We start from the raw sequence: 56,966 nt of genomic DNA, 5'->3' as shown, positions 1-56,966 counted from the left end.
GTAGCCACTATCGCGGTCCGCGGCAAAGGTGCTGACCGTGTCGCCATTGATGAGCGCGATGCGCCGATGGCCGAGGTCGGCAAGATAGCCCGTCGCCATCTCGATCGCCCCGAAATTGTCGATGTCGAGAAAGGCGAAGGGCCTGTCCGCCGTGCTGCGCCCATGCACGATGAAGGGCAGGTCCAGCGCCTGGAGGAGTGCGATACGGGCGTCCGTGCAGCCCGGCGTGTGCACGACCACCGCATCCACCCGCTTGCTGGCGGCGAGCCTTCGGTAGGCGGCCGCCTCGTCCGCTTCCGTTTCGACGGTCGCGACCAGAATGTCGATGCCGTCCTCCTGTAGCCGGGTGGAGAGCCCGCCCATGAATTCGCTGGAATGCGGCCCGAAGCGCCCGCCGCCCTGGAAGACGATGCCGATCGCACCGGCCCGGCCGGTCGCCAGCCGCTGGGCGCTGATGTTCGGCCGGTAGCCGAGCCTCTCCGCCGCATCCAGCACGCGCCGGCGTGTTTCGGGCCGCACTTCCGGATAGCCGCTCATCGCCCGGCTGACGGTGGTCTGTGAAAGGCCGATGCGGGCTGCAAATTCCTTGAGGTTCATCCTGCGTCCCTGGCGCGGCCGGTCTGGTGCGGCCCTTTATGAACCGTCCGATCCGGGGCGGCAAGCCGGTGGCGCGCGCGGTGGGGCAGGGGGCAATCTTCGGAAGGCGAGCGGTACCGGAGACCGTCTGTTCTGGTTGCAATATCCGGCTTGAAATCCAAAAATAACACGCTAAGGTAAAAATATTAACGATAAGGTTGTGTCGGGATCGCATGTCGCGCCCGTTGAATCGATGTTTCCGACGTGGTGGCCGGCAACGGGCCGTCTCCGCTGCGTTTCCTCCCAGGTGGGTATAGCCTGGACCATATCTGGTGATGATTTCCGGGGGAATGTCATGCAGGCGGACTTGCCGGCTGCGGCGGGTTCGTCTGCGCGATTGGATCTGCAGCCTCAAAATCTTGGTGCACAGGCGCGCGGCTGGCTGTGGCGGACGCGGCGCATGCGGCCCAGGGGGCGAGTGGATGGGCCGCTCGTCTATTCCAGGGGGGAGGCCGGCCGCAGGGCCTGTTATCTGCGTGTCCTGGAGCGCCTGTTCGGCGCGCGCCGGGCCAGCTTGCGCGAGGTGATTTTTTCCCGTGCGCCCGTCCTGTTCCTGATGGTGGAGGAGGCTTTCCTGCTCTATGTCGCGGTCGGCCTCCTGCGTGCGCTCCTTGGACGGCGGACGGCTGGACTGCTGCTGCGGCCGATGCCGCTTTCGGCCTCCGCCCGTCGCTCCTGCCGCTGGAAACGGAGCATCCTCGGCTGGCTGAAGCGCTTTCGCTCCATTCACACATTGACCATCCTTCCCTTCAGCGTGTTCCCGGCCTTTTCCGCGATCGCGAAGGACTGGATTTACGATTTCCAGCTTTGGGACCTGACGGATGAAGAGCGGGAGGCGGTGGAGCTGCTGCGTAGCGAGCGGCAACCGGGCGAGCGCCTGGTCCTGACGGCGATCGGCACGCAGAACCGCCGCAAGGGGTTCGACCTCTTCACCGACAGCTATGTGCGCAGCACCGCCCTCCGGGAACGTTTCCAGTTCATTTCCTGCGGCAGAATCGAGCCTAGGATCGACGCCTATGCAGCGGTCTTCCGCGAGGCGGGCGGGGTTTGCGTGAACCGCAGTGTTACGGATGCCGAACTGCTCGGGGCCTATGCGGCGAGCGATGCGGTCTGGTGCTTCTACCCGCCCTTCGGCGATCACGCCTCGGGGGTTCTCGGGCGGGCGGCGCAGCTCGGCATCCCGGCTGTCGTGCGCTATGGTTCGGTCGCGCATCGCCTTTGCATTGTCGAAAACATCCCGCATGTGGCGGCAACGCCGGATGGCATTGCCGAGCAGCTGGCCGGCCCGCTCCCCCCAAGGGACGAAGCCCGCGGCCGCATCGCCGCCAGCCGTTTCGCCGGGCAGAGCGAGGCAACGCTCCGCACGGCCCTCGGCCTTGCGGGCCCGGCCGCATCTGACCGTGCCCCGCCGCCGTGACTCTCTCGCGAAAGGCTTTTTCCGTCGCGGGCCGCCGAGGGGTGTTGCCGGCTATTGTTGTTCCACTTGCTCGATCAAGGCGCGGCAGGGCGAGACAGGCTGCCCGGCCGGACGATCCCGATGGACGACAAGCTGGATGGCCTGATCCAAGCCATCTGGGGATCGGCTACAACAGCTGCAGCGCCTCGTGACCATTCTCGACCGTCGCCAAAAAAGCACAATTCGGTCAGTAATTTAGAGAAAAGAGATGGCGCGCCGCGCTGGGCGATGATGAGAACTATGTCTACGCTATAGCCCTCCTTTAAGCCCGTTCACACCAACTCCTCGTGCCACTAAATCAGCTTTACGCCACAAGGGAGCACCGCGGCCTGGAAGGATGTAAGTTCCAGGCGAGCACGCCATAAACGAGGTCCGAATTGGGGCCGGTTTCGACAGTCTGGTCGTGCGGTGAAATCGTAAGAAACGGCCACCCCTCCGCTCTGACATTCATTGGGCGGTGTATTATTAGCTTTCCTTGCTATCGCCTACGGGGCCTTAATCGCCGCCTTCAATTGACAGTCCAATAATATCCGCTATTCTGGATGTATGGATAACAACTCAGCTATAGCGGTGCTCGGCGCCTTGGCCCAGACCACGCGACTGGAGACTTTCCGGCTTCTGGTGCGACACGAGCCTGACGGCATTCCGGCCGGCGAGCTGGCCCGCCTCATCGATGTGCCGCAGAACACCATGTCTGCGCATCTTGCGACACTGTCGCGGGCAGGCCTGGTCACGAGCGAGCGGCAGAGCCGGTCGATCATTTACCGCGCCGATCTCAACGGCTTGCGTGAACTGACGCTGTTCCTCCTGAAGGACTGCTGCGGTGGATCGACGGAGCTTTGCGCCCCGCTGATCGCCGAGCTGACGCCGTGCTGCGGCACGGAGGCGAAGGTGTCATGAGCACCATCAGGCTGGAGCAGATCACAGGCAGCGATGCTGACCTCAAGATGGCGTTGACGGACGCCCGTCTGCCCACCGACGACATTGAGGATGGCGGCCGTACCTTCTTTAAGGCGCTGTCAGCGGATGGCCGGATCGTTGGCTTCTCCGGCGTTGAGCGCTGCGATGGTGATTACCTCCTCCGCTCGGTCGTCGTGCATCCGGATCGGCGCGGAACCGGCCTAGGGAAAGCCGTCGTCGAGGCGACGGTTGCCAGTCTCGACCCTGGCAGCGGCGTCTTCCTCGCAACGACGAGCGCGGCGCCGTTCTTCGCGCGCCTCGGATTTTCTGAAGTCCGGCGGGACAGCGTCCCTGCTGCGGTGCTGGCGACCCGCCAGCTTTCCTCCATTTGCCCATCATCGGCGACTACCATGAGGCTCACCAGGCCGCCGACCTAACCATGGACCACGACCATGACCGACAAGACCTACAACGTGCTGTTCCTCTGCACGGGCAATTCCGCTCGTTCTATTCTCGCCGAATCCATCCTCAACAACGAGGGTGGCGGACGGTTCAAAGCCTTCTCCGCCGGCAGCCAGCCGAAGGGCGAAGTCAACCCGCACGCCCTGACGGAACTCGAAGCGCTCGGCTATCCATCGATGGGCTTTTCGTCGAAAAGCTGGGACGTCTTCGCTGAGCTAGGCGCGCCGCAAATGGACTTCATCTTCACGGTCTGCGACAGCGCCGCCGGCGAACCCTGCCCGGTCTGGATCGGCCATCCGATGACAGCCCATTGGGGCGTCGAGGATCCGGCCTCCGTCGTCGGCTCCGACGTGGAGATCCAACGTGCCTTCGCCCAGGCCGCCCGCTTCCTCAAGAACGGGATCATGGCCTTCATCAATCTCCCGCTTGCCTCGATCGATCGCATGGCGCTGGAGACCAGGCTGCGGCAGATCGGTGCGATGGAGGGCACGACCAGCCCCGCAGGAAAGTTCGCCTGATGTCCACATTCGAACGCTATCTCACCATCTGGGTCTTCCTCTGCATCATCGTCGGCGTGGCCCTTGGCCATCTCATGCCCGGTCTCTTCCAGGTCGTCGGCGCAGCCGAGATCGCCAAGGTGAACATCCCCGTCGCGATTCTGATCTGGCTGATGATCGTCCCGATGCTGCTGAAGATCGATTTCCGGTCGCTGGCGCAGGTCGGCACTTACTGGCGCGGCATCGGCGTGACCCTGTTCATCAACTGGGCGATCAAGCCGTTCTCGATGGCGCTGCTCGGCTGGCTGTTCATCGGCTGGCTGTTCCGCCCCTATCTGCCCACCGATCAGATCGACTCCTACATCGCCGGCCTGATCATCCTAGCCGCTGCACCCTGCACGGCCATGGTCTTCGTCTGGAGCAACCTGACACGCGGCGAACCGCTGTTCACCTTGTCGCAGGTCGCGCTGAATGACGCGATCATGGTCGTCGCCTTCGCGCCGATCGTCGGCCTACTGCTCGGCCTTTCCGCCATTACCGTGCCGTGGGACACGCTTGTCCTGTCGGTTGCCCTCTACATCGTCGTGCCCGTCATCATCGCGCAGGTCATCCGCCGCCGGCTTACGGCTGATGGAACAACGCGGGCGCTGGATGAAATGCTCGCGAAGCTGCAACCCATCTCGCTGGTGGCGCTTCTGGCAACGCTCGTCCTGCTCTTCGCCTTCCAGGGCGAACAGATCATCGCCCAGCCCGCCGTCATCGGCCTGCTCGCCATCCCGATCCTGATTCAGGTCTATTTCAACTCCGGCCTCGCCTATCTCTTGAACCGGATAACCGGCGAACAGCATTGCGTTGCCGGTCCGTCGGCTTTGATCGGGGCCAGCAACTTCTTCGAGCTCGCGGTCGCGGCCTCCATCAGCCTGTTCGGCTTCCAGTCCGGCGCAGCACTCGCCACCGTCGTCGGCGTACTGATCGAGGTTCCGGTGATGTTGTCGGTCGTGTGGATCGTGAACCGCTCGAAGGATTGGTACGAGGCTGCCCCCGCCGTTTCCCGAACCACCGTCACCGAAAGGCACTGACCATGGATGCCATTGTCTACCACAACCCGTCCTGCGGAACATCCCGCAACACGCTGGAGCTGATCCGCGCGGCCGGGATCGAACCGACCGTTGTCGAATATCTCCAGGAGCCGCCGGCGCGCGAGCAGCTTGCGACGATGATTGCAGATGCCGGCCTGACGGTTCGCGAAGCCATCCGCGAGAAGGGCACGCCCTATGCAGAGCTTGGCCTCGACAACCCGGACCTGACCGACGACCAGTTGCTCGACGCAATGATCGCGACGCCGATCCTGATCAACCGCCCCTTCGTCGTGACCCCGTTCGGCACGAGGCTGGCTCGGCCGTCCGAGGCCGTGCTTGACATCCTGCCCGACACCTTCAAGGGGCCGTTCTTCAAGGAGGATGGCGAACAGGTTCTCGATCAGGAAGGAAAGCGTATTGTCTGACACATTCCCCGCTTTGCAGAGCGATCACCTGTATTCGACCGATCTCGATTCTCTGCGCCCCGCATTCTCGACGCATAAGCCGCGCATCCTGATCCTCTATGGCTCGCTTCGCGAAGTCTCGTATAGTCGCCTTCTCGCATTTGAGGCCCGCCGGCTGCTCGAACGGCTCGGATGCGAAGTCCGTATTTTCGACCCGAAGGGGCTGCCGCTTCCCGATGAGGCGCCGGTGAGTCACCCAAAGGTGCAAGAGCTGCGCGAGCTTTCGCAATGGTCGGAGGGGCAGGTCTGGGTGAGCCCGGAACGCCATGGCGCGATGACCGGCATCATGAAGTCCCAGATCGACTGGATTCCACTCTCGGTCGGGTCGGTTCGGCCGACACAGGGCAAGACGCTCGCCGTCATGGAGGTCTCGGGCGGTAGCCAGTCCTTCAATGCCGTGAACCAGATGCGCATCCTCGGTCGCTGGATGCGGATGATCACCATCCCCAACCCGTCCTCTGTCGCCAAGGCCTATCAGGAATTCGACGCCGATGGTCGGATGAAGCCCTCGTCCTACTACGACCGGGTAGCGGACGTCTGCGAGGAGCTTGTGAAGTTCACTATCCTCACGCGCGACGCGTCCGCCTATCTCACCGACCGTTACAGCGAGCGGAAGGAACAGGCGGCCGAGCTTGAGAAGCGTGTATCGTTGAGGTCGATTTAGCATGGCCTCCAGCCGTCTGGTCGCCAACGACAGTGATGGTGCGCTTTCCGGGATAAGGGAAACGTCAACGCAGCCATCGCCGTGTGGTTTTCGCTCACAGGGCAGCGTGATATAAGAGGAATCCGGGTCGACCAAATTCGACCCGCTGGTATGCCACAGCAACGGGTATCCAAGGTAATATGAGCAAACGTCCCCAAAGACTGCCTTCGTACGATCGGTGTGACGACGACGCCTAGCTCTCGGCGTCCCGCAACCTTCGTCTGAACCTTCTTTGGAGATAGTCATGTCCTCGCTTTCGCCTCGCGTGGCGATTGTAGGGGCGTGTTTGTGCTGGGCTCTTGGTACGATCCTCAGCAAGACACTCCTCTCGTCGTTTCCACCTGTCACAATTCTTGTTTTTCAGCTCGTGCCGAGCGTCATCGCACTTTGGCTGGCGATTGCTTTCACCAAGCCGGATATTCCAGCCGTCCGCTTGTTGTTGCCTATCGGCTTGCTCGGCCTTCTCAATCCCGGATGGGCCTACACATTCAGCATGTTCGGCCTCTCCCAGACCAGCGCGAGTGTCACGGCCTTGCTCTGGGCCTTCGAGCCCATTCTCATCCTCGGCCTTGCCTGGATGTTTCTCAAAGAGCGAATTGATCACCAACTCGTCGGCCTCGTGGCTCTCGCGACAAGCGGGATTTTGCTGGTCAGCGGCGTCTGGAGTGGCGAGCCGTCTTCAACCGTGAAGCTGGGGGCAGCTCTGATTCTCGCGGGCGTTCTGTGCTGTGCGATCTACACGGTCCTGGCGCGCAATATCATCGCCGATCCGCTCTTCACGGTCGCCATCCAGCAAACCGTGGCTCTCGGCTGGATGCTCGCGATCTGGCCGCTTGAACTGTCCCGGGTCGATCTATCGAGCACAGCCACCGTACCGGTCCAGGACATCGCGACGATCATTCTCTCGGGGCTGCTCTACTATGCGCTTGCCTATTGGCTCTATCTGTACGCGCTCCGGTCTATGCGGGCGAGCGTTGCTGGTAGCTTCTTCAACCTCATTCCAGTGTTCGGGGTCATCGGGTCGTTCCTCTTCCTGGGCGAGCGTCTCACCACCCTGCAATGGTTGGGAGCCGCACTGATCATCGGCGTGGCGATGGCGGTTCTGCGGCGGGACGCGGACGAACTTCCTATCGTGTCAGCCCAAAGCATGGGTACCTCGCAACGATCCCAACCAGTGTCGATGCTCGACGAACACCAACTTGATGATATCGGACTGACTCGGAAACAAGCATCTGAGGTCGACAAGAGGAGGATTGCTCGACAAAAGCCGTGAAGCGCCCAGGCATCGACGATACCCGTTGGTTGCGGTCAATTTGACGGGCTCGGCGAGGCGACGAGGCTCCGCTTCGTCGCCATCGCCACCGCGACAAACGCCGCAACGCCGATCGAGCCGAGCGCGGCGCTCAAGACGAGCGACGCGCCTATGCCGAACTGCTCCATCGTCGCCGCGAAGGCAAACGGCGCAGCCGCGCCGGCGGCCAGTCGTGAGGCGGCCATCTTGCCGGTGAGCGCACCGTATCCGTCCGAGCCGAACAGGTAGAGCGGCAAGCTGCCCTGGGCGATGCTGTTGATACCCGATCCGAGGCCGAGGCAAATCGAGAAGGCAACCGCACCGGGGAGCCAGTTGCCGGATAGCGCCAGAATGACAACGCTCAGCACCATGAAGGCTGCGGAGAGAACCGCAAGGCCCGGCGGTGCGAGGCGTGTGCCGAAGATCATGTTGATCAGGCGGCTGAGAACCTGCGCCGGACCGAACAGCGAGCCGATGACGACGGCGGCGCTTCCGAATCCAAGCGCACCGAGCATCGGGACCATATGGGCGAGCATGGCTCCAAGCGTGAAGCCGAGCAGCGCGAATGCTGCCGAGACGGCAAGGACAGCGCCGCGGCGGCGCTCGCGAGGAATGGCCCCGATGACAGGTTCGCGTATGGGTCTTTGCCCGCCGGTCGCGGCCACCTTTCCCTTCCGCATGATCCAGACGTGGAACGGCATGCAAACGAGGAGATTCAGCCCGGCATAGACAAGGTAGATTTCCCGCCAGGACAGATAGCCGAGCAGTGCCGTGGCAATCGGCCAAAAAATCGTGGAGGCAAATCCCGCAATCAGCGTGAGATAGGTGATGCTCCGCGATGCAGACCGGGGATCGGCTTCCACCAGCGCCGCGAAGGCCGCCTGGTACTGGACCATGCCGGACGATATCTCCAACAGGACGATGGCCAGTGCAAAGATCGCCACAGATGGCGACCAGGCGCACAGGATCAAGGTCAGTGCGGACAACGCCGAGCCGATCGCCATTACCGATGCCGCGCCAATGCGATCCATCTGCCGGCCGATATACGGTGCTGACAGGCCGCCAACGAACAGCGAGGCCGAGAAGACGGCAAAGACCTGCGGGACCGTGATGCCGAGATCCGCGGCCATGCCGGGCGCCAGAATGCTGAAGCTGTAATAGAGGGTGCCGTAGCCGATGATCTGGGTCAGGCCGAGCGCGGCGACGAAGCCGACAGGAACATTCGCGTTACGCAACGGCGTCGTCCTCGTTCAGGGCAGCGCCCGTCTTGCAGCAGCCATCGGACCGCTCGACACCCTCGCGGATGATGGGATGACCGGCACAGCAGTCCTCCATCAGGAATTTCACGAGATCGGCCAGCGCATCGTAGCTGGCGCTATAGACGATCGAGCGGGATTGGCGCTGCTGCGTGACAAGGCCCGACCGTTCCAGTTCTTTCAGATGGAAGGACACATTCGACGGCGACACGCCCATGCGCTCGGCGATCAGGCCGGCGGCAAGTCCGTCCGCGCCAGCGACGACCAGCGTTCGGACAACGGCGAGACGGGTTTCCTGCGACAGGGCCGCGAATGACGTGAGGGCTTGACGCTCATCCATATTTCAATAATCCTTGAATTATTGAATGATAGGAGTAGCGCACATGAACGCGATCGACAAGGCCGTTTCGTCCGACATTACGCTTGGCCAGCTTCTTGATGAGCTGGCGGCCGCGCCAGAGGCGCCGCTGGTGTTTCTCTACGAAGAGCAGCCGGTGAAGGCGGGCTATCACGTCACCGAGGTCAAGGCGGGCGCCTTCTCGGCACTCGACTGCGGCGCCAATCCGGAAGCCTGGTCAGAGATCTTCGTCCAACTCTGGGATATCGACGAGGACGGCAAGAGCCACATGCCGGCGGGCAGGTTCTCCGCGATTATTCGCAAGGTTTCGGACCACGTTCGGCTTGACCCGGCCGCCAAACTCACCTTCGAGGTCAGCGACGGGAGCCGGCCGATGGCCCTCTATTGTGCATCCTCCCCGCGTCTGGTCGGAGGTCGGTTCGAGGTGGTGCTCGCCGCCCGGCCGTCGAGCTGCAAACCGCGCGATCGATGGTTGGCGGAGCAGGCGACCGCAGTGAGTTCTTGTTGTGCGCCAGCAAACAGCAACTCTAAGTATTGCGCCTGAGAACATCAAGAAGGCCCGAGTAGAGGCGGCCTGGAAAGCTTTCCGACTGCTCCGCACCCTAGGATCGCCATTCTTTCCAACCCAAATCGAATAGCTGCTTTGGGTAGGCTTGACGAATGAGCCGATGGCCGAACTGGAGGCGCATTGCGGCCATGCAAATCTAATTACGACACGTTTCTATCGGGATCGCGATCGACCGCAGACGATACGAACTTTTTGCCGCCGAATACCGCCGTTTGAGCGCTTTTCTGCCTAGGTGACCTCAGTGCCATACGCAAAGGCGGATGTTTGGCGACCATAGCGTATTGTAGAGGGCAATCGGCGGAATTTGGCGCACCGCACCGGGTGAAGAAGATAACTTTATCTACTCCATAGCCCTCTCATGATGGGCACGTCTGGATGAGCGCATGGCTATTGTGACACCGGCACAAAGTCCGATGCAAGGTGGGGAGTAAACGACCTGGCGGGTGTGCTGTGCGCGTCTGTTTGTGGCGACGATTGATCAAACTCTCATCGGCGGATTGACTACCGTACGACCCTTTTCCATCGTGGACCTTCCTCCGGCTCTAAATCGGGCGTCGTAAGACACTGCCCCAGGGCTATATCGAGGATTGTCAACGTCAATCAGGGCGCGCAGCACGCCAGCCAGGTCGGAATTTCAACGATCCGATCTTCTCCTTTCCGTTCGTCCGTGAGTGGCTAACCACAGCGAGCGTCAGGCCAGCCTTGAGGCCGGCACGGGCGTATGGCAGGCAATGTCCCAGATGAAGCCCGCCAACTCGCGCGCGACCGCCACCACGATCTTTGCCGCGTGCTTGCCGGTTCCGGCCAGACGGCGGAACTTCGCGCACAAGCGGGTCTGTGCCTCCCAGGCGACGGCCCGGACGTGATTGGGCAGTCCGGCATTGCTTTCCCGCAGCACTCGCCCCTCCCGTGCGGGATAGCGGTATTGCCACGCGGATTCGATCAGCACGTCGCGGGCGGCGACGTTGCCGGTACGGGTGAGTTCGCCGCGTCTGGTCCGCGTTTCGCTCGAATGCTCGGCCGGCACCAGGCCCAGCCAGGCCATCAGCTTTTTCGGGCTGTCGAACCGATGCAGATCGCCGATCTCCGCGACGCGTGTGACGGCCGCGATGAACTTGATGCCGCGCAGCGCCTGGAGCGCGGTCACAACCGGGGCCAGTGGCCAATCTAGGGCCGCCTCCTCAAGAATCTGCTCCAGCCGCGCGCAGCGCTCCTCCAGTTCGTGGATGCGGCGCTTGTGTTCCTCATAGACGAACTGCTCGTGGGCAAAAGCAAAGCGCTGGTCCGAGAGCCAGCGCCAGTGCATTCGGCCCCATATGGCCTTTCCCGGATACCAGCGGTCGTGCCGCAGCAGGAAGCTCTTCAGCGTGTTCTTCGCCGAAACCAGATCCTGCTTTGCCTGCCGGCGTGCCCGCACCACATCGCGGATCGCCTCATGCGCCTTGTCCGGCACCCAGACGGCGGTGAGTTCACCGGCGCGCAACAGCCGGTCCGGCGTCTGCGCATCGCGGCGTTCGGTTTTACACGATCATTCGGCCGACGCGGCATCGAGGATGGCGAGATCACGACGCAGTCGATCCCGAGGCTTTTCAGAAAACGATAGATCACGAACCCGCATGGGCCGGCCTCATCGCAGACTTTCAGCGGCGCGCCGTCCTTGCCGATGCTCGCTAGCGCTTTGTCTAGCAAGGTGCAGTCATTGGCCACGGTTCCGAAGAACCGCACCTCCCGGTCGCCACCGTCATCGGCGACGGCAATCGATATCGTGTCCCGGTGGACATCGAGGCCGATGTATTTCGTCAAGATCGCCATAGTCTCTTCCTTCCGTTGCACATTTTCCAATGCGCAACATCCAGAAACCCCAGCACGCAGGGCAAGTGACCATCATAGGGTCTCTAAAACAGCATTCCAGAGGCGATGGCCCGGCAATCTGGCCTCGGTGCGATGGCCGAGGCCGTATCTGTGGTGGTCAAGGTGGAAGGCTATGCACTCCGCGTTTCGCCCGATAGGCCAAACGTCCGGGTGGTGGTGTCAACTTTGTCGATCAAGTCTTCCGCCCCAATGAAGCCGGTCGCGATCGGAACAAGGTGATCAGCGGTCTTAAGGAGCATGGTTGGGAAGCCCCGCACGCCTCAGTCGCGGCTCTTCGCGAAGTCGCCCCTCGTCCATTCACGCGCTTCATCGCTGGCAAATAGTTCGCTGAAGCGGGAAAAATCGATCTCTGCGGCCTCCACGATGTCCTCGTAAAAGCCGAGTCGGGTCGGATCGGCTCCATCGACGTAGAACTTGTGCTGGATCGCGGCGAACACATCGTAGAGTTGGCGCGAATGGGCCGAGGAGCCCAGCATGTGCCGTACCGTCACAACGGCGCGACATGCCGGCTCGGTATCGTAAGTGAAGTGATCGAGATCGAGAATGCCGAAGGAAAAGGGTTGTCCGCTCGCCGCACCGATTTCTGTCCAGTGATGGCGCAGAAAGGCCTTGAATCTGGCATCCCATGCATCGCCGCCGCCGGGCCGCAGACCGCCCAGCACGATGGAAAAGCCCAGGCCGCGTTGCTCGCAATGGTCCTGGATGCGCTGAAGCGCCGGCGCGATGCCCCAGCACCAGGAACACATCGGATCGCCGACATAGACGAGCGCGCTCTCGGTCTTGGCCGTGTCGTTGACGCTGGTCTCATCGTCCAAGGCCGGCGCGGCGCAAATTCCGGTTTCGGTGTCGCATGATATCTTGGCCATTGTGCCTCGCTGTTGCTTGAAGGGTCGCTGGTAGGAATGCAACGGGTTCGCTGCCGCCGGGCGGCGGCAGCGATCATCGGCTGACGGTCAGTCAGGCAGGAAGACCATTTCGAAGCTGTCTTGCGCCGACTTCGCGAGGTCTGGATGAAGCCCCATGACGGGGCCATCAGCTTGCAGCAGGATATCGCCATGCAGCGCAAGCGAGTCCCAATTCGCAGCAAGTCCCTTGGCGACGTCCTGGTCGAAGAGCTGTGCGACCAGCGCGATGGTGCTCGGATGAACGGTGCCGGCGCCGCCGGAGGTGAAGATCTTGTTCTCGGTATCCGTATGCCAGGCGAGGCGAGGCGAAAGCAGACGCGCGCCGAGCTTCGGCAACCGCCGTGCGAGCGCGACCGGACCGGTTATCGTCTTGCCGTCCAGGATGCCGGAGCGGAAGAGGACGCCGACGCCCGAGCAATTGGCCGCCACCCAGCGGCCCTCGGCGTGATGCTGGCGGATCAGCTCCAGGATGGCGGGATTCTTCGATGCCTGTCCGCCGCCGATGCCGCCCGGCACGTAGAGCACGTCGAACCGGTCGGCGGGTGTGAGCACGCGGTCGGTCTTGATTTCTGTGCCCATATGCGTCGCTACTGGACCAGGCTCGAAACCGCCCATCGTCACCTCGAGCTGGCGACCCTGATGCCCGAAGCTCCAGGCCAATGATCGTACGAGTTCCCAGGCCGCCAGCAGGTCCTGTTCGCTGACCTGCGGGAAAGTGAGGAAATGGATGGATTTGATCTCTGTCATGATGGTTCGCTCCAATGGCAGCGGGGCATCGTTGCGCCGCTAATGGAGAAAATCTAAGCGTTCAGTATTTGCTTTCAATATTACCAAAAATGGATATATCTGTTCCGAATTATGAACACCCTGCCTTATTCACTGGATGACCTCTATTGGTTCGCTTTGATTGCCGGCGCTGGCAGCCTGTCGCGTGCCTCGCGTGAATACGACGTGGCGAAATCGACGCTCTCGCGCCGCTTGGCGCGGCTGGAGGAGGCGATGGGGATAACCCTCATCCAGCGCAACGCGGCGGTCTCGGGTCTCACCGATGCTGGCAGGAAGCTGTTCGAAGAGGCGCAGCCGCTGATCCGGCATCTGGAAACGTATTCGAGCGAGTTGATCGGCCGTGAAGGCGAACCGGCGGGCGTGGTCCGGCTGTCCGCTTCGGGCGCATTCGGACATCTCGTCGTGCTGCCGATCGTGCTGGATTTCATGTGCCGATATCCGCGCGTGGATGTCGAAATGGAAATGACGGACCGGCGCGTCGACCTGGTGGCGAATGCGATCGATATTGCGGTACGGATAGGCGTGTTGGCGGATTCCGATCTTTCGGCACGCAAAGTTGCGACCGCGCGGCGTGTCCTGTGCGCCAGTGCGGGCTATGCGAAGACATGCGGGCTACCGACGCAGCCCGACGATCTGGAGAATCACGACTTTCTGACCCAGTCGCGCAACGCGGCGACGCTGGAATTGCGGTCAGGCAGCCGGACGAGAACAATCACCATCCGCCGGCGGCTGCTTCTCGCTCCCTCGGACGAATTGCTGGTGCCGGTGCAGGCAGGGCTTGGAATTGCCCATCTTGCCGAGATTCAGTGTGCACGCCATCTCGCCAGCGGCGAACTTGTCCGTGTGCTGCCGGATTGGGACATCCCCGCGTTCGACATCTATCTGGTCAGCCCCAATCGGCGCTATCGCCCGCGGGCGGTTCGTCTTCTCATGGAAGAACTCGCCGATCGCATACCGATCGTCAGCGGAGAGCTCGTTCCGCAGGAGTGAATGTTGGCGGGCCGAAGGCGAAGTGAACCGCCCCGGGTTTGTCGGTTTCGAAGTGGAGCAGGTCCGAGAGGGTTGATTGGGTGCCCTCAATCTGGCACGAGAGCACGGCTTCCTTCCCCACATAAATTTAGAGGAACAGCTCTTGGCGCGGCAGCAGCATGGTGATGCCGTCCAGACGCCCCAAGGCCCGATCGGCAAGGCTCAGCCTTTCCAGCAGGGCCAGCACGTCGATCGACGGTTCAGGTGGGAATGGGGGCGGCACGAAGGTGCGCACGATTTCGCCCGCCATAGGGGCCTCGACGAAGCGGTCTAGCCGAAGGTTAGAAGCTGATTCGGACATGGCCAATTATGAGAGCGTAGTGTTACTTGAACAATTGGCTCTTGGTTCAAATAGCGGTTGAGCTAAGTTAAGCGCCTTCAAATAGCGGAGCGATACCATCATGGGCGGTAGCTGCGTCAGCCGAATGGCTTCTTCGGGCTTAGCGGACGATTGCTCAACTACCGATATGCAGGCACATAGCCGTCATACAAAGCTGCAAACGCGAGGCCTTCGTAGGACGAATGTCCTAGTTGGCCGGGGATGATTCGAACTTTGCTACCGCCAAACGCCGCTGCTTCTACGCTTTTCTGCATATAGGCTGCCCATTGCCCGATGCAAAGGAGTACGTTGCGCGGCTGTAGCGTAGTATAGAGGGCAATCGGCGGAATTTGGCGCACCCGACAGGATTCGAACCTGTGACCTTTGGAATCGGAATCCAACACTCTATCCAGCTGAGCTACGGGTGCCTGCCTTGGCGATGACTCGCCTGTCCGATGAGAGGGTTCTTAGCCTAGCTGGGGGCGGGCTTCAATCGGGAAAATGCAGAAAGGGCAATCTGTTCCGCAGATCGTACGCTCTGGCATGACCTGGGGATGGAAGCCGCCGGGTGGCCGGCGGCTTCCGATGAGGTCGGTCAGGTGGTCTGCATGGCGCCGGGGCCGGGGATGGCCTTTTCCGGGACCTTGCCGAGGATGATCATGCCGAGCACCTCGTCCTTGGTGACATCCTCGGTGCGCGCATGGCCGACGACTTGGCCGTTCTTCATCACCGAGACGCGGTCGGCGAGGTCGAAGACGTCGTGGATGTCGTGGCTGATCAGGAAGATGCCGATGCCTTCCTTCTTCAGCTGCTTGATCAGTTCGCCGACCTGAGCCGTCTCCTGGGGCCCGAGCGCTGCGGTGGGCTCGTCCATGATCAGGATGCGGGCGTTGAAGAGGATCGCGCGGGCGATCGCCACCGACTGGCGCTGGCCGCCGGAAAGGGCCTTCACCGGTTCCTTGAAGCGCTGGAAGTTGGGGTTGAGGCGGCCCATCACTTCGCGGGTCTTCGCCTCCATCGCAACGTCGTCGAGGGTGCCCCAGGGGGTTCTCAGTTCGCGGCCGAGATAGAGGTTGGCGGCGGCGTCGACATTGTCGGCGACGGCGAGCGTCTGGTAGATCGTCTCGATGCCGTATTTCTTGGCGTCGCGCGGGTTGTTGATGTCGGCGGGCTCGCCGTTGATCAGGATCTCGCCCGCGTCGCGCCTGTAGGCGCCGGAGAGGATCTTGATCAGAGTCGACTTGCCGGCACCGTTGTGGCCGAGCAGGGCGACGACCTCGCCGGGAAAGAGATCGACCGAGGCGTTGTCGACGGCATGGATGCCGCCGAAGGAGATGGAGATGTTCTTCAGCTCCACGAGGGGCGTACTTGTGTCCGTCATTGGATGGGCTCCTCTTACTTGGCGCGGGCGCGGTAGACCGTGTCGAGCCAGACGGCGACGACAAGAACCATGCCGACCACGATGCGCTGGAACGGGGTGTCGATGCCGACCAGCACCATGCCCGACTGCAGCGATTGCATGACGAGGGCGCCGAGCATGGCGCCTGCGATTGTGCCCATGCCGCCGGCAAGCGAGGTGCCGCCGATAACGGCTGCGGCGATGGTGTAGAGTTCGTCGAGCTCGCCCTGCGCGTTGGTTGCGGCATTGAGGCGGGCGGTGGAGATGGCGGCGGCGATGGCGCAGAGCATGCCCATCAGTGCGAAGATCTTCACCGTTACCCAGCGCGTCTTGATGCCGGCAAGCTCGGCGGCTTCCTGGTTGCCGCCGATCGCGAAGACGTAGCGGCCGAAGCGCAGGCGCGTCGAGATGAAGGTCATGACGATGCCGACGAGGATGGCGATCAGCACCGGTACGGCGATGCCGTGCGGGATGAACAGGCCGCCTTCCGGCCAGGCGATGCCGTTGGCGTCGGCATATTTGCGAGCGATGGCGACCGGCCAGGGATAGCTGTTGACGACAGCGACGGCGCCGAGCACCAGGGCGCAGCCGACGGCGGTGAGGAAGTACTCGGCCCACATCGGGCGCTGCGGGAAACCGAAGCGCTGGCGCTGCTTGCGGGAATTGATGATAGTGGCGACGATGGCGATGCAGGCGAGGATGCCGACGATCCAGCTGGCGGTGGCGCCGATCGAGCCTTCCGTACCGCCGCCCATCAGGCGGAAGGTCGCGTCCATTGGGGCGACGGTGCGACCGCTCGTCACGAACCAGGTGGCACCGCGCCAGACGAGCAAGCCGCCGAGCGTGACGATGAAGGAGGGCACGTTGAGGAAGGCGATGATGGCGCCGTGCAGCGCGCCGATGCCCGCGCCGAGCAGGAGGCCGGCGAGGAGGGTGATGATCCAGGTGGCGGGATGGTTGAAGCCGAGCAGTTGCGGCAGCAGTTCCGCCTGCAGCACGCCCATGATCATGCCGACGAATCCGAGGATCGAACCGACGGAGAGGTCGATGTTGCGCGTGACGATGACGAGCACCATGCCGGTCGCCATCACGGCGACGGAGGCGGTCTGGACCGAAAGGTTCCACAGGTTGCGCGGCGTCAGGAACAGGCCGCCGGACAGGATGTTGAAGCCGATCCAGATGATCAGCATGGCGCCGACCATGCCGAGCAGGCGCGTGTCGATCTCGGTCGCGCGGAAGAAGCGCTTGACCGGGTTCTCGCCCGCCGATCGCGCGCGATTGGCATGCGTGGTATTCGTGATGTCGGCCATGGCTTTGCCGTCCCCCCACTTTTGTTGAACGTGTCGTTCGGGCGTGGTCCGAGGTTCCGGCGGCACGGACGGAAACCCGTTTCCCTCCTCCCTCATTCCGCTTCGAGGATTTTCGCCGCCTCATCCTCTGCCCGCTGTCCATCTTGCGCAAGCGCCGCAACGGAAGCCGCTGCGGCGCCTGGGATGGTCAGGTCAGTACCGGATCATTGCCTGTCAGTTGCAGGCTGCGACCGAGCCGGCGGCGACGCCCTGGCACGCGGTTTCCTTCGGGATCCACCCGGCGTCGATGACGACGTTCAGGTTGTCCTTGGTGATCGGCAGCGGGGCGAGGAAGACCGACTTCATTTCGACGCCCTTCGGGCCGCCGTTGAAGGTGGTGACGCCTTCGATCTCGTCCATGGTCTTGCCGCTGGCGAGCGAGGCAGCGATTTCCGCCGCGCGCTTGCCGAGTTCACGCGAGTCCTTCCAGACGGAAACGGTCTGTGTGCCGAGCGCGACGCGGTTCAGTGCAGCGTGGTCGGCATCCTGGCCGGAGACCGGGACGGAGCCGGCAAGGCCCTGGGCGGCCAGTGCCGCGATCGCACCGCCGGCCGTGCCGTCGTTCGAGGCGACGACCGCGTCGACCTTGTTGTCGTTCGCCGTCAGGAACTGCTCCATGTTCTTCTGGGCATTTTCCGGCTTCCAGCCATCGGTATAGGCTTCGCCGACGGTCTTGATCTTGCCGGCGTCGATCGCTTCCTTCAGCACTTCCTGCTGGCCAGCGAAGAGGAAGTCGGCGTTCGGGTCGGACGAGGAGCCCTTGATGAAGACGTAGTTGCCTTCCGGCTTCACCTTGAACACTTCACGGGCCTGCATGCGGCCGACTTCCTTGTTGTCGAAGGTGATGTAGAAGGCGGCCGGGTTTTCGATCAGGCGGTCGTAGCCGACGACCGGGATGCCTTCCGCGGCAGCCTTTTCGATGGCCGGGCCGATCGCTTCAGAGTCCTGGGCGAGAACGATGATGGCGTTGGCGCCCTGGGCGATCAGCGATTCGACGTCCGTCAGCTGCTTTGCGGCGGACGACTGGGCGTCAGCCGAAATGTATTTGTCGCCGGAGGCTTCGAGCGCTGCCTTGATGGCGGCTTCGTCGGTTTTCCAGCGCTCTTCCTGGAAGTTCGACCAGGAAACGCCGACCACAAGGTCCTTGGCGTGCGCTACGGAATGCAGGGAAACGATGATGGCAGCCCCTGCCATCAGCTTCAGAACGAACTTCATAATATCCTCCCAAGTGAACACCGACCGCCTGGGCGAACCTCCCGCCCAATCAACGACCGGCCACGATCTACTGTCTCGATACCCCTCCCGATGGCCTCGGGACTTTTTTCTCGACAGTCGAGAAAATAAATGTCAGAAGTTTCGAAGGCTGTCAACACGGCTTGAAAGGCCTTGAACGACGGCGTGACAGATGCTTTGGGAGGGGCATGTGTTGCATCCTGTGAAAGCGAGCGGAAACCGACGATGCTGACCAAATCGAGCACGGAGCTTGTGCGTCAGCAGAACAGTGCCTTGGTGCTCGCCTCGCTGCGCCGGCATGGTCCGCTTGCCCATACCGATATTTCCCATCATACGGGCCTCGCTTCGGCGACCGTATCGGTGATCACGGCGGAGCTGGAAAAGGCCGAGGTGCTGGAACGGCGCGAACAGCTGGCGTCGGCCTCGCGCGGGCGGCCGCGCGTCATCTTCGGCCAGCGGCGCGATGCCGGCTACCTTGCGACCGTGCGCATCTCTTCCGACATGGTGCAATATTCACTCGCCGACTATGGCGGCACGCTGCTCGACCGGTTCGAGGAGCCACGCAACCATGCCGATACCGCGACGCGGCCTTTTACCGAAGCCTTCGTGGCCGCGCTCGACAAGCTGGCGGACCGGTCCCGGATCGACCGTGGACAGGTGCTGGTCGTGTCGATCAGCAGCAAGGGCCTCGTCGATCCCCAGACGGCACGGCTCGTCTGGTCGCCGGTCTTCGGCGCGCAGCAGGTGGATTTTGCGGCGCTGTTGCAGCCGCCCTGGCGGGCGAAGATCCTCCTCAGCAACGAGACGTTGCTCGTCGCTCATGCCATGGCGCTGCGCATGGAGAAGGCAGGCGTGCGGGATCTGCAGGCGGTTGCCGCGCTCTCGCTCGGCCACAGCATCGGCCTCGGCATCGCGCGGTTCGACCGGTCGGGGGAGCTCTCGGTGACGGCGCCGAATTTCGGGCACATGCTGAACTCGTCGGATGGAAAACTGTGTCGCTGCGGTGCGCAGGGCTGCATCGAGGCGTCCGCGGGCTTCTACGGCATCCTGCGCACCGCCTTCGAAGTGCCGCCGGATACGATCCCGGCGAAATTCGTGCCGCTGGCCGAGATGGACAAGATCGCGCTGCGCGCCCGGCAGGGCCACCGCATGTCGGAATATGCCTTCCGCCAGGCGGGCCTTGCGCTGGGGCAGGGGCTTTCGCGTGTCGTCAGCCTCTACGAGAACATGCCGATTGCCATCACCGGTCCCGGCACCCGCTATTTCGATCTCCTCCAGCGGGGGCTCGAAGAGGGGCTTGCACAATCGCAGCAGGTCCGTCTTTTCGGCGCCCCGCCGATCTCCGTCGTGCCGGAGGAGGCCACGCTGGTGCTGGAAGGCCATCTCGACCGCGCGCTGGCGGAGATGGACCATGATGTCATCGTGGCGCGGACGGTTGGAGACTGACGGAGGAGAGTGGGGCGGAGGCCCAACAAAAAGACCGGGCGAAAAATCGCCCGGCCAGTTGCCTTGGGAGGAGGTGCCCGTCAGGCGACGGAGATCTGGCGCTTTTCCTCGACCGATTTAACGGCTGCATCGGCGAGTGCGAGGGCTGCGAGGCCATCGGCGCCGGAGGGCGAGATGGTCGCGCCCTTCTCGATGGCGGCGATGAAGCTCGCAATCTCGTTGGCATAGGCTTCGGTGTAGCGGGTCATGAAGAAATCGTGCAGCGGCGGGCGGGTGTAGCCGTCGCCGTTGGCGATCTCGATGGAGACCGGGCGCTGGTTTTCGGCGGCGACCATGCCCTTCGAGCCGTGCACCTCGATGCGCTGGTCATAGCCGTAGGTGGCGCGGCGCGAGTTGGAGATGACGGCCTGCTTACCGGATTTCGTCTGCAGGATGACCGAAACGCTGTCGTAGTCGCCGGCCTTGCCGATGTCGGGATCGACCAGCACGGCGGCGGTGGCCGAGACCGAGACGACCTCTTCGCCGAGCAGGAAGCGGGCCATGTCGAAGTCGTGGATCGTCATGTCGCGGAAGATACCGCCGGAGCGCTTGATGTAGTCGACCGGCGGGGCGCCGGGGTCGCGCGAGGTGATGGTGACCATCTCGACATCGCCGATGCGGCCGTCATCGATCGCCTTGCGCACGGCCATGAAATGGGGGTCGAAGCGGCGGTTGAAACCGACCATCAACTTGCCCTTGGTCTCGTCGACCACCTTCATGCAGGCCTTGACGCGCTCGACGTCGAGATCGATCGGCTTCTCGCAGAAGATGGCTTTCCCCGCGCGTGAAAAACGCTCGATGAGGTCGGCATGGGTGTCGGTCGGGGTGCAGATCACGACGGCGTCGATATCCTTGGCGGCCTCGATCGCCTCGATGGTGCGGACTTCGCAGCCATACTGCTTGGCGATCGCGTCGGCGGCGGCGGGGAAGGCATCGGCGACGGCGACGAGCACGGCATCCGGATTGCCGGTTACGGCCTTGGCGTGGACCTTGCCGATGCGGCCTGCGCCGAGAAGACCAAATCTCACAGTCATCTTCATTCTCTCTGGTGTACCGGCCTTGCCGGCGGGAGGGGCGGGGCGATGCGCTCGCCCCGCAACGGCGCCGCGAGAAAACCCGCGGAATAGGAACTATGTCTTGCGCTTCTTCTGCCGGTAGACGTCGACGACGACGGCGGCGACGATGATCACGCCCTTGACGATCTCCTGGTAGAAAGCATCGACGCGCAGGAAGGTAAAGCCCGAAGTCATGACGCCGAGGATGACGGTGCCGATGACCGTGCCGGTGATGCGCCCGACGCCGCCGGCAAGAGAGGTGCCGCCGATGACGGTCGCGGCGATGGCGTCGAGTTCGTACATCACGCCCATGCCGGCCTGGGCTGTCTGGGCACGTGCCGCGGTGACGACGCCGGCAAGGCCTGCGAGTGCGCCGGCGATGGCATAGACCTTCACCAGGTGGGATTCGACGTTGATGCCGGAGACGCGGGCGGCCTGCACATTCGCGCCGATCGCATAAGTGAACTTGCCGTAGCGGGTATAGCGCAGCGCGATGTGGAAGATAACCGCGACGACGAGGAAGATCACGACGGGCCAGATGCCGGTGCCGATGAAGTTGAACTGTTCGGTGAGGCCCGAAACCGGCTGGCCCTTGGTGTACCACTTGGAGATGCCGCGGGCGGACACCATCATGCCGAGCGTGGCGATGAAGGGCGGGATTTTCGTCTTGGCGATGAGCTGGCCGTTGATGAAGCCGGCGAGCAGGCCGACGCCGATGCCGAGCGCGACCGGCACGATGACCGGCAGGTCGGTCAGCGAGGGATAGAGCGCGCGCGGCCAGGTCGAGGCCTGTGCCAGCGAGGCGGTGAACATCGCCGTCATCCCGACCACCGAGCCGGAGGAGAGATCGATGCCCCCCGTGATGATGACCTGTGTGACGCCGACGGCGATGATGCCGATGACGGAGACCTGCAGGATGATGATCGTCAGGCGCTGCGGGTTCATCAGGAAGCTCTGACCGACGAAGATCCAGCCGAGGATTTCGTAGACCAGCGCGATGCCGATGAGGACGAGAAAGATGTTGAGTTCCGGCGGGAGCCGGCGGGCAGATTTCTGCGCGGAGCCTTGAGCCTGCGCGGCGGAATTCGTGCTCATGATTACCTCCCTTGCGGCGCCACGGCCGCCGTAAATTTACTGGGCAGCCAGTTCCATGACCTTGACCTGCGTCGCTTCCGCCCGGTCGAGAATGCCGGTGACCCGCCCCTCGTGCATGACCATGACGCGGTCGCTCATGCCGAGGACCTCGGGCATTTCCGACGAGATCATGATGACGGCGACGCCGTCGCGGGCGAGCTCCGTCACGAAGCGGTGGATTTCCGCCTTGGCGCCGACATCGATGCCGCGCGTCGGCTCGTCGAGGATCAGGATGCGCGGATTGGTGAGCAGCCAGCGGCCGATCAGCACCTTCTGCTGGTTGCCGCCCGAGAGGTTCTCGATGCGCTCGGACAGGTTCGGCGTCTTGACGCGCAGCTTCCGGCTCATCTCCTCGCAGACCTTGGTCAGTTCGCCCTCGGCGACAAAACCGTTCTTGACGAACTTGTCCTGAAGCACGGCGATCTGCATGTTTTCCAGGATATCGAGGATCAGCAGACAGCCGGTGTCCTTGCGGTCTTCTGTCAGGAACGCCATGCGGTGCTTGATCGCCGTGTTCGGGCTGTCGATGTTCACCTGCTTGCCGTTGATCGAGATCGTGCCCGAGGTCGCCGGCGTCACGCCGAAGATCGTTTCGGCGACGTTCGAGCGGCCCGAGCCGACGAGGCCGGCAAGGCCGAGGATTTCACCGGCGCGCACATCGAAGGAGACGTCGTGGAACACGCCCTTGAGGGTGAGGTTCTTGACCGAGAGGACGACGTCGCCGATCGGCACCTCCTCCTTCGGGAACATCTGGGTGATCTCGCGGCCGACCATCATGCGGATGATGTCGTCGCGCGTCACGTCCGAGGAGGCGTGCGTGCCGATGTACTTGCCGTCGCGGAACACCGAGAACTCGTCGGCGATCTCGAACAGCTCGTTCATCTTGTGGGTGATGTAGACGATGCCGATGCCTTGCGAGCGGAGGTCCCGGATGATGGTGAAGAGGTGCTCCACCTCGCGCTCGGTCAGCGCCGAGGTCGGCTCGTCCATGATGAGCACGTCGCTCTCATAGGACACGGCTTTGGCGATCTCGACCATCTGGCGGTTGGCGACGGAGAGGTCGCGCACCTGCACTTGCGGGTCCATCGCGATGTTGAGGCGCTTGAAGAGGGCGGCGGTCTTGCGGTTCATCTCGCCGTGGTCGACGAAGCCGAAGCGGTTCTTCGGCTCGCGGCGGATCCAGATGTTCTCCGCCACCGTCATGAACGGCATCAGGTTGAGCTCCTGGTGGATCATGGCGATGCCGTTTTCCAGCGCGTCGAGCGGCGATTGCAGGCGGATCTTCTGGCCCTTGAGCAGTATTTCACCCTGGTCGGGCGTATAGATGCCGGCAAGGATCTTCATCAGTGTGGATTTGCCGGCGCCGTTCTCGCCCATCAGGGCGTGCACGGTGCCGCGCTTCAGCTTGAACTCAACATCGTCGAGCGCAACGACGCCCGGAAATTCCTTGCGGACACCTTCCGCAGACAGGAGATATTCAGCATTCGGAATGGCGCCGCTTGCACGAACCGCGGCCATGGTGGTCGGACTGACCATCGTCCCCTCCCTCCCGGAGCAACCAGAAACGGGTCGGACGCGCGCACGCTTGCGTGCGCGCGTCCAGAGCAGTCTGAAGGTTTTCAGCGACCGGCGGAGCCGGTTAGTTCTTCGCCTGGTAGTCGGCGATGTTGGCCGGGGTCACGAGCTGGAAGGGAATGTAGACCTTGGTTTCCACCTTCTCGCCCTTTGCCAGCTTCAGCGCGGCATCGACCGAACCCTTGCCCTGGCCGGCGGCATCCTGGAACACCGTCACGTCGAGGTCGCCGGCCGCCATGGCGGCGAGGGCGTCCTGCGTGGCGTCGACACCGGCGACGACGACGCTGTCCATCGAACGGCCGGCGGCCTTCAGCGCCTGGATGGCACCGATTGCCATTTCGTCATTGTTGGAGATGACCGCGTCGAACTCGAGACCGGCGGAGAGCCAGTTGGTCATGAGGTCCGACCCTTGCGTGCGCGACCAGTTGGCGGTCTGCTCCTCGACGATTTCGAGGCCCTTGCACTCGTCGGTGGCGATGACGTCCTTGACGTCCTGGGTGCGCATGCGCGCGGCCTGGTTGGACAGTTCGCCCATCATGACGACGACCTTGCCCTTGCCGTTGAGCAGGCGGCAGACTTCCTTGGTTTCCAGCGTGCCGGATTCCTTTTCGTCGGAGGCGACGAAAGCCTGCTTTTCCGGCAGTTCGTTGACGTTGACCGGCTCGCGGTTGACGTAGACGAGCGGAATGCCGGCCTCTGCGGCGGCCTTGGACATGGCGGCGGTCGCGTCGGTATCGACGGGGTTCACGATGATGGCGCTGACGCCTGACGCGATGAAGTTCTGGATCTGGCTCTGCTGCTTTGCAACGTCGTTCTGGGCGTCTTCGATCTGAAGATCAACGCCGTCGAGCGTCTTGGCATAATCGGACATGCCGTTGCGCAGAACGGTCAGGAAGTTGTCGTCGAACTGCGCCATGGTCACGCCGATCGTTTCGGCATGGGCGGCGGTGGACATCATTGCGGCAAGCGCCGTGCTCAGAATGAATTTTTTCATGTCGTTCTCCTCCTCAACGTGGCGTCCGGCAGCGCCACCCGATTGTCCGGACAGCTGGCCCTTGCGGGGCAGCCGGCCCCTTGCTCCTCCCGGGAGGCAAAAGGCCAAAACAGAATAAACAAACCGCGAATTCCGTATCGCGGAATGTTTATTCCATTTTCTGTCCGGGACGTCAAGCCCGTTCCATTTTCAGGATCGGGAATCCTGCAGGGCCTTGGGGAAAAGGGCCGGTGGATAGGTCGCCGGCACCGCCTGGTCTAGATGTTTTCGCGCAGGAAGCCGACGCTCTGTGCCACGGCCGCCCTGGGGTCGGGGACACCGTGCACGTCCGGGGAGAAGGGCTCGAAGGAGAGCGGTCCGGTATAACCGGAAGCGAGCAAGGCTTTGATCTGTCTTATATTTCCAAGCCGGTCTTGCGGGCCGACGAGGACGCGATGACCATCCCGCATGGCCGGGACCGCGATGTCGGCGTCCTCGACGCCGGAGATGTGGACGAGGCCGGTGAGCTCTGCGAAGAGGTCCGGTTCGCCGGCAAGGTGATGATGGAACGTGTCGTGCACGAGACGGAATATCTGTTCCCCGCCAATGGCCCTGATCGCTTCGACCGCCTCGCGCTTGGAGCGCAGCGAGCAGATTTCGAAGCCGAGCGGCTCGACGAGGCCGATGATTCCGGCCGCAGCCAGCATCGGTTTCAGGGCGATGAGCGCCTCGGCGAGGTTGGCCTGCCGTTCGCCGTCGGCCTGCCCGGTGCCGTCGTTCTTCGGCACGAGCACGAGCGCGCGGGCACCTGCCGCCGCTGCGTAGTCGATCAGCTCCTTGGCCTCGGCGGCGCGGGCGGGCGTCCATTCGTTGAAGCGCTGGAGTGCGTTGATCGAGATGATCGTGACGCCGTGACGCTCGGCGAGCGCTTTCACCTCGGCCGGCGCGGTGCCGTCCAGGATGGCGTTGCCATTGAGGTCGTTGCGGATCTCGACCTTCGTCATGCCGAGCGAGACGGCGAGGGCGAAGAAGGCGTCGAGTTTCAGCGCGGGCGCTGTCATGTGGTTGAGAGCGAAGTCAAGGGGCGGCATGGAATGGGGGTCCTCCGGTCTTCGAGGCTGCCGACAGGGCCGCCTCGCATGCACGCATGAGGATCGGGAAGCACTAGGCGGGCGTCAAAGCCGAAGGTGCCGGCCACGCCCTCATCGCTGACAGAATTCATCGGGAGGATGATGGAAAACCATCAATTCCTGTGTCAGATATTCTCCGGAAGGAAAATGTCGAAGGGCAGGAAGGTCTGCCCGGGTACGGCGGCATCGCCCTTCTCGATGGCCGTCACCATCAGCGAGACGAGCTCGCGGCAGAGGGTGGGCAACGGCGTGCTGATCGCCATGGTGACGACGTCGTCCGCAAGGCCGGCCTTCGATTCGGGCGTCAGCTCGTTGACGATGAGCTGGATCTTTCCGCCCAAACCCTCTTCGCGGATGGCGGAAATCGCGCCTTCCATGCCGCCGCCGGCAACATAGAGGCCGACGAGATCCGGGTGCTGGGCGAGCAGGTTGGCGGTCGCCTCGTGGGTGATCTCGCTGGTGTCGAGATTGACGAGCGTGTCCAGCACCTCGAAGCCCTCGCCCTTCTCGCGGAAGAAGGAGCGGAAGCCCATCTCGCGCAGTTCGTGGCCATGGAAGCGGTGGCTGCCGACGAAGATCGCCACTTTGCCGGGCCGACGGGCGCCGCGGGCGATCATCCAGGCCGCGGTGCGGCCAACCTTCATGTTGTTGAGGCCGATATAGCCCTGGCGCACGTCCATGGCGAAGTCGGAGAGCAGGCAGAAGAGGGGAATGCCCCGGTTCTTCAGGTCCTCCACCATTGTGGTCGTCGCCGGATAATCAGGGGCGACGACGGCAAGCGCCTGGTTGCGGGCCGATAGCTGCCGCAGCATTTCTGTCATCGCCGCCGGTGTCTGCGCATTGATAAAATCGATCTGCGGCACGATGCGCGCCGTGGTGCAGGCATTGCAGGCGATTTCGATCTCGCGTGCGAAATTCTGGTAGAAGGCCTGGCCCGGGCGCTGGAAGCTGAAGCCCAGCCTGTATTGTGGCAGGTCCTCGAAAACCCGCTGCCGGATCAGCCCGATCGCGTGATAGCCGATCGTATTTGCAGCATCGTAGACGCGCCGCGCCGTTTCCTCGCGCACCTTGTGGCGCCCGTTCAGCACGCGGTCGACCGTCGCCACGCTGACGCCGGCGGCTTTCGCCAGATCCGTAATGGTGGGCCGCGATGCCATGTCCCCTCCCTGAAATCTTTCCATCATAACTGGATGATGTTGAATGATGTGTTTTGACGCATTCTATCATGGCAGGATTGAGGGATGCAGGCAAGGACGGTATCGTTTGTGCATCAGGCAAGGCGGGGCGTGCAGGTGACGCCGCAAGGGAGGATACGAGGGATGAAGCCGACGAAGCGGGACTACAGCCTTCTTGGCCGTGACGCCGAGGCTGCCGTGGCCAACGGCCTGGCCGCTGCCGAGTGGTATCACACCGAGATCGCCCGCAAGGAGATGAAGGCGCTGATGCAACGCGGCGACGGGCCGGCGATCCGCGACACCGCCATCTGGCTCGGCACCATGCTGGTCACCGGCGCTGCCGGCATCTGGTTGTGGGGCAGCTGGTGGGCGGTACCGTTCTTCCTCGTTTATGGCGTACTCTATGGATCGGCCTCCGACAGCCGCTGGCACGAATGCGGCCACGGCACGGCCTTCAAGACGATGTGGATGAACGACGCCGTCTACCAGATCGCCTGTTTCATGATCATGCGCAATCCGGTGACCTGGCGCTGGAGTCACACGCGCCACCACACGGATACGGTCATCGTCGGCCGCGATCCCGAGATCGCCGTGATGCGCCCGCCGGATCTCGCGCGCCTCGTGCTCAATTTCTTCGGCCTGCTCGATGCGTGGCATGCCGTCATCGACATGCTGCGCAACGCGGCGGGCGTGATGAGCGCGGCGGAAAAGACCTTTATTCCCGCCTCCGAGCAGCCGAAGGCGATCCGTATCGCCCGTATCTGGCTTGCCATCTATGCCGCGACCGTCGCGCTCTGTTTCGCGCTCGGCTCCATCCTGCCGGCGATGCTGATCGGCCTGCCGCGGCTTTATGGCGCCTGGCACCATGTGCTGACGGGTCTCCTGCAGCATGGCGGCCTTGCCGACAACGTCATCGACCACCGGCTGAACAGCCGAACGGTCTACATGAATCCGGTCAGCCGCTTCATCTACTGGAACATGAACTACCATGTGGAGCACCACATGTTCCCGATGGTGCCTTACCATGCGCTGCCGCGGCTGCACGCCATGATCAAGCACGACTTGCCGGCGCCGAACCCGTCCATGTGGCACGGCTACCGGGAAATGATCCCCGCCTTCCTGCGCCAGCTTCGCAACGAGGACTATTTCCTCAAGCGTGATCTGCCCGCGACGGCGCGGCCCTACAAGGAAGAATTCCACAGCGAGGCGGCCGTCGCGGCCGCCGAATAACCAGCACGCCACCGGAGGAGAGACCATGAGCGACACCTGGGTAGAAGTCTGCGCAGCGGACGAGATCGACGAGGAGGACGTCGTCCGCTTCGACCATGCGGGCCGCACCTTCGCGATCTACCGCAGCCCGGAAGACACCTATCACGCGACGGACGGGCTCTGCACCCACGAGAAGATCCACCTTGCCGACGGGCTGGTGATGGATCACATCATCGAATGTCCCAAGCACAACGGCCGCTTCGATTACAAGACCGGCGAGGCAAAGGGCGCCCCGGTCTGTGTCGACCTCAAGACCTATCCGGTCAAGGTCGAGGGCGGCACGGTCTTCATCGGGCTCTAGCTTTCTTTGTTTTCGCGGTTCCGGCTGCCGGAACTGCCGGGAGGATCTCGTCATGGCGGATTTCGTCATCGTCGGCGCCGGCGAATGCGGCGCGCGCGCAGCCTTTGCGCTGAGGGAAAAGGGTTTTGATGGCACGATCACCCTGATCGGGAATGAGGACCATCTGCCCTATGAGCGTCCGCCCCTCTCCAAGGAGGCGCTGGTCGCCGGCGACGGCCCGAAGCTTGTCGCGGACGCGGAGCGCTATGCCGCCGCCGGTATCGCGGTGCTTTGCGGCCGTCCGGTCATCGAGATCGACCGGACCGCCCGGCGGGTGCTGCTCGGCGACGGTACGGCGGTCCCCTATGACAAATTGCTGCTGGCGACCGGTGCGCGCCCGCGCAGCCTGCCGGGCACGGTTTGCGGCGGGCGCATCGCCGCCCTTCGCAGCCATGACGATGCCGCACGCATCCGCGCCTATCTGGTGGAGGGAAGCCATATCGCCATTCTCGGCGGCGGCTTCATCGGCCTGGAGCTGGCGGCGAGCGCCCGCAAGCTCGGCGCGAGCGTGACCCTCATCGAGGGCCTGCCGCGCATTCTCAGCCGCGGCGTGCCGGCGGAGATCGCCGCGATCGTCGCAAGCCGCCATGCGGAAGAAGGCGTCGAGGTGCTGTGCGCTGCGAAGGTTGCCGGCATCGAAGAGCGGCCGGGCGAGGTTCGCCTCACGCTGGAAGACGGCCGCGTCGTTGCGGCCAGCCTGCTGGTCGTCGGCATCGGCGCGGTGCCGAACACGGAACTGGCGGAGATGGCGGGGCTTGCCGTGGACAATGGCATCGCTGTCGACGGCCTGCTGCGCACCTCCGATCCGGATATCCTTGCAGCCGGCGACTGCACCTCCTATCCGCTGCCGCTCTACGGCGACCGGCGCGTCCGGCTCGAATCCTGGCGCAATGCGCAGGAGCAGGGTCAGCTTGCGGCGGCCAACATGCTCGGCGGCGGCGAGGCGCATAGCGCCGTGCCGTGGTTCTGGTCGGACCAGTACGACATGACGCTGCAGATCGCCGGGCTGGCCGACGACGCGGCGACGACCGTGCGGCGCGACCTCGGCGAGGGGGCCTTCATCCTCTTCCATCTGGATGCCGCGGGCCGGCTGATCGCGGCAAGCGGCATCGGCAAGGGCAATGCGGTCGCCCGGGACATCCGCCTTGCGGAAATGCTGATCGCCGCCCGCCGCCATCCCGATCCTGTCGCGCTTGCCGCGCCGGAAACCAAACTGAAGACGTTGCTTGCCGCCTGAAGGGCGGTCCGGAGGACAGATGAAGATCAGAAGACCAACCGTTGCCGACCTCAAGGCGATGAAGGGCAAGCGGCAGCTCACCATGCTGCGCGTCGTGACACTGGAGGAGGCGGAGGCCGCCGAGAAGGCGGGTGTCGATCTCGTTTCCGTGCCGCCAGCGCTGCTGGGCCCGGCCTTCCGGGAGGCGGCGCCGACTGTCTTTGCCTTTCCGGGGCTGGAATACGGCGATCTCGTCACGGCGGACGACTATCTGCGCAGCGCCTTCCAGGCGATGAAGGCGGGGGGCGATGCGGTCTATTGCGCCGCCGGGCTTTCCACCGTCCGGCGCCTGCGGGAGGAGGGCATCCCGGTCTGCGGCCATGTCGGGCTCATCCCCTCCAAGGCCACCTGGACGGGCGGCTTCCGCGCCGTCGGCAAGACGGCCGAGAGTGCGCTGGAGATCTTCCGGCAGGTGAAGGCACTGGAGGAGGCAGGCGCCTTCGCGGCGGAGATCGAGGTGGTGCCGGGCGAGATCGCCACGGCGATCAGCGCGAGGACAGGGCTCGTCATGCTCTCAATGGGGGCGGGCACGGGCTGTGATGCGCAATACCTCTTTGCCGAGGATGTGCTCGGCCAGAATCGCGGGCACTATCCGCGCCATGCGAAGGTCTACCGCAACTTCGCTGCCGAATATGACCGGCTGCAGCTGGAGCGCATCGCGGCCTTCCGCGAATATGCCGACGACGTGCGCTCGGGCGCTTATCCGGAAAAGGGGCATCTCGTCGATATCGCGCCAGCCGAGCTTGCAGCGTTCCTCGATCGGCTCGATGCCTGAAAGCCGGTTCCCTCGCACGGGAAAACCGCCTATGTAGGCGCTGAAGCGTGAGGAGACGTTCATGAAGTTCATCGATCCCGACCATCCGTTCTACCGTCCGCTCTGGCGGCGGCTGCTTTTGGTTGGGATCTGTGCTGCCTGGACGGCGGTGGAATTCTACAATGGCGAGCAGACCTGGGGCACCATCTTCCTCGTCGTCTCGGCCTATGCCTTCGCGCAGCTCATCCTCTTCTTCAAGCCGTCCGATCCGGCCGCAAAACCGCCAGAGCAGGAGCCGAAGGGCTAACGCAATTCCAGCAAGAGTGCGAAGCGGTTTTGCGTTCGGAATTGCGTTGAAACCGGAATTGGAGCGTTTTAGCTTTTCGTAGAAAAGCGGAAATGCTCGGAGGCGCATCGTCTCAGCGCGCCAGGCCGAGGCTTTTTTCGACATTGATCCGCCGGATGGTCTCGTCGATCAGCATGTTGGCGATCTTCATGCGCAAGGTCGCATTGGCGCGCAGCTCTTCCGGCGTGCGGTCGGGGTGGTTTTCCCGGGCAAAGGCACGCCGGCGGGCGAGCAGTTCGTCCACGCTTTCCTTGCCGTTGAGACAAAGGTCGCTCGCCACCTCCTCCGGCGCGATGCGCAGGAGATGCGGTGGGGGTGGCGGGGGCTCGGCAGCAGCCGGTTGTTCCGGCTCCACAGGGGCAGGTTCCTCGTAGAGATCGAGATAGGCGGCTGCAGCCTGCGAGCCGGACATGAAGGCGCCGCCCGTGCCGAGGCCGGCGAAGCCGGAGGGCAATCCGCGCACTTCGGCCGGCCCCCCATTATCGTGCCCTTCATCGGCCGCCTCTTCCTCAGCCGCGTGGCGTGCCTCGGTCTTCAGCCGCTCCAGCACGGATTCGAATACGGTCATGCCGAACATGAAGGACCTCCTCAATCCGGCGAAAGCATCCGGCTGCGTTGCAGGATCAGATCATAGAGCAGTTTGGCGCTCGGCGGCAGCGCCCTGCCTTTGACCGAGATAAGGCTGTACGGCTTGATGTCGATCTCGAAATCGGTGTTGAGGATGCTGATTTCACCCGCCTGCGCGCCGACATCGGCGATGAAGACGGCCATGTCGCGGGCGACGGGGGCGATGGCGTTCGAGCCGCAGACGATGGCGGTCGTCAGCAGAATGGACGAAGTGTTGACCACGGTGGAGGGCAGCGGCACGCCGGCAGCGAGGAACAGTTCCTCGATGCGCCGGCGAAGCAGTGTGCCGGCCGGCTGGAAGACCCAGTCGTAGTGCGGCAGGTCGGCAAGGCTGGCGGCGGGTTTTTCGAGCAGCGGATGGCCCTTGCGCACGATGAGGCAGGCCTTTTCGATGCCGATCTCGGTGACGTTGAAGAGCCGCGGATTGAGATCGTCGGGCACGCGGGCGATGATGAAGTCCTGCCGTGCCGCCAGAAGCTCGCGGGCGAGCACGTTGCTCGTCTCCACGCGCACATTCACCTCAATGCCGGGATAGGCGGCGCTGACCTGCTGGATCGCCGGGACGGCGAGGCTGATCGCCGGCGCCGTCACTGAGCCGAGGAAGACCGAGCCTCCGGTGCCGGATTTCAGGGCGGAAAGCTCGCGGTCGACTTCGCGCAGTTCGAGAAGGATGGTGCGCGCGCGCCGCGCAAAGGCCCGGCCGAAGGCGGTGAGCGCCACGCCCCGCGAGACACGCTCGCACAGCTGCGCCTTGAGGATGGTCTCCATTTCCGTCAGCATGCGGGAGGCGGCGGGCTGGGATATGTTCAACGCATCGGCAGCGGCGCTGACCTGCTTGTGCTCCTCGATGGCGACGATCATGCGCAGGTGACTGAGCTTCAGGCCGCTGCGCAGGAGGCCGACGTCCTTGAGATCCCCACCGCCCTCGCCGGGGAAGAGTTGTTCGTCGATATCATCGTCTAAACGCATGGTTATCTCGATCGGTAAAAATAGTATATATCTGCCTCCATATACCAGTTTTGATATCGAAATAGAAGTTCATTGCATTTGACAGTTATGGCAATTCGGTAGACGTTGCGCCAATGTGCGCTGGGGTCCTTGGGAGTGGGGACCGGCGGGCTCCATGCCTTCCAGTCCAGGCCGTCGTCTGAATGCGACCCCGCCCGTGCACAGAACAATGCCTGGCCGCAATTTCGGCCAGTGCGCACCAGGGAGAGACCTTTCAATGAAAATGATCACTTCGCTCCTCGCCGCCGCCGCCATCAGCGTCGCGTCGTTCGTGGCGCCGGCCTTCGCCCAGGACAAGGGCATGGTCGGCATCTCCATGCCCACCAAGACCTCGACCCGCTGGATTTCCGACGGCGAGACGATGGAAAAGCTCTTCAAGGACGCCGGCTACACGCCGGACCTGCAGTTTGCTGACGACGATATTCCAAACCAGCTCGCCCAGATCGAGAACATGGTGACGAAGGGTGCCAAGGTCCTCGTCATCGGTGCCATCGACGGCACGACGCTTTCCGACATCCTGCAGAAGGCCGCCGACGCTGGTGTGAAGGTTATCGCCTATGACCGCCTCATCCGCGATTCCGGCAATGTCGACTACTACGCCACCTTCGACAACTTCCAGGTCGGCGTTCTCCAGGCCACCAGCCTCGTTGATGGCCTGAAGGCGAAGTTCCCGGACACCAAGCCATGGAACGTCGAACTGTTCGGCGGTTCGCCTGACGACAACAACGCCTTCTTCTTCTACGATGGTGCGATGTCCGTCATCCAGCCGCTGGTCGACAAGGGTGACATCGTCATCAAATCGGGCCAGACCGGCATGGAAACGGTCGGCACGCTGCGCTGGGACGGCGCGGTCGCGCAGGCCCGCATGGAAAACCTGCTGTCCTCGACCTACACCGATGGCCGCGTCGATGGCGTCCTGTCGCCCTATGACGGTCTCTCCATTGGCATCCTGTCGGCCCTGAAGGGCGTCGGCTACGGCTCGGGCGACCAGCCGATGGCTGTCGTCACCGGCCAGGACGCGGAACTGCCGTCCGTCAAGTCGATCCTCGCCGACGAGCAGTATTCGACGGTCTTCAAGGACACGCGCGAGCTTGCCAAGGTCACCGTCGGCATGGTCAACGCGATCCTGGAAGGCAAGGAGCCGGAAGTGAACGACACCAAGACCTACGACAATGGCGTCAAGGTCGTCCCGTCCTACCTCTTGAAGCCCGTTGCCGTCGACAAGTCCAACGCGGAAAAGATCCTCGTGACGGACTCGGCCTACTACACGGCCGACCAGCTGAAGAACTGATCGTTTCTTCCTTCTCCGGGGTTCGCGCTGCGACGCGCGAACCCTCTTTTCTCCGGATCGCAGAGCGAATAGGCTCGGCTTCCCCATCGATGGGTGATGGCCGGCCGCTGGAAACTGGTACATGAGCAAGACCCTTCTCGAAATGCGCGGCATCACGAAGACGTTTCCGGGTGTGAAGGCCCTGGACAACGTCAACCTGAAGGTCCGCGAAGGCGAGATCCACGCCCTTGTCGGCGAGAACGGCGCCGGCAAATCCACCCTCATGAAAGTGTTGAGCGGCGTCTATCCGGCCGGCTCCTACGAGGGCGAAATCCATTTCGACGGCGAAGTCCGCCGTTTCTCCACGATCTCGGACAGCGAGCATCTGGGCATCATCATCATCCACCAGGAGCTGGCGCTGGTGCCGCTCCTGTCGATCGCCGAAAACATTTTTCTGGGCAACGAAGTCGCGACGAACGGCATCATCGACTGGAAGCTCGCCTTCCGGCGCACGCAGGAACTTCTGAACAAGGTCGGCCTCAAGGAGCCGCCGGGCACGCTGATCACCGATATCGGCGTCGGCAAGCAGCAGCTCGTCGAGATCGCCAAGGCGCTCTCCAAGAAGGTGCGCCTGCTCATCCTCGACGAGCCGACCGCCTCGCTCAATGAAAAGGATTCCGATGCGCTTTTGAAGCTGCTGATGGAGTTCCGCACGCAGGGCATGACCTCGATCATCATCTCGCACAAGCTGAACGAGATCAAAAAGGTCGCCGACCAGATCACCATCCTGCGCGACGGCGGCACGGTCGAGACGCTGGACTGTCATCACGAGGACATTTCAGAAGACCGCATCATCAAGGGCATGGTCGGCCGCGAGATGGAAGACCGCTACCCGCCGCGCGAGCCAAAGATCGGCGAGACGCTGCTGGAGGTGAAGAACTGGAACGTCTTCCACCAGCACCACCGCGACCGGCAGTTCCTGCACGATATCGGCTTCACCGTGCGCGCCGGCGAGGTCGTCGGCATTGCGGGCCTGATGGGGGCGGGGCGCACCGAGACGGCGATGAGCCTCTTCGGCAAGAGCTGGGGCCACAAGATTACCGGCGACGTCTTCATGCGCGGCAAGCCGGTGGATGTGAGCACGATCCCCAAGGCGATCGAGGCCGGCCTTGCCTATGTGACCGAGGACCGCAAGCAGCTTGGTCTCGTGCTGATCGACAACATCATGCACAACACGACGCTCGCCAATCTCAACGGCGTTTCCAAGGCGACGATCATCGACAATCACCAGGAAGCCAAGGTCGCCTCCGGCTATCGTCAGAAGCTGCGCATCCGCTCGCACTCGATCTACCAGGAAGCGGTCAATCTTTCGGGCGGCAACCAGCAGAAGGTGGTGCTGTCGAAATGGCTCTTCACCAATCCCGAGGTTCTGATCCTCGATGAACCCACGCGTGGCATCGATGTCGGCGCGAAGTTCGAAATCTACACCATCATCAACCAGCTTGCCGCCGAGGGCAAAGGCATCCTGATGATCTCTTCGGAGATGCCGGAGCTGCTCGGCACCTGCGATCGCATCTATGTCATGAACGAAGGACGCATCGTGGCCGAGCTTTCAAGGGCGGAAGCAAGCCAGGAATCCATCATGCGCGCCATCATGCGCTCCGGGGAGAAACACTAATGTCCACCGATACCGCGACCAAGACGACCCAGCCCTCGGTGGGAGACTACCTGCGCAAGAACATCCGCGAGTACGGCCTGCTCGTCGCGCTCGTCGTCATCATGATCTTCTTCCAGGTCATCACCAACGGCGTGCTCTTCCGCCCGGTCAACATCACCAACCTCGTGCTGCAGAACTCGTTCATCGTCATCATGGCGCTGGGCATGCTCCTGATCATCGTGGCGGGGCATATCGATCTCTCGGTCGGCTCGATCGTCGCCTTCATCGGCGCGATCTCGGCGATCATGCTGGTGAAATGGGGGATGCCGGCGATCATCGTCGTGCCGCTCTGCATCTTCGTCGGCGCGCTGATGGGCGCAGCGCAGGGCTATTGGGTCGCTTACCAGAAAATCCCGTCCTTCATCGTCACGCTCGCCGGCATGCTCGTCTTCCGCGGCATGACCTATGTCGTGCTCGGCGGCCGCCCGGTCGGCCCGTTCCCGAAGGACTTCCAGATCCTTTCCACGGGCTTCGTGCCGGACTTCCTGTCGCTCACGGATCCCGCGACCAGCCTCATCAAGAACTATTTCGCCCTTCTCGTCGTCATCCTGCTCGTCGGCTATGCCATCTATGCCGGGCTTCGCGAGCGCCGCATGAACGCGCTGCACGAGACGGAGAACGAGCCCTTCGCCTTCTTCGCCGTGCAGATGGCGATCATCAGCGCCGTGGCGATCTTCCTTGGCTTCCAGCTCTCGACCTATCGCGGCCTGCCGAACGTTCTTGTCGTCATGGGCCTGCTCATCGCGCTCTACACATTCGTCACGACCCGCACGACGATCGGCCGGCGCATCTACGCCATGGGCGGCAACGAGAAGGCGGCGAAACTCTCGGGTATCAACACCGAGCGGCTGACCTTCTACACCTTCGTCAACATGGGCGCGCTTGCGGCGCTCGCCGGCATGATCATCGCGGCCCGCCTCAACTCGGCGACGCCGAAGGCCGGGGTCGGCTTCGAGCTCGACGTCATCGCGGCCTGCTTCATCGGCGGTGCCTCCGCGTCTGGTGGCGTCGGCAAGATCACCGGCGCGGTCATCGGCGCCTTCATCATGGGCGTCATGAACAACGGCATGTCGATCATGGGCATCGGCATCGACTACCAGCAGCTCATCAAGGGGCTGGTGCTGCTCGCGGCCGTGTTCTTCGACGTCTACAACAAGAACAAGGGCTGACCGGGGACTGGTCCGCCCATGGGTTGCCAACGTGTTTGACCGGCTGCGGATGCAGCCAGTGCGGTGACGTCTGTCCGCCGCAGGTGCGAAGCTTTGACTTGGTCCAGGCTTCAGGAAGGAAACGAAAATGCTGATGTCACAGGTAGCGAATGCCGACGGTTCGATCACGGTGGTCGTGCGCGAGGAAGGCGGCGCGGGCCGTGCGGTGAAGGGCGCGGGCAGCGTCTACGCGCTGGCCATGGAAGCCGCCAACAGCGGGCAGTCTCTGAAAGCCGTCATCGACGAAAAGGGGTTCGGCGAGACCGTCGACCTGGAGGCGGCCTATGCCGCGGGCCGGCTGCTGTCGCCGATCACCCATCCGGACGCCGCCCATCTCCATCTGACCGGCACGGGTCTCACCCATCTCGGCTCGGCCGCCACGCGCGATTCCATGCACAAGAAGACGACGGAGGCGGCCGAGGAAACCTTGACGGATTCCATGAAGATGTTCCGCATGGGTCTCGAAAATGGCAAGCCGAAGCCGGGCGAGAAGGGTGTGCAGCCCGAATGGTTCTACAAGGGCAACGGCACGCAGGCCGTGGCGCCCGGCGGCCCGCTCATCTCCCCAGCCTTCGCGCTCGATGGCGGCGAGGAGCCGGAGATGGCCGGCATCTATGTGATCGCCGCCGATGGTTCGCCCTTCCGCCTCGGGTTTGCCGTTGCGAACGAGTTCTCCGACCATGTGACGGAGCGCATCAACTATCTCTACCTTGCCCATTCGAAGCTCCGTCAGGCGAGTTTCGGTCCGGAAATCCGCATCGGCGCCGCGCCGGATGATATCCGCGGTTTCTCGCGTATCGTGCGCAATGGCGCGGTGCTGTGGGAAAAGCCCTTCGTCTCCGGCGAGGCGAACATGTCCCATACCTTCGCCAATCTCGAATACCACCATTTCAAATACGGCCTGTTCCGCGCGCCGGGCGACATCCACGTCCACATGTTCGGCACGGCGACGCTCTCCTTCGGTGACGGCATCCGCACCGAGACTGGGGATGTGTTCGAGATCGGGGCGGATGGTTTCGGCTTGCCGCTGCGCAATCCGCTGGCCATTGCCCGGGAAGAACGGATCGAAATCCGCCAATTGTAAGGGATGTGCCGCCTTGGCGCGGCGCGGGACAGACAGGAGGCCTTGCCCATGACCATCCACCAGAACCTGATTGCCGGCGAGTGGGTCGGCTCGGATGCGATCAAGAACATCAACCCGTCGAATACCGGCGACGTGGTGGGGGAGTATGCCCGCGCCTCCGTCGAGGAAACCAGGGCAGCGATCGCGGCGGCGAAGGCCGCTTTTCCGGGCTGGTCGCGTTCGGGCATCCTTGAGCGTCACGCGATCCTGCGGAAAACCGCCGACGAGATTCTGGCCCGCAAGGACGAACTCGGCCGGCTGCTGTCGCGCGAGGAGGGCAAGACGCTGGCCGAAGGCATCGGCGAGACGGTGCGCGCCGGCCAGATCTTTGATTTCTTCGCCGGGGAATGCCTGCGGCTTGCCGGGGAGACGCTGCCGTCCGTGCGTCCGAACATCGGCGTCGAGATTACCCGCGAGCCGGTTGGCGTCGTCGGCATCATCACGCCCTGGAATTTCCCGATCGCCATCCCCGCCTGGAAGATCGCCCCGGCGCTTGCCTATGGCAACACCGTCGTCTTCAAGCCGGCCGAACTGGTGCCCGGCTGTTCCTGGGCGATCGTCGACATTCTCGTGCGCGCCGGCCTGCCGAAGGGTGTCCTGAACCTCGTCATGGGCAAGGGCTCCGTCGTCGGGCAGACCATGCTCGACAGCCCCGATGTCAACGCCGTCACCTTCACCGGCTCCACCGGCACCGGAAAACGCGTGGCGCTCGCCTCCGTCGAGCATAACCGCAAGTATCAGCTCGAAATGGGCGGCAAGAACCCCTTCGTCGTTCTCGACGATGCGGACCTTTCTGTCGCCGTGGAAGCCGCCGTCAACTCGGCCTTCTTCTCGACCGGCCAGCGCTGCACCGCCTCCTCGCGCGTCATCGTCACCGAGGGCATCCACGACAAGTTCGTCGCGGCCGTTGGTGAGCGTTTGAAAGGTGTGGTCGTCGACGATGCACTGAAGGCCGGCACGCATATCGGCCCGGTCGTCGATGAAAGCCAGTTGAAGCAGGACACCGATTATATCGAGATCGGCCGGAAGGAAGGCGCAAAACTCGCCTTCGGCGGCGAGCTCCTGAAGCGGGACACACCCGGCTTCTATCTTTCGCCCGCGCTCTTCACCGAGGCGACGAACGACATGCGCATCTCGCGGGAAGAGATCTTCGGCCCCGTCGCCGCCGTCATCCGCGTCAAGGATTACGAGGAGGCGCTGGCTGTCGCCAACGACACGCCCTTCGGCCTCTCCTCCGGCATCGCCACGACCAGCCTCAAGCATGCGACGCATTTCAAGCGCAATGCGGAGGCCGGCATGGTCATGGTCAACCTGCCGACAGCGGGCGTCGACTTCCATGTGCCCTTCGGCGGGCGCAAGGGCTCGTCGCATGGCCCGCGTGAGCAGGGCAGATACGCCAGCGAATTCTACACAACCGTCAAGACCGCCTACACCCTGGCGTGAGACAAAGGCCGCTCGGCGACCCCATGCCGGGTGGTCCCTTCAAGGACTGAGGACATGAAAAAGAAAGCTGAGTGGCCGCGCAGGCTGAGATCGCAGGAGTGGTACGGCGGCACCAGCCGCGACGTGATCTACCACCGCGGCTGGATGAAGAACCAGGGCTATCCGCACGACCTGTTCGACGGTCGCCCGGTCATCGGCATCCTCAACACCTGGTCGGACATGACGCCGTGCAACGGGCACCTGCGGGAGCTCGCCGAGAAGGTAAAGGCCGGTGTCTGGGAGGCGGGCGGCTTCCCGCTCGAAGTGCCCGTGTTCTCGGCCTCGGAAAACACCTTCCGCCCGACCGCGATGATGTACCGCAATCTTGCCGCGCTCGCGGTGGAGGAGGCGATCCGCGGCCAGCCGATGGATGGCTGTGTGCTGATGGTCGGCTGCGACAAGACCACGCCGTCCCTGCTGATGGGGGCGGCCTCGGTCGACCTGCCGGCGATCGTCGTCACCGGTGGCCCCATGCTGAACGGCTATTTCCGCGGTGAGCGGGTCGGCTCGGGCACGCATCTTTGGAAGTTCTCCGAAATGGTGAAGGCCGGCGAGATGACGCAGGCCGAGTTCCTCGAGGCCGAGGCGTCGATGAGCCGTTCGTCGGGCACCTGCAACACGATGGGCACCGCCTCAACGATGGCCTCGATGGCCGAGGCGCTGGGCATGGCGCTGTCAGGCAATGCCGCGATCCCGGCCGTCGATTCCCGCCGCAAGGTCATGGCGCAGCTCACCGGCCGGCGCATCGTGCAGATGGTCAAGGACGACCTGAAGCCATCAGAGGTCATGACGAAGGAAGCCTTCGAGAACGCCATCCGCACCAATGCGGCCATCGGCGGCTCGACCAATGCGGTGATCCACCTGCTCGCCGTCGCCGGCCGGGTCGGCGTCGACCTGACGCTGGACGATTGGGACCGCTGCGGCCGCGACGTGTCGACCGTCGTCAACCTCATGCCGTCGGGCAAATACCTGATGGAGGAGTTCTTCTATGCCGGCGGCCTGCCGGTGGTGCTGAAGCGTCTCGGCGAGGCCGGCCTCTTGCACAAGGATGCGCTGACGGTCTCCGGCGAGACGATGTGGGATGAGGTCAAGGACGTCGTCAACTGGAACGATGATGTGATCCTGCCGGCCGAGAAGGCGCTGACCCAGTCGGGCGGCATCGTCGTGCTGCGCGGCAATCTCGCGCCGAAGGGGGCGGTGCTGAAACCCTCGGCCGCCTCGCCGCATCTCCTGACCCATCGAGGCCGGGCGGTCGTCTTCGAGGACATCGACGACTACAAGGCCAAGATCAACGACGACGCGCTCGACATCGACGAGACCTGCGTCATGGTCATGAAGAACTGTGGGCCGAAGGGTTATCCGGGCATGGCCGAGGTGGGCAATATGGGCCTGCCGCCGAAGGTGCTGAAGAAGGGCATCACCGACATGGTGCGCATCTCCGATGCGCGCATGTCCGGCACGGCCTATGGCACCGTCGTGCTGCATACCTCGCCGGAAGCGGCCGTCGGCGGGCCGCTGGCGGTCGTCAGGAACGGCGACATGATCGAGCTTGACGTGCCGAACCGCCGCCTGCATCTCGACATTCCCGAAGAGGAATTGGCCCGTCGGCTCGCCGAATGGAAGCCGCACCACGACCTGCCCACGTCCGGTTACGCCTGGCTGCACCAGCAGCACGTCCAGGGCGCCGATACCGGCGCCGATCTCGATTTCCTCAAGGGTTGTCGGGGCAGTGCGGTCGGCAAGGACAGCCACTGAACTTTTCGGGCGCGCTCTTCGGATCACGCCCGTCTTTTTTCCGTCTGCTCGAAGCGGCATCGCGTTGAAGCAGTTGCACAGGCCCTTAAAGCGATTTCGACGTAAGGGCCTGTGAATCGATTCAGAGGCTTACGGCGCGCCTTGCGCATGTTGATTCAGGTTCGGCTGGTCAGCTCTGGCTTTGCGACTGGCTCTGGCCGGCCGGCTCCACCGTGATGGCGACACTCATCGTCTCGGCCGAGTGCCCGAGCACCATGCCGGAAACAGGGGCGGCGTCCTTGTAGTCGAGGCCGGTCGACAGGCGCACATAGCGCGCATCCGGGCAAATCTTGTTGGCCGCATCGAAGCCGACCCAGCCGAGGCCCTGCAGATGCACTTCTGCCCAGGCGTGGCTCGCCGTCTGTTCGGGCGTTTCCATCAGCAGGTAGCCCGAGACATAGCGGGCCGGCAGCCCGAGATGGCGCGCGGCAGAAAGGAAGACATGGGCGTGGTCCTGGCAGACCCCTTGCTTCTTCTCCAGTGCCTGCTCTGCCGTCGTGTCGGGGGCGGTTTCTCCCGGCTTGTAGGCGACGGTCTCGTGGATGGCGGCCATCAGCGCGTGCATGCGTGCCAGTTCATTGTCGCCGCTCGCGGATTTGGCAAGGTCGCGTATCAGCTTGCCGGGCTTGGTCAGCGGCGTTTCGCGCAGGTAAAGCCAGAGCGGCACGAAGCCCTGGTGCGGGCCGAAGACACCGGCCCGGTCTTCCGTCTCCACCTCGCCCTCGGCGACGATACGGATCGCCACCTGCTCGGCATTGGTGCTGACGAGATCGACATGATTGCCGAAATGATCGGTGTAGCCGGCCTCCAGCCGCGCGCCATGCACGGTGGTCTTCCAGTCGCGCACGATCTGGCCGGGCTGGGTTTTCGGTGTCAGGCGGAGGCGTTGCAGCGAATACTGCACCGGGTCGTCGTAGTGATATTCTGTCGTGTGGCTGATCTTCAGTCGCATGGCTCGCCCCCGCTAGCGATAGAAGCGGTAGCCGTCGGAGATCTCTTCCCCGAGGCGGTTGTTGTGTACGATGAACTCCTCGATGAACTCATGGAGCCCCTGTTCCATGATGTCGTCGATGGTGCGGCTGCGCAGCAGCATCAGCGTGGCGGAAGCCGTCTCGTGCGCCGCGTGATTGTCGCCGTAAAGCTTTGCCAGATAGCCGAGATTGCTGACGATCTTGTCGTAGCTATAGGCGAGCGAGCGCGGCATGCGGTCGTTGAGGATCAGGAAGTCGGAGATGTTGGTCGAGGAATAGTCGCCGTCATAGACCCAGCTGTAGGAGCGGTGCGCCGAGACCGAGCGCAGGATCGATTCCCATTGCATGTTGTCGAGCGAGGAGCCGACCTTGGCGATCGCCGGCAGCAGCACGTAATATTTCACGTCGAGGATGCGGGCCGTGTTGTCCGCCCGTTCAATGAAGGTGCCGATGCGCGAGAAATTGTAGATGTCGTCGCGCAGCATGGTGCCGTGGAAGGCGCCACGAATGAGGGCGGTGCAACGCTTGATCGTCCCGATCACCTCCGGCATGTCGGCGGGCTTCACGCGTTTGGAGAGTGCCAGCTTCAGCTCGATCCAGCACTCGTTGGTCGCTTCCCAGGTCTCCCGCGTCAGCGCCGTGCGCACCATACGGGCATTGTTGCGCGCCGATTCGATGCAGGACATCACACTCGACGGGTTGGCGTGGTCGCGCAGGAGATAGTCGATGGCGTCCGCGCTCGTCAGCTTGGTGTGCACGGTGTCGAAGTCTTCGCGTACGCCGGCGCTTTGCAAGACGCCGTCCCAGTCCTCGTCGGAGGAACCGGAGCGCGTCAGCGCCATGCGCAGGCCCGCATCGACGAGGCGGGCGATGTTCTCGCCGCGCTCGATATAGCGGAACATCCAGTAGAGGCCGTTTGCAGTTCTTCCCAGCATCGGCTCAGTCCTCCAGAACCCAGGTGTCCTTCGTGCCGCCGCCCTGGCTGGAGTTGACCACCAGCGAGCCTTCCTTCAGCGCCACGCGGGTGAGCCCGCCGGGAATGATCTGCACCTTGTCGGACACGAGCACATAGGGCCTGAGATCGACGTGCCGGGGCGCGATGCCCTTGTTGACGAGGATCGGGACGGTGGAGAGCGACAGCGTCGGTTGGGCGATGTAGTTCGCGGGCCGGGCTTTGAGCTTTTCGGCGAAGGCCGCGCATTCCTTCTTCGAGGCGGTCGGGCCGACCAGCATGCCGTAGCCGCCCGAACCGTGCACTTCCTTGACGACCAGTTCGCTGAGGTGTTCCAGCACGTATTTCAGGCTGTCCTCTTCCGAGCAGCGCCAGGTCGGCACGTTTTCGAGCAGCGCCTTGCGGCCGGTATAGAACTCGACGATCTCCGGCATGTAGGAATAGATCGCCTTGTCGTCGGAAATGCCGGTGCCGGGCGCATTGGCGATGGTGATGTTGCCGGCCTTGTAGACATCCATGATGCCGGGAATGCCGAGCGCCGAATCCGGCCGGAAGGTCATCGGGTCGAGGAAGTCGTCGTCGACGCGGCGGTAGAGCACGTCGATCGCCTCGTAGCCGCGGGTCGTGCGCATCTTCACCTTGCCGTCGACGACGCGCAGGTCCGAGCCCTCGACCAGCTCCACGCCCATCATGTCGGCGAGGAAGGAATGTTCGTAATAGGCGGAATTGAAGATGCCCGGCGTGAGCACGGCGACGCGCGGTTTTCCCGAACAGCCGGGCGGGGCCAGCGAGGCAAGGCTTTGGCGCAGCGTCTTGGGATAATCCTCGACCGGCCGCACCTTGTTGAGGTGGAACAGTTCCGGGAACATCTGCATCATGGTTTCCCGGTTTTCCAGCATATAGCTGACGCCGGAGGGTGTGCGGGCATTGTCTTCCAGCACGTAGAACTGGTCTTCGCCCGTACGTACGATGTCGGTGCCGACGATGTGCGTATAGACGCCGCCCGGCGGCTTGAAGCCGATCATCTGCGGCAGGAAGGCGACGTTGCGCTCGATCAGCTCGCGGGGAATGCGGCCCGCCTTGATGATTTCCTGCTTGTGGTAGATGTCGTCAAGGAAGGCGTTGAGGGCGATGACCCGCTGTTCGATGCCCTGGGCGAGCCTGCGCCACTCTCGGCCGGAAATGATACGGGGGATGATGTCGAAGGGGATGAGCTTTTCGGAGCTGTCTTCGTGTCCGTAGACCGCGAAGGTGATGCCGGTCTTTCGAAAGAGGTTCTCGGCGTCTCTTGATTTGGCGATCAGGCGAGCCCGATCCTGTCCTTCGTACCAGTCATGGTAGTTTTCGTATGGCTGCCGCGGGCCTCGGTCCGCATTCATCATTTCATCAAATGCCAAAGGCGTGTTCCCCATTTTTCGCCATTTGAGTACAACATCAGGGGCAATGCAAGAACCATGCTCAATTAGCAGGAAAGAATTCTCACACCGCTTTGGGAGCAGTCAAACCGGCCGGAAGGACGGTTTTCCCGATGCGTGGTCCATGCGCGTGTTTACACCGGGCAGGTTTGCGGGGAGCGGGCGGGACGGATCTGCCGAAAACATGGGCAGATGCTGAAAAAGCGATTTTGCCCGCTCTTTCGCTGAACCTAATCATCAAGGAAATTCCTTTGACCGTCGTGGAAGCGGCGCCTATCGCTCGCGCACTGATTGTTTCCCTGCCGAAAGTCCCATGTCCCTCGATCGTCTGGCTCCTGCCATTTTCGTCCTGCTCTGGTCCACCGGCTGGGTCGTCGCGAAATACGCGACCTTCGTTTCCGAGCCGCTGACCTTTCTCGGCATCCGCTACCTGACCGCGGCGCTGCTCTTTGCCGGTTTCTGCGTCGTGACCGGTGCTGTCTGGCCGCGTGACCGGCGCACTGTCGTGCACGCCGTCGTCTCCGGCGCTTTCCTGCACGGCCTTTATCTCGGGGCGGTCTGGTGGGCGATCGGCGAGGGCGTTCCGGCGGCGCTTTCCTCCATCATAGCGGCGCTGCAGCCGTTGATGACGGCGCTGGCCGCACCGTTCTTTATCGGTGAGCGGTTGAGCCCGGCACAGAAGGCCGGCCTCTGTCTCGGCTTCCTCGGGGTGCTGTTGGCCGTACTGCCGAAATTCTTCGGCCAAGGGGCGGCAGAAATCCCGGCCTTCGCCATCGTCGTCAACATGCTCGGCATGGCAGCCGTCACCTACGGCACGATCTACCAGAAGCAATATCTGCCGACGGGGGACATCAGGGCGATCGCGACCCTGCAATACATCGGCGCGCTGATCGTCACCGTGCCCCTCGCGCTCAGTCTGGAAAACCTGCATGTCGATTTCGGCTGGGCTTTCGTCGCGTTGCTCGCCTGGTCGGTTCTCGGCATCTCCATGGGGGCGATCCTGCTGCTGCTCTACCTGCTGCGCCGTGGACAGGTGTCCCGCGCGGCCTCCCTCATCTACCTCGTGCCGCCGATCGCGGCCCTCCAGGCTGCTGCCATCTTCGGCGAGGAACTGACGATCCCGATGATCCTGGGCACGCTGATCGTCGTGGTCGGCGTCTACCTCACCAACCGCAAGGACCCTGCGCCGGCGGAATGAACAAACAAAAACGGCGGGCCGAAGCCCGCCGTTTCCTCATTCTATAAAGATGCGCTTATGCCTGTTCGCGGCGCTGGCCTTCCGAACGGCGCGGCTTGCCGTTCTGGTTCGGGCGGCCCTGGCCGTTGCCGCCGCCGTGGTTGCGGTTCTGGCGCTCGCCCTGCTTCTGCGGCGGGCGGTTGCCATGCGCGCGCTTGCCGGCCGCCGGTGCGCCGCCATCGGCCTGCCCACCTTCGCCGAACGGCTTGCGCGCTGGGCGCTGGCCTGCGCGACCCTGGCTGGCGCGATGGCCGCTGCCCGAGCGGGGCTTGCGCGACTTGCCGCCGGGGCCTGCGGTGATGACGGCAGGCGCTTCACCGCTTGCGACGGTGATCTGGATGCCCATCAGCTTTTCGATATCGCGCAGCAGGTGCGCTTCGTCCGGCGTGCAGAAGGCGATGGCGATGCCGTCGCGGCCGTTGCGGGCCGTGCGGCCGATCCGGTGCACATAGGCGTCCGGCACTTCCGGCAGGTCGTAGTTGTAGACATGGGTGACGCCCGGAATGTCGATACCGCGGGCGGCGACGTCGGTGGCGACGAGAACGCGAATTTCGCCGTCACGGAAGGCCTTGAGGGCGCGCTCGCGCTGGCCCTGGCTCTTGTTGCCGTGGATGGAGGCGGCCTTGAAGCCGATATGGTCGAGGTGCTTCATCAGCTTCTCGGCGCCATGCTTGGTGCGCGAGAAGACGAGCGACAGGCCGTCCGGATTGTCTGACAGCGTCTTGCGCAGGATCTGCGCCTTCTGGTCCTTGCCGGGAACGTGGTGGACATACTGCTCCACCTTGTCGGCAGCCTTGCCGGGGGGCGTGACTTCGACCTTCTTCGGGTTGACGAGGTACTCGCCGGCAAGTTCGCCGATCAGCTTCGGCATGGTGGCCGAGAAGAGCAGCGTCTGGCGGTTCTTCGGCACCATCTTGGAGATCTTGCGCAGGTCGTGGATGAAGCCGAGGTCCAGCATCTGGTCGGCTTCGTCGAGCACGAGGTAGCGGGCCTGGGTCAGCGTCACGGACTTGCGGTTGACGAGATCGAGCAGGCGGCCGGGGGTGGCGACGAGGATGTCGGTGCCGCGCGAGAGCATTTCCGACTGCTTGTTGATCGATGCGCCACCGACGACGGTGACGACGCGCAGCGGCGTCTTCTTGACGAAGTCGCGCAGGTTGTCGGCGATCTGGTTCACCAGCTCGCGGGTCGGGGCGAGGATGAGGGCGCGGATGTTGCGCGGATCGGGGCGGCGGGCGTCGGCGAGAAGCTTTTCGATCATCGGCAGGCCGAAGGCGGCCGTCTTGCCGGTGCCGGTCTGGGCAAGGCCGATCAGGTCGCTGCCTTCGAGGACGAGCGGGATGGCCTTTTCCTGGATCGGCGTTGCTTTTTCAAAGCCGAGGGCGGAGAGCGTTGCGACGATGGTCTTCGAGAGGCCGAGGTCGTGGAAAGTGGTCAAGTCAAATACCTTTCGGGGCGCCAGGCGACTTTCCCGACCGCAGTTCCGGACGCGGGATCGCGTCCCGCTTTCGCTCGAACTGCCTCGGACCGGAACCGCACCATGCGCTTCCGGTTTCGTCTGGCGTCAAGAACCCCGCGTGAATTGGGAACTTGTGGGTTGGTTTGCAATCGTCTGCGCAGTCATCCGCAAATGGGAGGCGGATCGTTCTCTTGCGCTTGTCCTTCTTAGCGTCCCGTTGCAGGGACATCTCAGGCTCGCTCACGCGGCGGCCGAAGGGCGACGCTGCGGCTCATGTCGTTGTTTTGCGGTGAAAAGTCAAGTCCTAGTTTTCGCAGATGCGAAGGGGAGGCTTCACGCCATACGCAGGTCGAAGTCGGCCGATGCACAGATCGAGCCATTGATCAGGATCTGGATGCGGTGCGCTCCAGGATAGTAGCGCCGCGTGGTGATCGCCCGGATGGCGTGTTCCTTGTCGATCGTCTGGCTGCTGCCGGCCGGCAGATCGAGCTGCTTCCACTTGAAGACCTTCGGCGCCAGCGTGCCGTTTGCCTTCACATGGTGGATCGCATAGTCGATCATCAGCCGTTGCGGCGCCACATCCCCGTTCGTCACGACGATGGAGAAGCCGAGCTTGTCGCCAAAGACGACGTTCGGCGTTGTGAGCGTGAGGGCCGCGCCGATGCCCCTGGCTGCCGCAAAGCCGAAATTGGCGAGCGCCTTAGCATCGCCCTTCTTCAGCAGCGTACGCGAAGCATGGCGCAGCAATTGCCGGCGCTCGGCGGAGGCGTCCTCGATATGCCGCTCGACGAAACCGGTGACGAGGGCGGGATGATCCTTGGCGATGTCGTTGAGGCTGTTGGCGACGGAGCGGCGCACATAGTCTTCGGGATCGTCGAGGAGGGCGACGAGGATCGGCAGGATCGGTGCCGGGTCCCTGACGAGCGCCGGCAGGCGCATCGCCCAGGGCAGCCGCGGCCGGGTGCCCTCACTGGCAAGCCGACGGACGTGATGATTGGTATCGGCCGTCCAGTGCGCGATTTCCGCAAGCGCGCGGTCCTGCTCGGCATGGACGAAGCGGCGGATGCCGAATTCCGCTGTGAAATGCGGTGTCAGCGCCTTGAGGAGGGAAAGCGACAGGTCGAAATGCGAGAGGCCCTGTTGCGAGACGAACTGGTTGACCGGCAGAAGGGCCCAACCGGAAACCCCCGGCCCATCCGCCTGGGGCAGTGCCCTTCGGAGGATCTCCGCGGCGGCGGCATAGTCGGCGGGCAGCATCTGTACCAGCGCGTCCTTGACCCGTTCGGCACGCTGCATCAGCTCCAATGCATCCATGCCGTCGCTTGCAAGCTGCGTGAAGCGTGCCGCATCGAAATCCGGTGCGACGCGGGAAATGTGATCCGCCATCTCCTTCACCAGTCCGGGATGCAGCAGGTTCTTGAGCGGTTCGGCCACGGGGCTCTCCTGTCCTTTCGGGTACCCTAGCGAGCCAACACGGGGTGGGGATAGGGGCGGGCGCGGCTTTCCAACAGCTTCGTGACCCGCGCGATCAGGAACATGTGCCTCCTCCTTGCGTTGGATCAACGCGCATCCTGCCACAATCCTGTCGGATGCTGCGCGGGGCGGATTCGTCCGCCTGTCCATGAATCTCGCTACGGGAGTGAAATATGACCGCTACGACTTGGATTCTCGCCGCTGATGGCAATCAGGCTCGCCTGCTCAAGGGGGTGAACCTGTTGAAGGATGGCCAGCAGAGCCCGGAGCAGGAGGTTTTTCGCTGGGAGCCGAAGAAGGCGCAGGACATCATGGCCGACAAACCCGGCCGCAGCCACTCCTCCGTGGGTCCCGGCCGTTCCGCAATGGAATATTCGAGCGATCCGGTGCGGGAGGAACAGCAGAAGTTCACCGCCGAAGTCGCCGGCCGCATCGATGACTATGCCGCGGAAGGCGCCTTCGACCGGCTTGTCGTCTGCGCCGCGCCGCAGACACTCGGGGACCTGCGCAACAAGCTCTCCGACAAGACGCGCACCTTGACCATGGCCGAAATCGACAAGAATTTTTCCAACCTGCCGACGGAGAAGCTGATCTCCTCCGTGCGGTCCATCATGTTCAACGCCTGATTCTGTGCGAAAAGCGTCTTAGAAATCGGTGGGAACGCCGCCCTCTTCCTTGCGCCTGGCGACGAACGCTTCCAGTTCGTCCTCGATCGCCGGGTCGAGCGGCGGCTTCTCGTAGGCGTTGAGCTTTTCCTTGAAGACCCGGTTGGCATGGTCGTAGGTGGTCGGCCGGCCGGCTTCCGTCCAGGTCTCGAAGTTGCGCCAGTCCGAGAGGATCGGCGAATAGAATGCCGTCTCGTAACGGGCGAGCGTATGGGGTGTGCCGAAGAAGTGGCCGCCCGGCCCGACGTCGCGCACGGCCTCCAGGCCGAGGGCATCGGGGCTGACATCGAGTGGTGCCAGATATTCCGCCACCATCTGCAGCATGTCGACATCGAGGATGAACTTCTCGAAGGAGGCCGTCAGGCCGCCCTCGCTCCAGCCGGCCGAATGCATGATGAAATTGCCGCCGCCCTGTGTGAGCGCCCAGAGGGAGAAGGCGGATTCGTAGGCGGCCTGCGCATCCAGCGTGTTCGAGGCGTTGGTGTTCGAGGTGCGATAGGGGATGTTGTATTTGCGTGCGAGCTGCCCGCCCGCAACCACCGCTTTCATGTATTCCGGCGTGCCAAAGGCCGGCGCGCCCGTCTTCATGTCCACGTTGGAGGTGAAGCCGCCATACATGACCGGCGCGCCGCGCCGCACCATCTGCGTGAAGGCGATGCCAGCCAGCGCCTCGGCATTCTGCTGTACGACTGCGCCTGATATCGTCACCGGTGCCATGGCGCCGGCGAGGGTGAAGGGCGTCACCACCACGACCTGCCCCCGCGCCGACATCTCGATGATGCCCTGCAGCATCGGTCCGTCGAGGCGCAGCGGCGAAGATGTGTTGATGATGGTGAAGAGCGAGGGCTCGCGCTCCATCTGCTCCATCGAGATGCCGCGGCCGATGCGGGCGATCTCGATGCCGTCGAGATTGCGCTGCCGGCCGAGCGAATAGACGTGGAAGACCTTGTCGGTCAGCGTCACCAGGTCCGACAGGCAGTCGAGATGGCGAACGGAGGCGTGGATGTCGACCGGCTCGACGGGGTAGCCGCCCGTTGTATGGATGATGTCGTAGGACTGGGCGAGCTTCACCAGCTTGCGGAAATCCTCCTGATTGCCGGCGCGCCGGCCACCGTCGCGGTCGGCGACGAAGGGGGCGGAGGCGATCTGCGCGAAGACGAGATTGTTGCCGCCGATCTCCACATTGCGCAGGGGGTTGCGCGCATGCATCGTGAAGGCCGGCGGGACGGAAGACATCATGTCCAGGATGAGGCCACGGTCGAAGCGCACGCGGTCCGTACCGGGCGTCACGTCCGCGCCGGCCGCCTTCATGCGCTCGCGGGCCTCCGGCAGGATGATGTCCATGCCGATCTCTTCTAGGATGGCGAGCGAGGCCTGATGGACGGCCTCCAGCGCATCCTCGGAAAGCACCGCGGAGGGGGCCGTCGTGTTGACGAGATTGAGATATTTCGATGTGGTCTGCGGCCGGCGGGTGCGCTCTGCACTGCGCCCGCCGCTGCGGCGCCGGCGCTCGACAGGCGCCTCGGATGCCTCCGGTTGTTCGAGGTGATTTTCGAGTTTGATCACGTCGCCCATGTGCAGCGCAGCCCCGGTCTGGTTTGCCTCGTGCCCTTGTTGCATATCTTGCACGCGCGTGCCTCCGCCATTTGCGACAGCGAAATGCCCTGGTGGATAAGCAATAGCGGCGAAGTGCATTTTCGGAACACGCCTGCCCGGATGCATGACTTCCGGCAACGAACGGTTAACCATCCGTTCAAGGATTGATGATACTCCCCGAGGGGTATGAATCTCTCCCTCCGTGCCGCTTTGGGGAGCAACTGGCGTGGCTGAATCTCAAGACGAATTGCTGGTGGCGGCCTGTGCGCGCGTTCGCGAACACCTGCACCCGGCATACGTCAAAAGCAGCGAATTGCGTTATCTGGCGGTGAACGAGGCCTATGCCCGCCTGTTCGGCCATAGCGCTGCGGAGATGATAGGCCTGACCAGCGAGGAAATCGGCGAGACGCCGGGGCATGGCGACCGGGACGATCCGGAGCGCCGCTGCCTGATCTTCGGAAATCCCGAGCGGGCCCGCTATCTGCATCCGTTCGGCGGAGGCAGTTTCGATATCGCCATGAAACGCGAGCGGATCTCTGCGACCCTCTCGGTGCTTGTCGGCCTCTTTACGCCGTCGGTCGAAGCGCTGGCCGCCACAGTCGGTGTGGTCGCCAATGCGAATTGTGCCGGAGGGGTGTCGGTGGATGACCTGGCCCCGGATCGGGGCGAGACCGCCACCGATCATGTGGAGCACGCGCTCGACGCGCTCGGCGCCGGGGTCGCCGTCTTCGGTGCCGACAACCGGCTGCGTTATGCCAACCGCAGCATGCGGGAATTCTACCATGTGCTCGTTGGTGAATTTGCCGATGGACCCGTCAGTCTTGCCGCGCTCACGCGTGCGCTGCACGACATCGAGGTGGGACGCACATCGGAGGCGGAGTGCGAGCGCTGGGTGGCGGCGCGGCTCGCCAGCTATGATCTGCCACTGCATGAATGTGTCGTCCGCCTCGCTGGTGGCTGGACGCGCCTCGTCACCCAGCGTCGGCCCGATGGCACGCTCGTTGCGCTGCGCATCGACGTGACGGCGCTGAAGGAAAGCGAAGGACGCCTCAAGCAGCATTCGCAGGAGATCAGTCTCTATCGAGCGCTGCTCGACGAGCTACCGGTCGCAAGCTTCATGCGCGACGAAAACCAGCGCATGATCTTCGCCAACCGCGCCTATGTCGCCTTGACGGGCCGGCAGCCGGAAGAACTGCTCGGCCTCACCACGCTCGATATGTATCCGGAGCAGGGTGAGGAATTCCACGCGCAGAACCAGAAGGTGCTCGATACCGGCGAACTGCTTGAGACTGAGATCGAATACATCCGGCCGGACGGCTCGGTGCTGCCGACGATCTCGCGGCTCTACCGGGTCACCACGCTCGACGAGAAGAGCTATCTCATCGGCTCGATCACCGACACCACGGTGCTGAAGAAGCGTGAAAGCCAGCTCATCGAGGCCCAGCGGCAGGCGGAAGCCGCCAGGGCGGACATCGAGAGTATCGTCGAATCGCTGCCGGTCGGCATCGTCGTCGTCGACGAGACCGGCAATATCGAACTGGTGAACGGTGCCTTCGAGGAGTTGTGGGGCGGCGCGCTGCCGCCGGTGAAGGGGCGCCCGCTGGATGATCTCCTGCGCTTCCAGCAGGCACAGGGCGGCATCAGCGGGGAGGACGGCCCGCATGCCGAGGGGTATGCGGCCTGCATTTCAGGCATCCGCGCCGGCGAGACGCCGGTGCGCGAGGTCGCCTATGCCAATGGCCGGACGGTGATCGAGGCCGGCTGCGCAATTTCCGGCGGCCGCTGCCTTCTGACCTATATCGACATTACGGAGCGGCGCGAGCGCGAGCGCGAGGTACTGGAAACCCGCAGTGCCCTTGAAGAGGTCGGTAGCCTCGTCAAGGATGCGGTCTCCTCGATGAGCCAGGGCCTCCTCATCATTGAAGATGGTGTGGTGGTTCTCTCCAACGAGGCGCTGTCGAAGATGATCGCCATGCCGAACGAACTCCTGCAGCCGGGTGCGCTCGTCAAGGATGTGCTGCAAAGCAACATCGATCGCAACATTACCGGCTTCCTCGGCGAAGAACCGGTCGATGCCAGCCAGTTCGGGACGATCCTCTTCACCGGCAAGCCTGCTTCGCTGACGATCTTCAGCGGCTACCAGCGCTGGCTGCGTCTCGACGTGACCCCGACCAGCCGCGGCCGCGACGTCATGGTCTTTTCGGACATCACGGATCTCAAGAGCCGCGAAGACGAACTGCGCCGCCTCGTCACGCGCGCCGAGATGGCCGACAAGGCGAAGTCGGAATTCCTTGCCAATATGAGCCATGAAATCCGCACGCCGATGAACGGCGTGCTCGGCATGGCGGAACTGCTTGCGAAATCGAACCTCGACACGCGGCAGAAGACCTTCATCGATATCATGGTGAAGTCCGGCAATGCGCTTCTCACCATCATCAATGACATCCTCGATTTCTCGAAGATCGATGCCGGCCAGATGACGCTGCGCGCCGTCAGCTTCAACCCGGTGGAGGCGATCGAGGACGTGGCGACGCTGCTGTCCACGAAGGCGGCGGAGAAGGATATCGAGCTCGTCGTGCGCGGCGCAGCCAGCATGCCGGCGGTGGTGATGGGGGACGCCGGCCGCTTCCGCCAGATCGTCACCAACCTCGTCGGCAATGCCGTCAAGTTCACCGATCGCGGCCACGTTCTCATCGACCTCTCCTCGCAGATGGGGGAAGACGGCAAGGTGGAGATCATCATCCGTGTCGAGGATACGGGGGCAGGCATTCCGGCCGAGAAGATGGAATCGATCTTCGAGAAGTTCTCGCAGGTCGATGCGTCTTCGACCCGACGCCATGAGGGCACCGGTCTTGGTCTTGCGATTACTGACGGGCTGACGCGTCTCTTCGGCGGTACGCTGACGGCGACCAGCGAGGTCGGCAACGGGTCGGCCTTTACGGTGCGCCTGCCGATGACGCTTGCCGTCGCCGCCCTGCCGGCCCGCATCGTGCCGGCCAAGGCGCCCGGTGCGCGCATTCTTGTCGTCGATGGGCACGATCTCTCCCGCAAGGCTTCGCACGACATGCTGCTCGATTGGGGTTTCGACGCGACCGCCGTCGGCTCCGAGACGGAAGCGCTTGCCGTTCTTGCGGCCGCTGGCGACATGGGCGTGTCGGTCGATGCGATCCTGCTCGATTACCACCCCGACCGTGCGCCCGATTTCGTGCAAACGCTGCGGGAGGGTGCCCGGACGGCCGGCACCGCAGTGATCGTGCTCACCTCGATGAACCTTTCGGCCGAGGACAAGTTGCTCTCCTCGCCGGATATCCAGGCCCATCTCATGAAGCCCGTACGGGCTGATCTGCTGCGGGAGACGGTATCCGAGGTGCTGCGGGCGACGCGGGGAATGAAGGCGCCGACGCAAGGCGCGACCGAAGGCAAGGTCCTGCCGCTACGCCCGCTTGCGGCCTCTCCCGAGGTCACGGCTGCTGATGATGAAGTCATCGATGTCCTCGTGGCCGAGGACAACGAGGTCAACCAGATCCTCTTCACCCAGATGCTGATGGCCTGCGGCCTGCGCTTCCGGCTGGTGGAGAACGGGCAGGAGGCGGTGGATGTTTTCCGCGCGTCCCACCCCGGCATGATCCTGATGGATATCTCCATGCCTGTCATGGACGGGTTGCAGGCAAGCCGTGCGATCCGTGCGATCGAAAGCGGCTCCGGCCGCCGCGTGCCGATCGTCGCCGTCACCGCTCATGTGCTCGATGGCGACCGCGAGGAATGCCTTGCGGCGGGTATGGACGATTATCTGACGAAGCCGATCAGTATCGAGAAGCTGGAAGAAAAGCTCGACCGCTGGCTGAAGCGCAGCGGCAGGGAAGCCGTGACGGGCACGCTGTCCTGACGGCTCAGGTTGCCGGCCTTTCCCCACACAGCATTTCACGCTTTCCGGCGAAACCCGGGCGGCGCTCCACGACGAAGCCGGCGGCAGCAAGGTTGCGCCGTACGAAACCGGCCGCCGCATAGGTGCCGAAGCGACCGCCCGGAACGGTCAGGCGGAAAACCGCGGCCATCAGCTCGGCCGACCACATGTCGGGATTGCGTGCAGGCGCGAAGCCGTCGAGAAACCAGGCGTCAAACGGCGTCGTCTCGCTCTCGAGGCTTTCGATGGCCGCGCCGCAGACCACGGTGAGGCGGACGCCGGGGGCAAGGTCGATCTCGACACGTCCGTTCGGCGCCTCCGGCCATTTCTCGGCAAGGATTTTACGTTCGTGTTCGATTTCCGGCCAATGCGCGAGCGCCCGGGCGATATCCGCGCGCGCCATCGGAAACCGCTCGAAGGAGGTGAAGTGGAGACTTGCGCCTTCCGGCGCGGTCCCGCGCCATTGCCGCCAGGTCTCGCAGAGGTTGAGGCCGGTGCCGAAGCCGAGTTCGGCGATGCGGAATGGTTCGGCCCGCTGCCAGCGGTCTGGCAGGCCATTGCCGGCAAGGAAGACGTGGCCACATTCCAGCCGGCCGTCGCTGCGGCAATAAAAGTGGTCGTCAAAGGCCCGGGAATAGGGCATATCGCCGTCGTGCCAGTCGAGGGCGGCTTCGGTCTGCGGCGCGTTTTCAGGATTGTGGTCAGCCATGTCGAATGCCGATAATCGCGGGAAGGTCGCCGGTCAACCGGCCGTGGACCTCATCGTCGTCGGCGGCGGGGTGATGGGCCTGTGGACCGCGCTTTTTGCCGCCCGGCAGGGCCTCTCGGTGCACCTTGCCGAGCGCCGGACGATCGGGGCCGGTGCGAGCGGCGGCGTGCTCGGCGCGCTGATGCCGCACCTGCCGGATCGCTGGAACGCCAAGAAGGCCTTCCAGTTTGCCGCTCTGGTCTCGCTCGAAGCGGAGATCGCGGCGCTGGAGGCCGAGACCGGGCTTTCCGCCGGTTATCGCCGCTCGGGCCGCCTCATTCCCCTTCCGAAGCCGCACAATCGTGCCATTGCAATCGGCCATGCGCAGGACGCATTGTCCGCCTGGGCTATGCCTGATCGAACCTTCGCCTTCGAGGTGCTGGATGCCCCCCTCGTCGCCGGATGGCCGGCCGAGGTCGCGATGGTCTCGGGGCTCGTTCATGATCATCTTGCTGGTCGCCTGGCGCCGCGTGCACTGCTCGCCGTATTGCGGGCTGCTCTTGCGCGCCTGCCGAAGGTGACGATCTGCGAAGGCGCTGGACTTCAGGCACTGGATCCTGCCACCGGCGTCGCCTGTTTCGAGGACGGAACCAGCCTTGCCTTCGGCCATTGCGTGCTGGCAGCTGGCGTCGAGACCTTTGCCTTGCTTGCCCCTCTTGCTCTACCGTTGGCAAGGCCGATGGGGAGCGCGGTGAAGGGGCAGGCGGCGCTGCTTCGGGCTTCTGTCGATCCGGCGCTGCCGGTGATCTTTGCTGACGGGCTCTATATCGTGCCGCATGAAGATGGCCTGGTTGCGATCGGCAGCACCAGCGAGAACAGCTTCTCCGATCCTTCAGGCACCGACGGCCTTCTGGACGCGCTGATCGCCAAGGCGCGGCAGACGGCTCCGGTTCTGGCAGAGGCGCCGGTCGTGGAGCGCTGGGCAGGGCTGCGGCCAAAGGCGATCGGCCGGGAGCCGATGGTGGGGCGGCATCCCGATCATCCGAATGTCAGCCTGATGACCGGGGGCTTCAAGGTGAGCTTCGGCCTGGCGCATGAATTGGCGCGCACTGTGGTGGATGAAATTGAGGGCGGCACGCTTCGCGTACCGCCCTCCTTCACCGTCGCGGCCCACTTCGAGGAAGCCGGACGGACGTGAACGCACCTTACATCCAGTAAGGCGGCACGCCGTAGTAGTCGTGGATCACCTTGCCGTTGCGGCGGTTCCAGTCGTATTCAGCATCGCTTTCATAATGCGGCGCGC

At 63.5% G+C, this 56,966-nt stretch carries 50 protein-coding genes, 1 tRNA gene and 2 pseudogenes (2 of these 53 only partly in view); 26 read left to right on the top strand and 27 right to left on the bottom strand.

Going from position 1 to position 56,966, the window contains the following annotated elements; genetic code table 11:
* A protein-coding gene (locus tag K0P03_RS13800; RefSeq protein WP_272789883.1) for a LacI family DNA-binding transcriptional regulator crosses the window boundary here: on the bottom strand, positions 1-597 show its 5' portion. Its footprint begins 420 nt before the window's first position; the window shows 597 of its 1,017 coding nt (coding positions 1-597); it begins with the start codon at positions 595-597; its stop codon lies beyond the left edge, outside the window.
* Positions 598-1,036: 439 nt separating this feature from the next.
* Between K0P03_RS13800 and K0P03_RS13795 the strand changes: the two genes are divergently transcribed.
* From K0P03_RS13795 to K0P03_RS13760, 8 genes are all read left to right on the top strand, one after another.
* Positions 1,037-2,053, top strand: a complete 1,017-nt coding sequence (locus K0P03_RS13795; RefSeq protein ID WP_272789882.1) for a hypothetical protein — start codon at positions 1,037-1,039, stop codon at positions 2,051-2,053.
* Positions 2,054-2,638: 585 nt separating this feature from the next.
* Entirely contained in the window at positions 2,639-2,992 is a 354-nt protein-coding gene (locus K0P03_RS13790; protein ID WP_050744105.1) for an ArsR/SmtB family transcription factor, read from the top strand.
* Positions 2,989-3,429: an arsenic resistance N-acetyltransferase ArsN2 gene (gene arsN2 / locus K0P03_RS13785; protein ID WP_272789881.1), complete on the top strand. Its 441-nt coding sequence runs from the start codon at positions 2,989-2,991 to the stop codon at positions 3,427-3,429. Before K0P03_RS13790 ends, arsN2 begins: the two co-directional genes overlap by 4 nt.
* Before the next feature lie 15 nt (positions 3,430-3,444).
* Entirely contained in the window at positions 3,445-3,972 is a 528-nt protein-coding gene (locus tag K0P03_RS13780) for an arsenate reductase ArsC (protein ID WP_050744107.1), read from the top strand.
* Entirely contained in the window at positions 3,972-5,030 is a 1,059-nt protein-coding gene (arsB, locus tag K0P03_RS13775) for an ACR3 family arsenite efflux transporter (protein ID WP_272789880.1), read from the top strand. Before K0P03_RS13780 ends, arsB begins: the two co-directional genes overlap by 1 nt.
* Before the next feature lie 2 nt (positions 5,031-5,032).
* Positions 5,033-5,455: an arsenate reductase (glutaredoxin) gene (arsC, locus tag K0P03_RS13770; protein ID WP_130514196.1), complete on the top strand. Its 423-nt coding sequence runs from the start codon at positions 5,033-5,035 to the stop codon at positions 5,453-5,455.
* A complete protein-coding gene (gene arsH, locus K0P03_RS13765; RefSeq protein ID WP_443020553.1) occupies positions 5,412-6,158 on the top strand; it encodes an arsenical resistance protein ArsH in 747 nt (248 codons plus the stop codon). Before arsC ends, arsH begins: the two co-directional genes overlap by 44 nt.
* 283 nt (positions 6,159-6,441) lie before the next feature.
* A complete protein-coding gene (locus K0P03_RS13760; protein ID WP_272789879.1) occupies positions 6,442-7,470 on the top strand; it encodes an EamA family transporter in 1,029 nt (342 codons plus the stop codon).
* Positions 7,471-7,505: 35 nt separating this feature from the next.
* On the opposite strand, the gene arsK is transcribed toward K0P03_RS13760, so the two are convergent.
* Together arsK and K0P03_RS13750 are read right to left on the bottom strand one after the other, a co-directional pair.
* Complete coding sequence (gene arsK, locus K0P03_RS13755) at positions 7,506-8,723, bottom strand: arsenite efflux MFS transporter ArsK (protein ID WP_272789878.1); 1,218 nt, start codon at positions 8,721-8,723, stop codon at positions 7,506-7,508.
* Positions 8,716-9,084 carry an ArsR/SmtB family transcription factor gene (locus tag K0P03_RS13750; protein WP_050744114.1) on the bottom strand — a complete coding sequence of 123 codons (369 nt, stop codon included), beginning with the start codon at positions 9,082-9,084 and terminating at the stop codon, positions 8,716-8,718. Before K0P03_RS13750 ends, arsK begins: the two co-directional genes overlap by 8 nt.
* A gap of 43 nt (positions 9,085-9,127) precedes the next feature.
* Here K0P03_RS13750 and K0P03_RS13745 point away from each other — a divergent pair, with 43 nt between their 5' ends.
* Positions 9,128-9,646: a DUF6428 family protein gene (locus K0P03_RS13745; protein WP_050744115.1), complete on the top strand. Its 519-nt coding sequence runs from the start codon at positions 9,128-9,130 to the stop codon at positions 9,644-9,646.
* 715 nt (positions 9,647-10,361) lie between these two features.
* Here K0P03_RS13745 and K0P03_RS13740 read toward each other — a convergent pair.
* The 3 genes and pseudogenes from K0P03_RS13740 to K0P03_RS13730 all read right to left on the bottom strand — a co-directional run bounded on the left by K0P03_RS13740 (position 10,362) and on the right by K0P03_RS13730 (position 13,194).
* Positions 10,362-11,482 (bottom strand): annotated as a pseudogene (locus K0P03_RS13740) (IS110 family transposase).
* A 320-nt stretch (positions 11,483-11,802) separates the two neighbouring features.
* Positions 11,803-12,357, bottom strand: coding sequence for a DsbA family protein (locus K0P03_RS13735; protein ID WP_272789877.1), 555 nt, complete (start codon positions 12,355-12,357; stop codon positions 11,803-11,805).
* Between the two features lie 138 nt (positions 12,358-12,495).
* Entirely contained in the window at positions 12,496-13,194 is a 699-nt protein-coding gene (locus K0P03_RS13730) for a DJ-1/PfpI family protein (protein WP_272789876.1), read from the bottom strand.
* Between the two features lie 111 nt (positions 13,195-13,305).
* Here K0P03_RS13730 and K0P03_RS13725 point away from each other — a divergent pair, with 111 nt between their 5' ends.
* Entirely contained in the window at positions 13,306-14,223 is a 918-nt protein-coding gene (locus tag K0P03_RS13725) for a LysR family transcriptional regulator (protein WP_272789875.1), read from the top strand.
* Positions 14,224-14,263: 40 nt separating this feature from the next.
* Here K0P03_RS13725 and K0P03_RS13720 read toward each other — a convergent pair.
* From K0P03_RS13720 to xylF, 5 genes and pseudogenes are all read right to left on the bottom strand, one after another.
* Positions 14,264-14,563, bottom strand: a pseudogene (locus K0P03_RS13720) (Fic/DOC family N-terminal domain-containing protein); the annotation flags it as partial.
* 369 nt (positions 14,564-14,932) lie between these two features.
* Positions 14,933-15,009: transfer RNA gene (locus K0P03_RS13715), tRNA-Arg, on the bottom strand.
* Between the two features lie 167 nt (positions 15,010-15,176).
* Positions 15,177-15,962 (bottom strand): ATP-binding cassette domain-containing protein, encoded by a 786-nt coding sequence (locus K0P03_RS13710; RefSeq protein WP_023515279.1) that lies wholly within the window; start codon positions 15,960-15,962, stop codon positions 15,177-15,179.
* Positions 15,963-15,976: 14 nt separating this feature from the next.
* A complete protein-coding gene (locus K0P03_RS13705; protein WP_050744120.1) occupies positions 15,977-17,290 on the bottom strand; it encodes a sugar ABC transporter permease in 1,314 nt (437 codons plus the stop codon).
* Positions 17,291-17,503: 213 nt separating this feature from the next.
* Positions 17,504-18,544 (bottom strand): D-xylose ABC transporter substrate-binding protein, encoded by a 1,041-nt coding sequence (gene xylF, locus K0P03_RS13700; RefSeq protein WP_024270851.1) that lies wholly within the window; start codon positions 18,542-18,544, stop codon positions 17,504-17,506.
* 243 nt (positions 18,545-18,787) lie between these two features.
* On the opposite strand from xylF, the gene K0P03_RS13695 reads away from it, so the two are divergent.
* The gene (locus tag K0P03_RS13695) at positions 18,788-20,008 is read left to right on the top strand and encodes an ROK family transcriptional regulator (protein ID WP_272789874.1); all 1,221 of its coding nucleotides are present in this window, start codon (positions 18,788-18,790) and stop codon (positions 20,006-20,008) included.
* 80 nt (positions 20,009-20,088) lie between these two features.
* Here the strand turns inward: K0P03_RS13695 and iolG are convergent, their stop codons facing one another.
* From iolG to K0P03_RS13665, 6 genes are all read right to left on the bottom strand, one after another.
* Positions 20,089-21,081, bottom strand: a complete 993-nt coding sequence (gene iolG / locus K0P03_RS13690; protein WP_130517208.1) for an inositol 2-dehydrogenase — start codon at positions 21,079-21,081, stop codon at positions 20,089-20,091.
* 96 nt (positions 21,082-21,177) lie between these two features.
* On the bottom strand, positions 21,178-22,197 hold the full coding sequence (locus K0P03_RS13685) for an ABC transporter permease (protein ID WP_023513838.1): 1,020 nt from the start codon (positions 22,195-22,197) through the stop codon (positions 21,178-21,180).
* Between the two features lie 36 nt (positions 22,198-22,233).
* Positions 22,234-23,772 (bottom strand): sugar ABC transporter ATP-binding protein, encoded by a 1,539-nt coding sequence (locus tag K0P03_RS13680; protein ID WP_272789873.1) that lies wholly within the window; start codon positions 23,770-23,772, stop codon positions 22,234-22,236.
* 103 nt (positions 23,773-23,875) lie between these two features.
* Positions 23,876-24,805: a sugar ABC transporter substrate-binding protein gene (locus tag K0P03_RS13675; protein ID WP_023511953.1), complete on the bottom strand. Its 930-nt coding sequence runs from the start codon at positions 24,803-24,805 to the stop codon at positions 23,876-23,878.
* Positions 24,806-25,062: 257 nt separating this feature from the next.
* On the bottom strand, positions 25,063-25,875 hold the full coding sequence (locus tag K0P03_RS13670; RefSeq protein ID WP_272789872.1) for a TIM barrel protein: 813 nt from the start codon (positions 25,873-25,875) through the stop codon (positions 25,063-25,065).
* Positions 25,876-26,039: 164 nt separating this feature from the next.
* Positions 26,040-27,071 carry a LacI family DNA-binding transcriptional regulator gene (locus K0P03_RS13665; RefSeq protein WP_024270177.1) on the bottom strand — a complete coding sequence of 344 codons (1,032 nt, stop codon included), beginning with the start codon at positions 27,069-27,071 and terminating at the stop codon, positions 26,040-26,042.
* Positions 27,072-27,233: 162 nt separating this feature from the next.
* Here K0P03_RS13665 and K0P03_RS13660 point away from each other — a divergent pair, with 162 nt between their 5' ends.
* The 5 genes from K0P03_RS13660 (at position 27,234) to K0P03_RS13640 (ending at position 31,035) form a co-directional block, all read left to right on the top strand.
* Positions 27,234-28,319 carry a fatty acid desaturase family protein gene (locus tag K0P03_RS13660; RefSeq protein WP_272789871.1) on the top strand — a complete coding sequence of 362 codons (1,086 nt, stop codon included), beginning with the start codon at positions 27,234-27,236 and terminating at the stop codon, positions 28,317-28,319.
* Positions 28,320-28,344: 25 nt separating this feature from the next.
* Complete coding sequence (locus K0P03_RS13655) at positions 28,345-28,659, top strand: MocE family 2Fe-2S type ferredoxin (RefSeq protein WP_024270176.1); 315 nt, start codon at positions 28,345-28,347, stop codon at positions 28,657-28,659.
* Positions 28,660-28,711: 52 nt separating this feature from the next.
* Positions 28,712-29,935 (top strand): NAD(P)/FAD-dependent oxidoreductase, encoded by a 1,224-nt coding sequence (locus K0P03_RS13650; protein WP_272789870.1) that lies wholly within the window; start codon positions 28,712-28,714, stop codon positions 29,933-29,935.
* Between the two features lie 19 nt (positions 29,936-29,954).
* Positions 29,955-30,749, top strand: a complete 795-nt coding sequence (locus K0P03_RS13645) for a 3-methyl-2-oxobutanoate hydroxymethyltransferase (protein ID WP_050744126.1) — start codon at positions 29,955-29,957, stop codon at positions 30,747-30,749.
* Between the two features lie 61 nt (positions 30,750-30,810).
* Positions 30,811-31,035, top strand: coding sequence for a hypothetical protein (locus K0P03_RS13640; RefSeq protein ID WP_023513188.1), 225 nt, complete (start codon positions 30,811-30,813; stop codon positions 31,033-31,035).
* Between the two features lie 112 nt (positions 31,036-31,147).
* Here the strand turns inward: K0P03_RS13640 and K0P03_RS13635 are convergent, their stop codons facing one another.
* Positions 31,148-31,651, bottom strand: coding sequence for a hypothetical protein (locus K0P03_RS13635; RefSeq protein WP_272789869.1), 504 nt, complete (start codon positions 31,649-31,651; stop codon positions 31,148-31,150).
* A gap of 11 nt (positions 31,652-31,662) precedes the next feature.
* A complete protein-coding gene (locus K0P03_RS13630) occupies positions 31,663-32,670 on the bottom strand; it encodes a LysR family transcriptional regulator (protein WP_050744128.1) in 1,008 nt (335 codons plus the stop codon).
* Positions 32,671-32,926: 256 nt separating this feature from the next.
* Here K0P03_RS13630 and chvE point away from each other — a divergent pair, with 256 nt between their 5' ends.
* The 6 genes from chvE (at position 32,927) to araD (ending at position 41,264) form a co-directional block, all read left to right on the top strand.
* Positions 32,927-34,000: a multiple monosaccharide ABC transporter substrate-binding protein gene (gene chvE / locus K0P03_RS13625; RefSeq protein ID WP_050744129.1), complete on the top strand. Its 1,074-nt coding sequence runs from the start codon at positions 32,927-32,929 to the stop codon at positions 33,998-34,000.
* Positions 34,001-34,121: 121 nt separating this feature from the next.
* Positions 34,122-35,657 carry a multiple monosaccharide ABC transporter ATP-binding protein gene (gene mmsA, locus K0P03_RS13620; protein ID WP_024270173.1) on the top strand — a complete coding sequence of 512 codons (1,536 nt, stop codon included), beginning with the start codon at positions 34,122-34,124 and terminating at the stop codon, positions 35,655-35,657.
* Complete coding sequence (mmsB, locus tag K0P03_RS13615) at positions 35,657-36,865, top strand: multiple monosaccharide ABC transporter permease (protein ID WP_024270172.1); 1,209 nt, start codon at positions 35,657-35,659, stop codon at positions 36,863-36,865. Before mmsA ends, mmsB begins: the two co-directional genes overlap by 1 nt.
* Positions 36,866-36,992: 127 nt before the next feature.
* On the top strand, positions 36,993-37,988 hold the full coding sequence (araD1, locus tag K0P03_RS13610) for an AraD1 family protein (RefSeq protein WP_023513790.1): 996 nt from the start codon (positions 36,993-36,995) through the stop codon (positions 37,986-37,988).
* A 48-nt stretch (positions 37,989-38,036) separates the two neighbouring features.
* Complete coding sequence (locus K0P03_RS13605) at positions 38,037-39,470, top strand: aldehyde dehydrogenase family protein (RefSeq protein ID WP_272789868.1); 1,434 nt, start codon at positions 38,037-38,039, stop codon at positions 39,468-39,470.
* A gap of 54 nt (positions 39,471-39,524) precedes the next feature.
* Positions 39,525-41,264 (top strand): L-arabinonate dehydratase, encoded by a 1,740-nt coding sequence (gene araD, locus K0P03_RS13600; protein ID WP_272789867.1) that lies wholly within the window; start codon positions 39,525-39,527, stop codon positions 41,262-41,264.
* Between the two features lie 169 nt (positions 41,265-41,433).
* On the opposite strand, the gene K0P03_RS13595 is transcribed toward araD, so the two are convergent.
* Genes K0P03_RS13595 through K0P03_RS13585 form a run of 3 tightly spaced genes read right to left on the bottom strand, consistent with a single transcriptional unit; the run spans position 41,434 to position 44,638 of the window.
* The gene (locus K0P03_RS13595) at positions 41,434-42,255 is read right to left on the bottom strand and encodes a transglutaminase family protein (protein WP_023513793.1); all 822 of its coding nucleotides are present in this window, start codon (positions 42,253-42,255) and stop codon (positions 41,434-41,436) included.
* 12 nt (positions 42,256-42,267) lie between these two features.
* Entirely contained in the window at positions 42,268-43,209 is a 942-nt protein-coding gene (locus K0P03_RS13590; protein ID WP_023513794.1) for an alpha-E domain-containing protein, read from the bottom strand.
* A gap of 4 nt (positions 43,210-43,213) precedes the next feature.
* Positions 43,214-44,638 carry a circularly permuted type 2 ATP-grasp protein gene (locus tag K0P03_RS13585; RefSeq protein ID WP_272789866.1) on the bottom strand — a complete coding sequence of 475 codons (1,425 nt, stop codon included), beginning with the start codon at positions 44,636-44,638 and terminating at the stop codon, positions 43,214-43,216.
* A gap of 316 nt (positions 44,639-44,954) precedes the next feature.
* On the opposite strand from K0P03_RS13585, the gene K0P03_RS13580 reads away from it, so the two are divergent.
* Positions 44,955-45,839: a DMT family transporter gene (locus K0P03_RS13580; protein ID WP_272789865.1), complete on the top strand. Its 885-nt coding sequence runs from the start codon at positions 44,955-44,957 to the stop codon at positions 45,837-45,839.
* A 55-nt stretch (positions 45,840-45,894) separates the two neighbouring features.
* Here K0P03_RS13580 and K0P03_RS13575 read toward each other — a convergent pair whose 3' ends face one another.
* Entirely contained in the window at positions 45,895-47,316 is a 1,422-nt protein-coding gene (locus tag K0P03_RS13575; protein ID WP_024270171.1) for a DEAD/DEAH box helicase, read from the bottom strand.
* A 354-nt stretch (positions 47,317-47,670) separates the two neighbouring features.
* The gene (locus tag K0P03_RS13570) at positions 47,671-48,771 is read right to left on the bottom strand and encodes a DNA alkylation repair protein (protein WP_272789864.1); all 1,101 of its coding nucleotides are present in this window, start codon (positions 48,769-48,771) and stop codon (positions 47,671-47,673) included.
* 212 nt (positions 48,772-48,983) lie between these two features.
* Between K0P03_RS13570 and K0P03_RS13565 the strand changes: the two genes are divergently transcribed.
* Positions 48,984-49,436 carry a host attachment protein gene (locus K0P03_RS13565; protein WP_023512043.1) on the top strand — a complete coding sequence of 151 codons (453 nt, stop codon included), beginning with the start codon at positions 48,984-48,986 and terminating at the stop codon, positions 49,434-49,436.
* Between the two features lie 18 nt (positions 49,437-49,454).
* Here K0P03_RS13565 and K0P03_RS13560 read toward each other — a convergent pair whose 3' ends face one another.
* Positions 49,455-51,050: a trimethylamine methyltransferase family protein gene (locus K0P03_RS13560; RefSeq protein WP_037405753.1), complete on the bottom strand. Its 1,596-nt coding sequence runs from the start codon at positions 51,048-51,050 to the stop codon at positions 49,455-49,457.
* A 247-nt stretch (positions 51,051-51,297) separates the two neighbouring features.
* Between K0P03_RS13560 and K0P03_RS13555 the strand changes: the two genes are divergently transcribed.
* Entirely contained in the window at positions 51,298-54,957 is a 3,660-nt protein-coding gene (locus tag K0P03_RS13555; RefSeq protein ID WP_272789863.1) for a PAS-domain containing protein, read from the top strand.
* A 4-nt stretch (positions 54,958-54,961) separates the two neighbouring features.
* Here K0P03_RS13555 and mnmD read toward each other — a convergent pair whose 3' ends face one another.
* Positions 54,962-55,684: a tRNA (5-methylaminomethyl-2-thiouridine)(34)-methyltransferase MnmD gene (gene mnmD, locus K0P03_RS13550; protein WP_272789862.1), complete on the bottom strand. Its 723-nt coding sequence runs from the start codon at positions 55,682-55,684 to the stop codon at positions 54,962-54,964.
* Between mnmD and K0P03_RS13545 the strand changes: the two genes are divergently transcribed.
* Positions 55,683-56,861: an NAD(P)/FAD-dependent oxidoreductase gene (locus K0P03_RS13545; RefSeq protein ID WP_272789861.1), complete on the top strand. Its 1,179-nt coding sequence runs from the start codon at positions 55,683-55,685 to the stop codon at positions 56,859-56,861. The genes mnmD and K0P03_RS13545 overlap by 2 nt on opposite strands.
* Positions 56,862-56,868: 7 nt before the next feature.
* On the opposite strand, the gene K0P03_RS13540 is transcribed toward K0P03_RS13545, so the two are convergent.
* Positions 56,869-56,966: the 3' portion of a PRC-barrel domain-containing protein gene (locus tag K0P03_RS13540; protein ID WP_050744141.1), read on the bottom strand. It continues 277 nt past the right edge of the window; the window shows 98 of its 375 coding nt (coding positions 278-375); the start codon falls outside the window, past its right edge; it ends in the stop codon at positions 56,869-56,871.

Origin of the sequence: Shinella sp. HY16 (assembly GCF_028534175.1) — a bacterium.
Taxonomy (GTDB): domain Bacteria; phylum Pseudomonadota; class Alphaproteobacteria; order Rhizobiales; family Rhizobiaceae; genus Shinella.
Note: the sequence above shows the minus strand (reverse complement) of the source record. Positions and strands in the feature narration are given on the sequence as shown.

Bases quoted from the DNA above. Each gene is read 5' to 3' on its own strand.
- K0P03_RS13705 (WP_050744120.1), bottom strand. From the start codon at position 17,290: ATGGCCGACATCACGAATACCACGCATGCCAATCGCGCGCGATCGGCG.
- K0P03_RS13730 (WP_272789876.1), bottom strand. From the start codon at position 13,194: ATGACAGAGATCAAATCCATCCATTTCCTCACTTTCCCGCAGGTCAGC.
- K0P03_RS13670 (WP_272789872.1), bottom strand. From the start codon at position 25,875: ATGCCGCCCCTTGACTTCGCTCTCAACCACATGACAGCGCCCGCGCTG.
- K0P03_RS13640 (WP_023513188.1), top strand. From the start codon at position 30,811: ATGAAGTTCATCGATCCCGACCATCCGTTCTACCGTCCGCTCTGGCGG.
- K0P03_RS13585 (WP_272789866.1), bottom strand. From the start codon at position 44,638: ATGGGGAACACGCCTTTGGCATTTGATGAAATGATGAATGCGGACCGA.
- arsH (WP_443020553.1), top strand. From the start codon at position 5,412: ATGGCGAACAGGTTCTCGATCAGGAAGGAAAGCGTATTGTCTGACACA.
- K0P03_RS13710 (WP_023515279.1), bottom strand. From the start codon at position 15,962: ATGACGGACACAAGTACGCCCCTCGTGGAGCTGAAGAACATCTCCATC.
- K0P03_RS13545 (WP_272789861.1), top strand. From the start codon at position 55,683: ATGTCGAATGCCGATAATCGCGGGAAGGTCGCCGGTCAACCGGCCGTG.
- K0P03_RS13780 (WP_050744107.1), top strand. From the start codon at position 3,445: ATGACCGACAAGACCTACAACGTGCTGTTCCTCTGCACGGGCAATTCC.
- xylF (WP_024270851.1), bottom strand. From the start codon at position 18,544: ATGAAGTTCGTTCTGAAGCTGATGGCAGGGGCTGCCATCATCGTTTCC.
- K0P03_RS13605 (WP_272789868.1), top strand. From the start codon at position 38,037: ATGACCATCCACCAGAACCTGATTGCCGGCGAGTGGGTCGGCTCGGAT.
- K0P03_RS13595 (WP_023513793.1), bottom strand. From the start codon at position 42,255: ATGCGACTGAAGATCAGCCACACGACAGAATATCACTACGACGACCCG.
- K0P03_RS13795 (WP_272789882.1), top strand. From the start codon at position 1,037: ATGCGGCCCAGGGGGCGAGTGGATGGGCCGCTCGTCTATTCCAGGGGG.
- chvE (WP_050744129.1), top strand. From the start codon at position 32,927: ATGAAAATGATCACTTCGCTCCTCGCCGCCGCCGCCATCAGCGTCGCG.
- K0P03_RS13750 (WP_050744114.1), bottom strand. From the start codon at position 9,084: ATGGATGAGCGTCAAGCCCTCACGTCATTCGCGGCCCTGTCGCAGGAA.
- K0P03_RS13695 (WP_272789874.1), top strand. From the start codon at position 18,788: ATGCTGACCAAATCGAGCACGGAGCTTGTGCGTCAGCAGAACAGTGCC.
- K0P03_RS13630 (WP_050744128.1), bottom strand. From the start codon at position 32,670: ATGCGTTTAGACGATGATATCGACGAACAACTCTTCCCCGGCGAGGGC.
- K0P03_RS13645 (WP_050744126.1), top strand. From the start codon at position 29,955: ATGAAGATCAGAAGACCAACCGTTGCCGACCTCAAGGCGATGAAGGGC.
- K0P03_RS13580 (WP_272789865.1), top strand. From the start codon at position 44,955: ATGTCCCTCGATCGTCTGGCTCCTGCCATTTTCGTCCTGCTCTGGTCC.
- iolG (WP_130517208.1), bottom strand. From the start codon at position 21,081: ATGACTGTGAGATTTGGTCTTCTCGGCGCAGGCCGCATCGGCAAGGTC.
- K0P03_RS13655 (WP_024270176.1), top strand. From the start codon at position 28,345: ATGAGCGACACCTGGGTAGAAGTCTGCGCAGCGGACGAGATCGACGAG.
- K0P03_RS13650 (WP_272789870.1), top strand. From the start codon at position 28,712: ATGGCGGATTTCGTCATCGTCGGCGCCGGCGAATGCGGCGCGCGCGCA.
- araD (WP_272789867.1), top strand. From the start codon at position 39,525: ATGAAAAAGAAAGCTGAGTGGCCGCGCAGGCTGAGATCGCAGGAGTGG.
- mmsA (WP_024270173.1), top strand. From the start codon at position 34,122: ATGAGCAAGACCCTTCTCGAAATGCGCGGCATCACGAAGACGTTTCCG.
- K0P03_RS13560 (WP_037405753.1), bottom strand. From the start codon at position 51,050: ATGGGCGACGTGATCAAACTCGAAAATCACCTCGAACAACCGGAGGCA.
- K0P03_RS13745 (WP_050744115.1), top strand. From the start codon at position 9,128: ATGAACGCGATCGACAAGGCCGTTTCGTCCGACATTACGCTTGGCCAG.
- araD1 (WP_023513790.1), top strand. From the start codon at position 36,993: ATGCTGATGTCACAGGTAGCGAATGCCGACGGTTCGATCACGGTGGTC.
- K0P03_RS13660 (WP_272789871.1), top strand. From the start codon at position 27,234: ATGAAGCCGACGAAGCGGGACTACAGCCTTCTTGGCCGTGACGCCGAG.
- K0P03_RS13675 (WP_023511953.1), bottom strand. From the start codon at position 24,805: ATGAAAAAATTCATTCTGAGCACGGCGCTTGCCGCAATGATGTCCACC.
- K0P03_RS13565 (WP_023512043.1), top strand. From the start codon at position 48,984: ATGACCGCTACGACTTGGATTCTCGCCGCTGATGGCAATCAGGCTCGC.
- arsC (WP_130514196.1), top strand. From the start codon at position 5,033: ATGGATGCCATTGTCTACCACAACCCGTCCTGCGGAACATCCCGCAAC.
- mnmD (WP_272789862.1), bottom strand. From the start codon at position 55,684: ATGGCTGACCACAATCCTGAAAACGCGCCGCAGACCGAAGCCGCCCTC.
- arsN2 (WP_272789881.1), top strand. From the start codon at position 2,989: ATGAGCACCATCAGGCTGGAGCAGATCACAGGCAGCGATGCTGACCTC.
- K0P03_RS13680 (WP_272789873.1), bottom strand. From the start codon at position 23,772: ATGGTCAGTCCGACCACCATGGCCGCGGTTCGTGCAAGCGGCGCCATT.
- K0P03_RS13635 (WP_272789869.1), bottom strand. From the start codon at position 31,651: ATGTTCGGCATGACCGTATTCGAATCCGTGCTGGAGCGGCTGAAGACC.
- K0P03_RS13685 (WP_023513838.1), bottom strand. From the start codon at position 22,197: ATGAGCACGAATTCCGCCGCGCAGGCTCAAGGCTCCGCGCAGAAATCT.
- K0P03_RS13590 (WP_023513794.1), bottom strand. From the start codon at position 43,209: ATGCTGGGAAGAACTGCAAACGGCCTCTACTGGATGTTCCGCTATATC.
- K0P03_RS13725 (WP_272789875.1), top strand. From the start codon at position 13,306: ATGAACACCCTGCCTTATTCACTGGATGACCTCTATTGGTTCGCTTTG.
- K0P03_RS13790 (WP_050744105.1), top strand. From the start codon at position 2,639: ATGGATAACAACTCAGCTATAGCGGTGCTCGGCGCCTTGGCCCAGACC.
- K0P03_RS13760 (WP_272789879.1), top strand. From the start codon at position 6,442: ATGTCCTCGCTTTCGCCTCGCGTGGCGATTGTAGGGGCGTGTTTGTGC.
- mmsB (WP_024270172.1), top strand. From the start codon at position 35,657: ATGTCCACCGATACCGCGACCAAGACGACCCAGCCCTCGGTGGGAGAC.
- K0P03_RS13665 (WP_024270177.1), bottom strand. From the start codon at position 27,071: ATGGCATCGCGGCCCACCATTACGGATCTGGCGAAAGCCGCCGGCGTC.
- arsB (WP_272789880.1), top strand. From the start codon at position 3,972: ATGTCCACATTCGAACGCTATCTCACCATCTGGGTCTTCCTCTGCATC.